The sequence below is a fragment of the Streptomyces malaysiensis subsp. samsunensis genome, from assembly GCF_024519315.1.
GTDB lineage: Bacteria > Actinomycetota > Actinomycetes > Streptomycetales > Streptomycetaceae > Streptomyces > Streptomyces malaysiensis.
Genome location: NZ_JANIIC010000039.1, coordinates 1 through 57671 on the forward strand (window position 1 = coordinate 1; position 57671 = coordinate 57671).

At 71.0% G+C, this 57671-nt stretch carries 46 protein-coding genes and 3 pseudogenes (1 of these 49 running past the window's edge); 14 read left to right on the top strand and 35 right to left on the bottom strand.

The window, feature by feature from the left end; translation table 11 throughout:
- Positions 1-116: 116 nt before the first annotated feature.
- The 6 genes from NQU54_RS29220 to NQU54_RS29245 form a co-directional block, all read right to left on the bottom strand.
- Positions 117-1838, bottom strand: a complete 1722-nt coding sequence (locus tag NQU54_RS29220) for a DoxX family protein (RefSeq protein WP_257633671.1) — start codon at positions 1836-1838, stop codon at positions 117-119.
- Positions 1839-2252: 414 nt separating this feature from the next.
- Entirely contained in the window at positions 2253-3203 is a 951-nt protein-coding gene (rlmB, locus tag NQU54_RS29225; RefSeq protein ID WP_257633672.1) for a 23S rRNA (guanosine(2251)-2'-O)-methyltransferase RlmB, read from the bottom strand.
- 160 nt (positions 3204-3363) lie between these two features.
- Complete coding sequence (gene cysS / locus NQU54_RS29230) at positions 3364-4764, bottom strand: cysteine--tRNA ligase (RefSeq protein ID WP_079258069.1); 1401 nt, start codon at positions 4762-4764, stop codon at positions 3364-3366.
- 210 nt (positions 4765-4974) lie between these two features.
- Entirely contained in the window at positions 4975-5466 is a 492-nt protein-coding gene (gene ispF, locus NQU54_RS29235; RefSeq protein ID WP_257633673.1) for a 2-C-methyl-D-erythritol 2,4-cyclodiphosphate synthase, read from the bottom strand.
- Entirely contained in the window at positions 5456-6250 is a 795-nt protein-coding gene (gene ispD / locus NQU54_RS29240) for a 2-C-methyl-D-erythritol 4-phosphate cytidylyltransferase (RefSeq protein ID WP_257633674.1), read from the bottom strand. The genes ispF and ispD overlap by 11 nt, the downstream gene beginning before the upstream one ends.
- A 309-nt stretch (positions 6251-6559) precedes the next feature.
- Entirely contained in the window at positions 6560-7042 is a 483-nt protein-coding gene (locus tag NQU54_RS29245; RefSeq protein WP_009716930.1) for a CarD family transcriptional regulator, read from the bottom strand.
- Positions 7043-7642: 600 nt separating this feature from the next.
- Between NQU54_RS29245 and NQU54_RS29250 the strand changes: the two genes are divergently transcribed.
- Positions 7643-8350 carry a DUF461 domain-containing protein gene (locus NQU54_RS29250; protein WP_069875129.1) on the top strand — a complete coding sequence of 236 codons (708 nt, stop codon included), beginning with the start codon at positions 7643-7645 and terminating at the stop codon, positions 8348-8350.
- Positions 8351-8580: 230 nt separating this feature from the next.
- Here NQU54_RS29250 and phoP read toward each other — a convergent pair whose 3' ends face one another.
- Complete coding sequence (phoP, locus tag NQU54_RS29255) at positions 8581-9261, bottom strand: two-component system response regulator PhoP (protein ID WP_037960596.1); 681 nt, start codon at positions 9259-9261, stop codon at positions 8581-8583.
- Positions 9258-10556 carry a two-component system sensor histidine kinase PhoR gene (gene phoR, locus NQU54_RS29260; protein ID WP_257633675.1) on the bottom strand — a complete coding sequence of 433 codons (1299 nt, stop codon included), beginning with the start codon at positions 10554-10556 and terminating at the stop codon, positions 9258-9260. The genes phoP and phoR overlap by 4 nt, the downstream gene beginning before the upstream one ends.
- 314 nt (positions 10557-10870) lie before the next feature.
- On the opposite strand from phoR, the gene phoU reads away from it, so the two are divergent.
- The 4 genes from phoU (at position 10871) to NQU54_RS29280 (ending at position 18096) form a co-directional block, all read left to right on the top strand.
- The gene (gene phoU, locus NQU54_RS29265; RefSeq protein ID WP_257633730.1) at positions 10871-11548 is read left to right on the top strand and encodes a phosphate signaling complex protein PhoU; all 678 of its coding nucleotides are present in this window, start codon (positions 10871-10873) and stop codon (positions 11546-11548) included.
- 442 nt (positions 11549-11990) lie between these two features.
- Entirely contained in the window at positions 11991-12221 is a 231-nt protein-coding gene (locus NQU54_RS29270) for a hypothetical protein (protein ID WP_069875133.1), read from the top strand.
- A gap of 461 nt (positions 12222-12682) precedes the next feature.
- On the top strand, positions 12683-16837 hold the full coding sequence (locus NQU54_RS29275; protein ID WP_257633676.1) for an nSTAND1 domain-containing NTPase: 4155 nt from the start codon (positions 12683-12685) through the stop codon (positions 16835-16837).
- A 335-nt stretch (positions 16838-17172) separates the two neighbouring features.
- A complete protein-coding gene (locus NQU54_RS29280; protein WP_257633677.1) occupies positions 17173-18096 on the top strand; it encodes an FkbM family methyltransferase in 924 nt (307 codons plus the stop codon).
- Between the two features lie 84 nt (positions 18097-18180).
- Here NQU54_RS29280 and NQU54_RS29285 read toward each other — a convergent pair whose 3' ends face one another.
- The 4 genes from NQU54_RS29285 to NQU54_RS29300 all read right to left on the bottom strand — a co-directional run bounded on the left by NQU54_RS29285 (position 18181) and on the right by NQU54_RS29300 (position 21459).
- Entirely contained in the window at positions 18181-18795 is a 615-nt protein-coding gene (locus NQU54_RS29285) for a dihydrofolate reductase family protein (protein WP_257633678.1), read from the bottom strand.
- A 91-nt stretch (positions 18796-18886) separates the two neighbouring features.
- Positions 18887-19645: a glycosyltransferase family 2 protein gene (locus NQU54_RS29290; protein ID WP_257633679.1), complete on the bottom strand. Its 759-nt coding sequence runs from the start codon at positions 19643-19645 to the stop codon at positions 18887-18889.
- Positions 19646-19647: 2 nt separating this feature from the next.
- Entirely contained in the window at positions 19648-20433 is a 786-nt protein-coding gene (locus NQU54_RS29295; RefSeq protein ID WP_257633680.1) for a GntR family transcriptional regulator, read from the bottom strand.
- A gap of 264 nt (positions 20434-20697) precedes the next feature.
- On the bottom strand, positions 20698-21459 hold the full coding sequence (locus tag NQU54_RS29300; RefSeq protein WP_069860843.1) for a phosphoglyceromutase: 762 nt from the start codon (positions 21457-21459) through the stop codon (positions 20698-20700).
- A 143-nt stretch (positions 21460-21602) separates the two neighbouring features.
- On the opposite strand from NQU54_RS29300, the gene NQU54_RS29305 reads away from it, so the two are divergent.
- A complete protein-coding gene (locus NQU54_RS29305; RefSeq protein WP_257633681.1) occupies positions 21603-23117 on the top strand; it encodes an MDR family MFS transporter in 1515 nt (504 codons plus the stop codon).
- A 102-nt stretch (positions 23118-23219) separates the two neighbouring features.
- Here the strand turns inward: NQU54_RS29305 and NQU54_RS49420 are convergent, their stop codons facing one another.
- The 6 genes and pseudogenes from NQU54_RS49420 to mshA all read right to left on the bottom strand — a co-directional run bounded on the left by NQU54_RS49420 (position 23220) and on the right by mshA (position 30398).
- Complete coding sequence (locus tag NQU54_RS49420; protein ID WP_306279176.1) at positions 23220-25280, bottom strand: M48 family metallopeptidase; 2061 nt, start codon at positions 25278-25280, stop codon at positions 23220-23222.
- A complete protein-coding gene (locus NQU54_RS29320) occupies positions 25277-26152 on the bottom strand; it encodes an RNA polymerase sigma factor (protein WP_257633682.1) in 876 nt (291 codons plus the stop codon). The genes NQU54_RS49420 and NQU54_RS29320 overlap by 4 nt, the downstream gene beginning before the upstream one ends.
- Positions 26149-26403: a hypothetical protein gene (locus NQU54_RS29325; RefSeq protein ID WP_257633683.1), complete on the bottom strand. Its 255-nt coding sequence runs from the start codon at positions 26401-26403 to the stop codon at positions 26149-26151. Before NQU54_RS29325 ends, NQU54_RS29320 begins: the two co-directional genes overlap by 4 nt.
- A gap of 220 nt (positions 26404-26623) precedes the next feature.
- Positions 26624-28365, bottom strand: a pseudogene (locus NQU54_RS29330) (glycoside hydrolase family 55 protein).
- 157 nt (positions 28366-28522) lie between these two features.
- Positions 28523-29044: a type III secretion system chaperone family protein gene (locus NQU54_RS29335; RefSeq protein WP_257633684.1), complete on the bottom strand. Its 522-nt coding sequence runs from the start codon at positions 29042-29044 to the stop codon at positions 28523-28525.
- Positions 29037-30398 (bottom strand): D-inositol-3-phosphate glycosyltransferase, encoded by a 1362-nt coding sequence (gene mshA, locus NQU54_RS29340; protein ID WP_257633685.1) that lies wholly within the window; start codon positions 30396-30398, stop codon positions 29037-29039. Before mshA ends, NQU54_RS29335 begins: the two co-directional genes overlap by 8 nt.
- A gap of 141 nt (positions 30399-30539) precedes the next feature.
- Between mshA and NQU54_RS29345 the strand changes: the two genes are divergently transcribed.
- Positions 30540-31352, top strand: a complete 813-nt coding sequence (locus NQU54_RS29345) for a class I SAM-dependent methyltransferase (protein WP_257633686.1) — start codon at positions 30540-30542, stop codon at positions 31350-31352.
- On the opposite strand, the gene NQU54_RS29350 is transcribed toward NQU54_RS29345, so the two are convergent.
- On the bottom strand, positions 31315-32736 hold the full coding sequence (locus NQU54_RS29350) for an APC family permease (protein ID WP_372506073.1): 1422 nt from the start codon (positions 32734-32736) through the stop codon (positions 31315-31317). The two genes, NQU54_RS29345 and NQU54_RS29350, sit on opposite strands and share 38 nt — an antisense overlap.
- Here NQU54_RS29350 and NQU54_RS29355 point away from each other — a divergent pair.
- Together NQU54_RS29355 and NQU54_RS29360 are read left to right on the top strand one after the other, a co-directional pair.
- Positions 32733-32909, top strand: a pseudogene (locus NQU54_RS29355) (ectoine/hydroxyectoine ABC transporter ATP-binding protein EhuA); the annotation flags it as partial. The gene NQU54_RS29350 and the pseudogene NQU54_RS29355 overlap by 4 nt on opposite strands.
- Positions 32910-33198: 289 nt before the next feature.
- Positions 33199-33882 (top strand): pentapeptide repeat-containing protein, encoded by a 684-nt coding sequence (locus NQU54_RS29360; protein ID WP_257633688.1) that lies wholly within the window; start codon positions 33199-33201, stop codon positions 33880-33882.
- A 495-nt stretch (positions 33883-34377) separates the two neighbouring features.
- Here the strand turns inward: NQU54_RS29360 and NQU54_RS29370 are convergent, their stop codons facing one another.
- The 6 genes and pseudogenes from NQU54_RS29370 to NQU54_RS29400 all read right to left on the bottom strand — a co-directional run bounded on the left by NQU54_RS29370 (position 34378) and on the right by NQU54_RS29400 (position 41571).
- Positions 34378-34809, bottom strand: coding sequence for an NUDIX hydrolase (locus tag NQU54_RS29370; RefSeq protein WP_257633689.1), 432 nt, complete (start codon positions 34807-34809; stop codon positions 34378-34380).
- Positions 34810-34873: 64 nt separating this feature from the next.
- Positions 34874-35026 (bottom strand): NUDIX hydrolase, encoded by a 153-nt coding sequence (locus NQU54_RS29375; RefSeq protein ID WP_372506074.1) that lies wholly within the window; start codon positions 35024-35026, stop codon positions 34874-34876.
- Between the two features lie 107 nt (positions 35027-35133).
- Positions 35134-36852 carry a CHAD domain-containing protein gene (locus NQU54_RS29380; RefSeq protein ID WP_257633690.1) on the bottom strand — a complete coding sequence of 573 codons (1719 nt, stop codon included), beginning with the start codon at positions 36850-36852 and terminating at the stop codon, positions 35134-35136.
- Positions 36818-39073 carry an RNA degradosome polyphosphate kinase gene (locus NQU54_RS29385; RefSeq protein ID WP_257633691.1) on the bottom strand — a complete coding sequence of 752 codons (2256 nt, stop codon included), beginning with the start codon at positions 39071-39073 and terminating at the stop codon, positions 36818-36820. The genes NQU54_RS29380 and NQU54_RS29385 overlap by 35 nt, the downstream gene beginning before the upstream one ends.
- Positions 39074-39461: 388 nt before the next feature.
- Complete coding sequence (gene mshD, locus NQU54_RS29390) at positions 39462-40394, bottom strand: mycothiol synthase (RefSeq protein WP_257633692.1); 933 nt, start codon at positions 40392-40394, stop codon at positions 39462-39464.
- Between the two features lie 62 nt (positions 40395-40456).
- Positions 40457-41571, bottom strand: a pseudogene (locus NQU54_RS29400) (PDDEXK nuclease domain-containing protein).
- A gap of 136 nt (positions 41572-41707) precedes the next feature.
- Between NQU54_RS29400 and NQU54_RS29405 the strand changes: the two are divergent.
- The gene (locus NQU54_RS29405) at positions 41708-43528 is read left to right on the top strand and encodes a bifunctional metallophosphatase/5'-nucleotidase (protein ID WP_257633695.1); all 1821 of its coding nucleotides are present in this window, start codon (positions 41708-41710) and stop codon (positions 43526-43528) included.
- Between the two features lie 55 nt (positions 43529-43583).
- Here the strand turns inward: NQU54_RS29405 and NQU54_RS29410 are convergent, their stop codons facing one another.
- The 3 genes from NQU54_RS29410 to NQU54_RS29420 form a co-directional block, all read right to left on the bottom strand.
- A complete protein-coding gene (locus NQU54_RS29410) occupies positions 43584-44759 on the bottom strand; it encodes a macrolide family glycosyltransferase (RefSeq protein ID WP_257633696.1) in 1176 nt (391 codons plus the stop codon).
- A 270-nt stretch (positions 44760-45029) separates the two neighbouring features.
- A complete protein-coding gene (locus NQU54_RS29415; protein ID WP_308408508.1) occupies positions 45030-45290 on the bottom strand; it encodes a DUF397 domain-containing protein in 261 nt (86 codons plus the stop codon).
- 11 nt (positions 45291-45301) lie between these two features.
- Entirely contained in the window at positions 45302-46027 is a 726-nt protein-coding gene (locus tag NQU54_RS29420) for a DUF5753 domain-containing protein (RefSeq protein ID WP_372506077.1), read from the bottom strand.
- Between the two features lie 445 nt (positions 46028-46472).
- Between NQU54_RS29420 and NQU54_RS29425 the strand changes: the two genes are divergently transcribed.
- The 3 genes from NQU54_RS29425 (at position 46473) to NQU54_RS29435 (ending at position 50401) form a co-directional block, all read left to right on the top strand.
- Positions 46473-47207, top strand: a complete 735-nt coding sequence (locus NQU54_RS29425; protein ID WP_308408509.1) for a hypothetical protein — start codon at positions 46473-46475, stop codon at positions 47205-47207.
- Positions 47208-47212: 5 nt separating this feature from the next.
- Positions 47213-47488: a hypothetical protein gene (locus tag NQU54_RS29430; protein ID WP_059142486.1), complete on the top strand. Its 276-nt coding sequence runs from the start codon at positions 47213-47215 to the stop codon at positions 47486-47488.
- 456 nt (positions 47489-47944) lie between these two features.
- Positions 47945-50401 (top strand): NACHT domain-containing protein, encoded by a 2457-nt coding sequence (locus tag NQU54_RS29435; RefSeq protein WP_257633697.1) that lies wholly within the window; start codon positions 47945-47947, stop codon positions 50399-50401.
- 396 nt (positions 50402-50797) lie between these two features.
- On the opposite strand, the gene NQU54_RS29440 is transcribed toward NQU54_RS29435, so the two are convergent.
- Positions 50798-53323 carry an ATP-dependent Clp protease ATP-binding subunit gene (locus NQU54_RS29440; protein WP_069860863.1) on the bottom strand — a complete coding sequence of 842 codons (2526 nt, stop codon included), beginning with the start codon at positions 53321-53323 and terminating at the stop codon, positions 50798-50800.
- 475 nt (positions 53324-53798) lie between these two features.
- Here NQU54_RS29440 and NQU54_RS29445 point away from each other — a divergent pair, with 475 nt between their 5' ends.
- A complete protein-coding gene (locus NQU54_RS29445) occupies positions 53799-54392 on the top strand; it encodes an SCO3374 family protein (protein ID WP_257633698.1) in 594 nt (197 codons plus the stop codon).
- 5 nt (positions 54393-54397) lie between these two features.
- Here the strand turns inward: NQU54_RS29445 and NQU54_RS29450 are convergent, their stop codons facing one another.
- From NQU54_RS29450 to NQU54_RS29475, 6 genes are all read right to left on the bottom strand, one after another.
- Positions 54398-54733 carry a histone-like nucleoid-structuring protein Lsr2 gene (locus NQU54_RS29450; RefSeq protein ID WP_069860865.1) on the bottom strand — a complete coding sequence of 112 codons (336 nt, stop codon included), beginning with the start codon at positions 54731-54733 and terminating at the stop codon, positions 54398-54400.
- Positions 54734-54953: 220 nt separating this feature from the next.
- Entirely contained in the window at positions 54954-55475 is a 522-nt protein-coding gene (locus tag NQU54_RS29455) for an amino-acid N-acetyltransferase (protein WP_069860866.1), read from the bottom strand.
- A 22-nt stretch (positions 55476-55497) separates the two neighbouring features.
- Positions 55498-55893 carry a BlaI/MecI/CopY family transcriptional regulator gene (locus NQU54_RS29460; RefSeq protein ID WP_079258096.1) on the bottom strand — a complete coding sequence of 132 codons (396 nt, stop codon included), beginning with the start codon at positions 55891-55893 and terminating at the stop codon, positions 55498-55500.
- Between the two features lie 184 nt (positions 55894-56077).
- Positions 56078-56260, bottom strand: coding sequence for a hypothetical protein (locus NQU54_RS29465; RefSeq protein ID WP_069860868.1), 183 nt, complete (start codon positions 56258-56260; stop codon positions 56078-56080).
- Between the two features lie 121 nt (positions 56261-56381).
- Positions 56382-57197, bottom strand: coding sequence for a hypothetical protein (locus tag NQU54_RS29470; RefSeq protein ID WP_257633699.1), 816 nt, complete (start codon positions 57195-57197; stop codon positions 56382-56384).
- A 368-nt stretch (positions 57198-57565) separates the two neighbouring features.
- On the bottom strand, positions 57566-57671 hold the final stretch of the coding sequence (locus NQU54_RS29475) for a type III pantothenate kinase (RefSeq protein WP_020870373.1). Its footprint extends 692 nt past the window's final position; only the last 106 of its 798 coding nucleotides appear in the window; its start codon lies beyond the right edge, outside the window; the stop codon is at positions 57566-57568.

Sequence of the window (57671 nt, forward strand, 5' to 3'; positions counted from 1 at the left end):
GGCCGCCCGCCGCCCACGGCCTCGCCGCCGGCCGCTCCGTACGGGCCAGACAGCCTTAGGCCCAGGCAGCGCCGTGCAGGTCGGACAAACGCCGTACGCGCCGTACGGACCCCGGTTCAGCCGAGGAGGCCGCCCAAGGCGGCCTCCTCGGCGGCCGGGTCGGTGTTGCTGTACGTGTTCTCCTCCGACGGGCCGCCCTCCGGGCCGCCCGCGGACAGCCCTCCCCCGGCGCCGCCCAGCGACGACGGGTCCGCCGTCGGGGCGAGGGGGTGGCGTGGGGTGCGAGGGGTGGTCCCCAGGCCCGGGCGCGGTCGCGATCCGCCGGTGGGGCGGCCGGAGATGCCGGACGCCGACTCCTCGGCGCTCGGCACCCCGGAGGAGGACGTCGACGCCGCGGTGTCCGAGGCGGACGGCTCCGGGTGGCGCGACAGCCGTTCACGCGGCGACGGGGCGTCGGCCGATCCGGTGCCCGTGCCCACCGGCCCGCGCTGCCCGCCGCGCGGGCTCTCCGCGGGCTTGCTGGGCAGCGGTGAGCCGGGCAGGTTGTTCGTCGGCAGATCGCTGGGCTCCGGGGCCTTCACGACCTCCGAGGACCGTACGGCGGCGCCCAGCATCGAACCGATCAGCAGCGTCAGCCCGGCGACCACCATCGCCATGACGCCGCCGCGGCGCAGCACCCGCCGCCGCAGCTCCCACAGCCCGGCCCGGGGACCGAGCCGCCGCCATGCCTCGCCGGTGAGCCGGGCGTCCACCGAGTAGACCGGCGCGCCCGCGATGATCAGCGGGCTCCAGGCGGCGAGGTAGATGATGTCGGGCGCGTCGTAGACCGGCACCGTACGCCAGCTCACGGTGACGATCAGCGCCGCGGACAGCAGCGCGCCGAACGCGGCGGCCAGCCGCTGCCACAGCCCGAGCACCGTGAGCACGCCGACCACGATCTGGAGGAACGCCACGGTCAGCCCGGCGCCCACCGGATGCTCCAGCGCCAGGTCGCGCAGCGGCTCCGCGATCGGCCAGGGGTGCAGCGTGCGCAGCCAGGTGACCATCGAGCCACGCTCGCCGCCGTCGAAGTAGACGGGGTCGGAGAGCTTGCCCATCCCGCCGTAGACGCAGATGAAGCCGAGGAAGATGCGCAGCGGGAGCAGGACGACGCCGAGGTTCATCCGGCGCCCGGGGTAGTAGGCGTGGCGTACGGACTCGGAGTGGCGGCGCGGGCGCGGCAGCGGGGCGCGCCCCGGCTCCTGCCCATCGCCGTCGGTGGCGCCCGGCCTCACGGAGGACGCGCCGCGCCGCTCCGCCCCGGCCGCCCTGGCCACCGCGCTCGCCCCGCCCGCCGCGGCCGGGCCGTCCGCGCCCGGGCGCCGCCGCCCGCCGGACGACCGGGGCACGCTGTCCGTATGGGGGCTGCGCGGGCCGATGACCGTGGGCGTGTCGTCGTCGAAGGCGATCCGCGGCAGCACCTGCGTGGCGCCCACCACGTCATCGGCGCCCTCGCCGGACCGGGAGCGGCCCAGAGGGTCGTTCAGGCCGTCGGACAGAGTGTCGGCCGGACCCTCGGCGGAGTACCGCACGGCCTGGAGCAGCCGGGTCGCCGCGGTGTCCCCGCCGGGGCGGGTGCGGCCGCTCCACACCACGGGCGGCCGGCGCCGGCCCGGGGCCGGGACGCGGGCGAGCCGGGTCGTGTCCGCCAGCGCGCTGCTGACGACCGGCGTGCTGAGCTGCACCCGGAAGCTCGGGGCGTTGACGGCGACCTGCGCCGGATCGCATGGCACCTTGGCCATGGTCAGCTGTGGCTCGTCGTCAAATCCCCGCGCGCGTCCCGCCAGGGGCGAAGGCATGCGGGCGTTTCTGGTCTCCACGCCCAACTAACCGAGTGACGGACGGGAAAGACACTGCCGGGGACGTCCCGATCTGTCCGAGGCCCGTCAAGATCATCGCCCGGAGGCCAGGTCCTTACGGAGGCGTCCACGCCCGGCCCACGGCCCCACCGGGCCCGTGCCGCGACCGCACCACGACTCCACCGAGCCCGTGCCGCGACCGCACCACGACTCCACCGAGCCCGCACCGAGCCCGCATCACGGCCGCACCACGTCGCCACGACGGCCGGACGGCGGCCGGACAACGACCGGACCACAGCCGGCCGCGCGGCCGCGCGACCACCGGTCGAGGCCGACGGCGCACACCCCTGCCGGGGCTCGCGCGGCGGCCCGTGCCAACCCCGTAACGCAGCCCGCAACAGACCCCCGCCCCGCCTAGGCCCGGCGGCGTGCCGCCTCGTAGAGGACGACGCCCGCCGCCACACCCGCGTTGAGCGACTCCGCGCCGCCCGGCATCGGGATCCGCACCCGCAGGTCGCAGGTCTCGCCCACCAGCCGGGAGAGCCCCTTCCCCTCGCTGCCGACGACGATCACGACCGGGCCGTCCAGCGCTTCGAGGTCCTGGAGCTCGACCTCGCCGTCCGCCGCCAGGCCGACCACCATCAGGCCCGCCTTCTGGTAAGCCTCCAGCGTCCGGGTGAGGTTGGTCGCGCGGGCGACCGGGGTGCGGGCGGCGGTGCCCGCGGAGGTCTTCCAGGCGCCCGCGGTCATCCCGGCCGCGCGCCGCTCCGGTACGACCACGCCGTGGCCGCCGAAGGCGGACACCGAGCGGACCACCGCGCCCAGGTTGCGCGGGTCGGTGACGCCGTCGAGGGCGACGATCAGCGGGTCCTCGTCCTCGTCGAAGGCGGCCGCGCTCAGGTCCTCGGGGTGGGCGTACTCGTACGGCGGGACCTGGAGCACCAGGCCCTGGTGGTTCAGTCCGTTCGTCAGCCGGTCGAGCTCGGCCTTGGGGGCCTCCATGAGGTGGATGCCGCCGCGGTCGGCGGCCAGCTTCAGCGCCTCGCGCACCCGGTCGTCGCTGTCGATGAACTGCTGCACATACAGGGTGTTCGCCGGAACGCCCTCGCGCAGCGCCTCGACGACCGGATTACGGCCCACCACCATCTCGTTCGACCCCTTGCCGCCGCGGCGCGGTACGGGCCGTTTGGCGGCCTGGCGGGCGCGGGCGTTGGCCACCCGCTGCTTGACGTGCCCCTTGCGCATCTCGGCGGGCGGGGTGGGCCCCTTGCCCTCGAGGCCCCGGCGCCGCTTACCGCCGCTGCCGACCGTCGCACCCTTCTTGTTGCTGGTACGGCGGTTCCTGCGCTGGCTGTTGCCGGCCATGAATGGTCACCTGTCTCTTCACTGCTCGGCGCTGCTCAGCAGGCGGCTCGAACGTCGAACGTCACACATCTGTGTGGTCGAAGGCGTCTGTGCGGTCATTTGTACGGTCACAAGTGTGCCGCCCGGGGCGCCGGGCGGCACAACACCGGAGGTCAGGGCCTCAGCGCTGACCCAGCTCCCAGCGCGGTCCGGACGGGGTGTCCTCGATCACCAGACCCGACTGCTGGAGCTGGTCGCGGATCGCGTCCGCCGTCGCGTAGTCCTTACGGGCCCGCGCGGCCTGCCGCTGCTCCAGGACCAGCCGGACGAGGGAGTCGACCACGCCGTGCAGATCCTCGCCGCGGTCCGAACCGCCCGCCCAGTGCTCATCGAGCGGATCGAGGCCCAGCACGCCCAGCATGGCCCGCACTTCGGCGAGCCGGGCGACCGCCGCCTCCTTGTCGTCGGCGGTCAGGGCGGAGTTGCCCTGGCGGACGGTGGTGTGGACGACCGCAAGCGCCTGCGGCACCCCGAGGTCGTCGTCCATCGCCTCCGCGAAGGCGGGCGGCACCTCGGCCGCCGCCGGGACGGCCTTCCCCGCCTTTTCGGTCACCCGCTGGACGAAGCCCTCGATCCGCGCGAACGCCGACTCCGCCTCGCGCAGGGCCTCCTCGCTGTACTCGATCATCGACCGGTAGTGCGGGGTGCCCAGGTAGTAGCGGAGCACGATCGGACGCCAGCGCTTGACCATCTCGGAGACCAGCACCGAGTTGCCGAGCGACTTGCTCATCTTCTCGCCGCTCATGGTCACCCAGGCGTTGTGCGCCCAGTAGGCGGCGAAGTCATCGCCGAACGCCTTGGCCTGCGCGATCTCGTTCTCATGATGCGGGAAGATCAGGTCCACGCCGCCGCCGTGGATGTCGAAGGCGCGCCCGAGGTACTTGTGCGCCATCGCCGAGCACTCCAGGTGCCAGCCGGGGCGGCCGCGCCCCCACGGGGTCTCCCAGCTGGGCTCCCCCGGCTTCGCCGCCTTCCACATGGCGAAATCGCGCGGGTCGCGCTTGCCGGTCTCGCCCTCGCCGGAGGGCTGGCGCAGCCCGTCCAGATCCTGGTTGGAGAGCCTCAGATACTCGGGGAACGAGCGCACATCGAAGTAGACATTGCCCTCGGCGGCATAGGCATGACCCCGGTCGATCAGCTCCCGCATCATCTCGATCATCTCGGGAACATGACCGGTGGCCCGCGGCTCATAGGTCACGGGCAGGCAGCCGAGGATGTCGTACGCCTGGTTGAAGGCGCGCTCGTTCTCGTAGCCGATCGCCCACCATGGGCGCTTCTGCTCCGCCGACTTCGCGATGATCTTGTCGTCGATGTCCGTGACATTGCGGATGAACGTCACGTCATAGCCGCGGTAGGCGAACCAGCGGCGCATGATGTCGAAGTTCAGCCCCGACCTGATGTGCCCGATGTGCGGGGCGGCCTGCACGGTGGCACCGCACAGGTAGATCGAGACACAGCCCGGCCTGAGCGGGACGAAGTCACGAATCTGCCGGGCGCTGGTGTCGTACAGGCGAATAGTCACGCATCAAGGGTAGTGGGAAGCGAACGGTGCCCCGTGCTCCTTCGACCACGGGGACACCGAAGCGTGACACTCCGGACGCGCGTGACACTCCGGACGCGCCCGCGCACCCCCGCCTCCCGTGCGCCGGCGCCACCGCCGGAAAGCGCCGGATCTACCGCCGGGATACGGGTGCACCACCGCAATACGGGCACTGCTGGCGCGATACAGGCGCTACCGCCGGAACACCAGCGCCGTCGCGATCGCCGCGAGGCCCTCGGCGCGGCCGGTCAGACCGAGACCGTCCGTGGTGGTACCGGACACCGAGACGGGGGCGCCCACCGCCGCCGTCAGCGCCTTGATCGCCTCCTCGCGCCGTTTGCCGATCTTGGGGCGTACGCCGATCACCTGGATCGCCACATTGCCGATCCCGAAGCCCGCGTCCCGGACGATCCGGGCCGCCTCGGCGAGCAGCGTGGTGCCCGCGGCGCCGGACCACTCGGGGCGGTCGGTGCCGAAGTGGGCGCCGAGATCGCCGAGCCCGGCGGCGGAGAACAGCGCGTCACAGGCGGCGTGCACGGCCACATCGCCGTCGGAGTGACCGGCCAGACCGTACGTCTCGCCCTCCCACAGCAGCCCCGCGCACCACAGCTCACGGCCCTTCTCGAAGGCGTGCACATCCGTGCCGATGCCCACCAGGGGGAGCACCACCGGGTCAGAAGCCATCGTTCGCCCTCCTGCGGGCCAGGACCGCCTCGGCCAGCACCAGGTCCAGCGGCCGGGTCACCTTGAACGCCTCCTCATGACCGGGGACGACCACGACCTCGACGCCGAGCCGCTCGACCATGCCCGCGTCGTCCGTCGCACCGTCGCCCTCCAGGGCGATCTTCTCGTGGGCGGCCACGAGCGTGGCGCGGTCGAAGCCCTGCGGGGTCTGGACGGCGCGCAGCAGGGCGCGGTCGGGGGTGCCGACGACCGGCTCGGGCTCACCGGTCCGCTCCCCGGTGCGCGGCTCGACCTCCTTCACGGTGTCGGCCAGCGGCAGCGCGGGCACGACGGCGGGCGCCCCGTCCCGTACGGCGGCGACGACCGCGTCCACCGTGTCCACCGGCACCAGCGGCCGCGCCGCGTCGTGCACCAGCACGGTGGTGACGGTCTCGGGGACGGCGGCCAGCCCCTTGCGCACCGACTCCTGGCGGGTCTCGCCGCCGGGCACGACCACCACCTCGGTGGTGTGGGTGAGGCTGCCGCTCAGCGGATACGCGTCCAGCAGCAGCCGCACCTCGTCGGCGCCGTCCGGCGGGGCGACCACGACGACGAGGGAGACGGAACGGGATCCGGCCATCGCCCGTACGGCGTGGACGAGCATGGGCGTGCCGCTCAGCGGGCGCAGCGCCTTGGGGGCGCCCGGACCCAGCCGCACTCCGCGGCCCGCGGCGGGGATCACGGCGGCGGTACGGGCGGTTCGACCGGACGCTCCGGAGCCGCCGTGATCCTGGGTTGCGGACATTGAGTTGGCGTTCAGGTTTGCTTCCTCAGCCGAAATGGGTATGGCCACAGCGTGCCGGGCGCGATGCCCCGACCGGCCCCTTCCGTGACGACTGGTCGAGCCAGCTGCCCGGGCCCGGCACACCTCTACACCGCTCTACACCGCGCACCGTGGCGCGGATGCACCCATCGGCACAGGGTGCGGTGACCGGGGGCTCAGGAGATCGCGTTCAAGGGATCACAGCGTCCGGCAGGTACGCATGCCGCAGCGCCCGGCGACAGACTTGGCGGGATCAGGTCTGAGTCACTCGGGCACCACGGCATTGATATGTCAGGACGCGAGAACCTCGTCGAGCAGGGCCTCGGCCTTGTCCTCATTGGTGCTCTCGGCGAGAGCGAGCTCGCTCACCAGAATCTGGCGGGCCTTGGCGAGCATGCGCTTCTCACCGGCGGAGAGTCCGCGCTCACGCTCTCGGCGCCACAGGTCACGCACGACCTCGGCGACCTTGATCACATCGCCGGAGGCGAGCTTCTCGAGATTTGCCTTGTAGCGACGGGACCAGTTCGTCGGCTCTTCCGCATACGGTGCGCGCAGCACCTCGAAGACCCGATCCAGCCCGTCCTGGCCGACCACATCACGCACACCGACGAACTCCGCATTGTCCGCCGGCACACGAACCGTCAGGTCACCCTGAGCGACCTTCAGCACCAAGTAGGTCTTGTCCACGCCTTTGATCTGGCGAGTTTCGATGGCCTCGATCAGCGCGGCCCCGTGATGGGGATAGACCACGGTGTCGCCAACCTTGAACGTCATGTGACAGGTACCCCTTCCGTGGCTATCCAGGGTAACACGGGAACGCCTTCTTCTGAATGGCGTTTTCGCAGGTCAGGGCATATCTCGGGGCTTGACAAGTGCGGCACGAACGTGCTGCACGGAGCCTGCGGAACCGGGTATTCGCAGGTGGGAGCGGCTGTCCAGGCACCGGGAAACCCGCCCGTTACGTACCGGAAGAGGCCCCGACGAGTGGTCGTACGTCCCGTTTTGCCGGAGTCCGGTCGATGGACTTCCGCTACTCCGTTCGGATCAGGAGCGGGGGATCCGGCACCGATTCGCGAATTGATCACGAACTTGATCACGCAGAGCGGATCAAGTCTGTGATCAATTCTCGGACATGCATGGATTCCTTACCGATAATCTCCAGCGCGACCCGTCGAGCCGATATTCGGGACGGTGTCACACCCGCCTTGTAAGGCACACCCGAACCTCGTAACCCACCCGGTAACCGGGATCGCACGAGTGCCCCACCCCGGGCCCGGTCGCCTTGAGGCGGGTCGGGTGCGGGCCGAAGAGGGCGGATCGGTAATCTAAGCGCGCTGATCCAACCTTTACCTCGTCCTAGGAGATGCCGCCGCCGTGAGCAGCAGCCTTCGACGCGGCGCCCTCGCCGCAGCCGCCATCGTGGTCTCGGTCGCCCCGCTCTCCGCCTGCGGAGCCGGGAAAGACGCGCAGACACTGGGGGTCAAGCCCGACAACGCCGCGACCGCTGTCGGCGATATCAAGATCCAGAACGCCACCGTGGTGACCCAGCCGGACCGCAAGGCCGTAGGCCCGGCCGTCGTCACCGGCAGGCTCTTCAACAACGGCAAGAAGGACCAGACCGTCAAGGCCGTCTCCCTCCCCGGCACCGACGCCCGGGTGAAGCTCTCCCCGGCCAAGGGCAAGGGCCCGGTCGTGGTCCCGGCCGGCGGCTCGGTGGCCTTCGGCGGCAAGGGCAACGCCTCCGCCGTCATCAGCGACGGGCGCGAGGCCGCCCAGGACGGCAACGCGCAGCGGATCGTCTTCGACCTCAGCTCGACCGGCAATGTCCCGATCACCGCGTTCGTGGTCCCGGCGAAGAGCTACTTCGAGGGCTGGGGCCCGTCCGAGCTGCCGACCGCCAAGCCGTCGGGCTCGGCGACCCCCGGCGGTACGCCCAGTGGCACGCCCAGCGGCACCCCGTCCGGCTCGGCGAGCAACAAGCCGGGCGGTACGGCGAGCGGCCAGCCGGGCACCGATGCGAGCAGCGGCGCCCCGAACGGCATCGCCTCCGGCGAGCCCAACCCGAACGGCACCGATCACTGACACGGGTCCCCTGGACCCGCGCGGGCATGCGCGAGGGCGGCCCTGGAGCTCTCCAGCCCTCCAGGGCCGCCCTCGCGCATGAGCCGGTTCTCCGCGGCTCATGCCCGGTGGTTCACGGCCCGAGCCCCCTTCCCCGTGCGCCCCTCGCACCGCTCGGCCCTGACGGGCCGCACGGGCTTCGGGACGCCGTGCCGGACTCCGTCCGGCGGTCCGGGGCCGGGGCCCGGTTCTTACGGCTCGAACTTGTAGCCCAGACCCCGCACCGTCACCAGGTAACGAGGCGCGCCCGGGTCGGGCTCGATCTTGGCCCGGAGCCGCTTGACATGGACGTCGAGCGTCTTGGTGTCGCCCACATAGTCCGCGCCCCAGACGCGGTCGATCAGCTGCATACGGGTCAGCACCCGGCCCGCGTTGCGCAGCAACATCTCCAGCAGGTCGAACTCCTTGAGCGGGAGGTCCACCTTGCCGCCGCCGACCGTGACCACATGGCGGTCCACGTCCATCCGGACCGGTCCGGCCTCCAGGGCCGCGGGGGTGACCTCCTCCGGCTCGCCGCGGCGGCGCAGCACGGCCCTGATCCGGGCGACCAGCTCGCGCGAGGAGAAGGGCTTGGTCACATAGTCGTCGGCGCCTATCTCCAGCCCGACCACCTTGTCGATCTCGCTGTCCTTGGCGGTCACCATGATCACCGGGACATTGGACCGGCCGCGCAGCTGGCGGCAGACCTCCGTACCGGGCAGGCCCGGCAGCATCAGGTCGAGCAGCACCAGGTCGGCGCCGTTCCGCTCGAACTCATCGAGGCCCTCGGGGCCCGTGGTCGCGATGGCGACCTCGAATCCCTCCTTGCGAAGCATGTACGACAGCGCGTCGCTGAACGATTCCTCGTCCTCGACGACCAGAACTCGGGTCACGGAAGGACCTCCGGGGCTGAGAGTGGTTCATTGGTGAAGGTCTCGTACGGCCGGCCGTGCTCCTCGCCATCGAGGTCCGCTCCGGTCTCGTACGACTCGCTCGACTCGCGCGTCTGGCTCCGCGAGCGGTCCCGGTCCCTCGCCGCACCGGCTTCCGGGAGTCTCAGGGTGAAGGTGGAGCCCTGTCCTTCGGCGCTCCACACGGTGACCTCTCCGCCGTGCGAGGCGGCCACATGCTTGACGATGGCGAGCCCGAGCCCGGTCCCGCCGGTCTGCCGCGAGCGGGCCGGGTCGACCCGGTAGAAGCGCTCGAAGACCCGCTCGCGGTCCTTCTCGGAGATGCCTATGCCCTGGTCGGTCACGGCGACCTCGATCAGATCCCCGCCGGCCGCGGGGATGCGGCGGGCGGCGATACCGACCCGGGTACGGGCCGGGCTGTAGTTGACCGCGTTCTCGACGAGGTTGCCGAGCGCGGCGGCCAGCTGGCCTCGGTTGCCCCATACGTGCAGGTCGGCGGTGCCGCCCGTGGCCATCGTGATCTGCTTGGTGCCCGCCTGGTGGCGGCACCGGTCGATGGCCTCGGCGACGAGCTCGTCCACCCGGACCGGTTCGGCGTCCTCCAGCGGGTCGTCGTTCTGCACCCGGGAGAGGTCGATCAGCTCCTGGACCAGGCTGGTCAGCCGGGTCGCCTCGACCTGCATCCGGCCGGCGAAGCGGGTGACCGCCTCCGGGTCGTCGGACGCGTCCATCACGGCCTCGGACAGCAGGGACAGCGCGCCGACCGGGGTCTTGAGCTCATGGCTGACGTTGGCGACGAAGTCGCGCCGTACGGCCTCGATCCGGCGGGCCTCGGTGAGGTCCTCCACGAGCAGCAGGACCAGCCGGGAGCCCAGCGGAGCCACTCTGGCCGAGACCGCGAGCGCGTCGCCGCCCCGGCCGGTGCCTCGGCGCGGCAGATCCAGCTCGATCTGCCGGATCTCACCGTCCCGCCGGGTGTCGCGGGCCATCGCCAGCATCGGCTCGACGGCCAGCTTGCCGCCGCGCACCAGGCCCAGTGCGTACGCGGCCGAGCTGGCCTTGACGACGGCGTCCGCCTCGTCGAGGACGACGGCGGAGGAACGCAGCACCGAAAGCACCGTGTCCACGCCGGGCGGCAGCACGGCGTCTGTATGCAGCGAGGAGCGCGTAGGCTTCGCCTGTTCGCGCTCACTCCAGCGGAACGCCAGCATGGCGATGACGCCGGTGCACAACCCGGCGAGCGCCGCCACTGCGGCGATCGCCGCGTTCACGTTCATGCGTCCAGGTTATGCGGGTGGTGAGACCGCTCCACAGCCTTGTGGCGATCCCCTCGGTCAGACGTTGCCGAGAGTTCACCGGGGCGTCGGTATCGGTTCACTCCGGACGTTTCGACAGGCCGGTGTCACACGGGTGAGCCGGGGGTGCGTTGCCGAGAGTTCACCCGGGAGTCAGGTGTGATTAACGCCCGATGCCGGAAGCGGACGCGTTTCGGCCGGAGCGTGGAAGTGTGGGGCCCCCGGGGGCATGAGCCACGGAGATCTGCCGGAAATCTGTCAGAGATCGTCACCGAGAGTCAGTGAAAGAGGTCATGATGCGGGACGCGTACCACGAGGAGCTTGATTCGATCGGGGACGGCCTGGTCGACATGGCCCGGCTCGTCGGTTCGGCCATCGGCCGTGCCACCACCGCCATTCTCGACGCGGACCTCAAGCTCGCCGAGAGCGTCATCGCCGCCGATGAGAAGGTCGATGATCTTCAGCGGGACCTGGAGGGACGGGCGATAGCCCTGCTCGCCCGGCAGCAGCCGGTCGCCACCGACCTGCGGATCGTGGTGACCAGCCTCCGGATGAGCGCCGACCTGGAGCGCTCCGGCGACCTCGCGCAGCATGTCGCCAAGCTGTCCCGGCTCCGCTTCCCGAACACGGCCGTACCGCACGATCTGCACGCCACGATCCTGGAGATGGGCCAGCTCGCCCAGCGGCTGATGGCGAAGGCCGCCGAGGTGATCATCACCAAGGACGTCGACCTCGCGCTCCAGCTGGAGCAGGACGACGACGCGATGGACCTGCTGCACCGCGCCCTCTTCCAGCACCTGATGGACGACCGCTGGAAGCACGGCATCGAGACGGCCGTGGACGTCACGCTGCTGGGCCGTTACTACGAGCGGTTCGCGGACCACGCGGTCTCGGTCGCCAAGCGCGTCGTCTACCTGGTCACCGGTGAGCACGCCGACGAGATCGCCCCGCAGGGAGACGTCGAAGGGGCGTGAGCCTCCGCGACGGCGTGCATCGAAGCGCCGTCGACGCGCCCCTGCGCGCGGCCGCCGGGTCGTCGGCACCATGGGCGGCAGGTGACATGACCCCTCCCGAGGAGGAGACGCATGGCGGACCTCTCCAAGCCCGAACCCGCTCCGACGCACCCCGTCGGCCACCCCGTCGGCGCCTGCGGCTGCGGCTCGAGCTGCGGCTGTGGCTGCCAGTCCGGCGGCCCGTGTCAGTGCGGCGGCAACTGCGGCTGACCTCGGCCCGGCCGAGACGACCGGCACGACCGACACAACCGACACGACAGAGGGCCTGGGACCGGTGACCGGTCCCAGGCCCTCTGTCGTGGCTCCCGGGCCCTGTCGTGTCGCCCGGACTCCTCTTGCGCGGGCCCCGGCGGCGCGTCCCGCCCGAGGTGCGGTCGGGGCCGGAAGCGGCGAGCCTGGACCTATGGAGGACAAGACCCCGTCCGCGCCTCGTGTGGTGGTGGACGAACCGCTGGACGGCCGCCGCCTTGTGCTGATCGACGGCCAGGACGCCGGGGTGGTGGTGAGCGCGGACGAGCTCCGGCGGCTCCTGCACCGTGCGGGTGTGATGGAAGAGGACGCACCCCTCGACAACCCCGAGCTGATCGAATGGAACGGCGGCGGCTCCGACGACTGGCCCGCCGCGCCCAGGTGACGCATCGGATGACGTATCGGATGACGCACCTGATGCCGCGCCAAATGGCATATCGGACGACATAACCGCCACAACGTCCGGCGCCGGTCCCTCCCCTCGTGGGGACCGGTGCCGAACGCTGGAGCGGTGTCGATCCGCGCCGTACCGGTGCGGATCAGGGGAAGGGCCAGACCCGTGGTGGATGCGACAGCCGCCCCGACGGGGCCGGCTCCACGGATCTCCCGAGCTCACACGACGAGCAAGATGCCACCGTCTCGTGATTCCGACAAAAGCTGACCGAGAACATGCGGTGCCATGGGTTGTCTCTCCGTGCGCTGAGCTGATGGCCTGGCTGGGCGGCTCGTGGTGGGTGCGCTACTGCGTCATGATCCTGCCAGTTGCGCCTGCCGCCGAGGAGGTTCCGGCGTTGTGCTACCGGTTTCACCGCTGGTCAGCCATATAAAGTGAGTTTTCCGGTCCGGATGACCAGTGCGGGGGAAGTAAGGAGTGGAACCTTGAGTTCCGACTCGGGGGCGCGCACAGCCTTCGCGGAACGCCTCGCGCTGCTGTACAAGGAGGCCGGTAACCCTCCCCTCAAGAGCGTGGCAGACGCGGTCGTCAGACTCCAGCGGACCGATGAGCGGGGGCGTCCCGTACGGGTCTCCGCCCAGCGGATCAGCGACTGGCGACGTGCCAAGAACGTACCCGCCCAGTTCGCCGCGCTCGCGGCCGTCCTGCACGTCCTGATACCCGACGCACGGCGCGCCCGCCCGGTGCCGGTGTCCAAGGGCCTGTACGACATGGCCCGCTGGCAGCGGCTGTGGGAGCGCGCCGTGGCCGACCCGGTCGGCGAGCGCCCCGCCCCGTCCGCGGAGGAGGAGGAAGGGTCCCCTGCCGAGGCGCCGGCCACCGTTCCCGGTGTCGTATGCCCGTACCGGGGGCTGGCCTCGTACCGCCAGCAGGACGCCCGGTGGTTCTTCGGCCGGGAGCGGAGCACGGACGCCCTCGTCGCTCAACTGCGCGCGGCGGAGGAGGCGGGGGGCCTGATCGTGCTCGTGGGCGCTTCAGGAGCGGGCAAGTCCTCGCTGCTGAACGCCGGTCTGGTGCCCGCGCTGCGGGCCGAGGCGCCGGAGGGCGCGGACGGCCGGACGAGGGGGGTGCTGCAACTCGTACCGGGCGCCGACCCGCTCACGGAGCTGGCCCGTCATATCCCCGAACTCGCGCAGGTGGTCGCCACCGAGGAGGAACCGGCGGCCGAGGACCGGGGCGCGGACGAAACGGGGACGGACGGACGAGCGGCCGATGAACCGGGGACTGACGTTCCGGAGGCTGACGGCCCGGCACCGGTCCATACGGCAGCAGACGTGCTGCCGGCCGAGCCCGGCACTCCACGGTTCGCGCACGCGGTGCGCGAGGCCGTCACCGCATGGGCGGAGCGCGAGACATCCCCCGCCGCCCGCCCGGTCGTGATCGTGGATCAGTTCGAGGAGGCGTTCACCCTCGGCTCCGACGAGGCGGACCGGCGTACGTTCATCCAGCTCCTGCACGCCGCGTGCACACCCACCGGCCCCGGCGGGCCGCCCCCCGTGCTCGTGGTCCTCGGCATACGCGCCGACTTCTACGAGCAGTGCCTGGGCTACCCCGAACTGGCCGACGCGCTCCAGCACCGGCACATGGTGCTCGGGCCGCTCACCACCGCGGAGCTGCGCGAGGCGGTCACCGGCCCGGCCAAGGCCGTGGGACTGGAGCTCGAACCGGGGCTGGCGGAGCTGATCGTCCGGGAGGTGAGCGCCGACGGCCCGCGCGGGACGCATGACGCGGGCGTACTGCCGCTCCTCTCCCACGCCCTGCTCGCCACCTGGCAGCGGCGGAAGGCCGGCCGGCTGACGCTGGCCGGGTACCGCGCGGCGGGCGGCATCCAGGGAGCGGTGGCGGCGACCGCCGAACGGGCCTGGTCCAGCCTCGACTCCGAGGCCCGCACGGCCGCGAGGCTGCTGCTCCTCCGGCTGGTCCGGCTGGGCGAGGACACCCAGGCCACCCGCAGGCGGGGGACGCGGCACCAGCTGGCGAAGGAGTCCACGGACCCGGGCAAGACGGAGGAATCCCTCGAAACGCTGGTGCGCGCCCGGTTGGTGACGCTCGACGCGGAGACCGTGGAGATCACCCATGAGGCGCTGCTCCACGCCTGGCCACGGCTGCGCGAGTGGATCGACGAGGACCGCAACGACCATCTGGTGCGGCAGCGGCTGGAGGAGGACGGCCGGGCCTGGGAGGGCTCGAACCGCGACTCGTCCCTGCTCTACCGGGGCTCCCGGCTGGAGCAGGCCCACACCTGGGCGAGGACCGCCGGTGGCACCTATCTGACCCGGAGCGCGGTGGAGTTCCTGGCCGCGTCGGTCGGGCTGCGCAGGCGCACGGTGTGGCTGCGCCGCGGCGCGGTGTCGGCTCTGGTCGCCCTGGCGGTGCTGGCCGCCGGTACGGCGGTGGTCGCGTGGCAGCAGCGGGACGACGCGGTGTTCGAGCAGGTGGTCACCGAGGCCGATCGCTTCCAGTACACCGATCCGTCGCTGTCCGCCCAACTCGCCCTGGTGGCCCACCGCTTGCGGCCGCACGACGAGGCCACCAGGAACCGGCTGCTCTCGGTGGTGAACGCGCCGCTGGCCACACCGCTCCATGGCCACACCGGCGCCGTCTACCTCACCTCGTTCAGCCCGAACGGGCGGCTGCTGGCCACCGCCAGCTACGACCGGACGGTCCGGCTGTGGGACGTGCGCGACCGGACGCGCCCCAAACCGCTGGGCAAGCCCCTCACCGGCCATAAGAGCTGGGTGAGCAGTGCGGTCTTCAGCCCGGACGGCCGCACCCTCGCCAGCGCCGGCGACGACGGCACCGTCCGCCTGTGGGACGTACGGGACCCCCGCCATCCGCGCCCGCTCGGCGCGCCCCTGTCCCGCGACGACGGCACGATCTATCTGCTCGCCTTCAGCCCGGACGGCCGCACGCTGGCCACCGCCACCGAAGATCGCGTCGTTCGGCTCTGGGACATGAGCCACCCGGACCGGCCGAAGGCGCTCGGCGCGCTGACCGGCCACACCGCCGCCGTGCGCTCCGTGGCGTTCAGCCCCGACGGCCGGACGCTGGCGGCCGGGGGCGACGACGCCACGGTCAGGCTGTGGAACATGGCCGATCCGCGCCATCCGAAGCCGATCGGCAGGGTACTGAAGGGGCACAAGGATCTGATCCACTCGGTCGCTTTCAGCCCCGACGGCCGGACGCTGGCCAGCGGCAGCGCGGACAACACCGTCCGGCTGTGGGACGTCGACGACCCACGGCGCGCGGAGCCGCTGGGCTCGCCGCTCACCGGCCACACCGGCCCCATATGGTCCGTGTCCTTCAGTCCGGACGGATCCATGCTCGCCGCCGCCAGCCAGGACAGCACGGCGAGCCTGTGGAACGTCAGCGATCCGGACTATCCGTCGCAGGTCGGCGAGCCGCTCGCGGGGAGCAGCGGCGAGATGTACGCCCTGGGCTTCAGCCCCGACGGCCGGACCCTCGCCACCGGGACCGGCGACAACACGGTCCGCTTGTGGTCGCTGCCCACGTCGGACATGGTCGGCCGGGTCGGGGCGTTCCGCCCGGACGGGCGGGTGCTCGCCACGGCCGCGCGCGACGAGCGGATCCGGCTGTGGAACGTGGTCCAGCCCGACCGGCCGGTTTCGCTGGGCGAACCGTTCAAGCCCGGGGAGGGCGCGGTGCGCGAACCGACGTTCTCCCCCGACGGCCGCACCTTCGCGGTGATGACCGGCAACCGCGCGCTACGGCTGTGGAACGTCAGCGACCCGGCCCGCCCCGTCGCCTACGGCCCGCCCATCCCCCTGCGGACCCGGTTCGCGGGCGCGGTGGCCTTCAGCCCGGACGGGCGCACGCTGGCGACCGCGTATGACGACCGCACCATCCAGCTGTACGACGTCGGCGACCCGTCCCACGTACGCCGGCTCGGTAGGCCGCTCACCGGCCACCGGGGCTATGTCAACACCCTCGTCTTCAGCCCGGACGGCCGGACGCTGGCCAGCGGCAGCGCGGACAACACCATCCGGCTGTGGAAGGTGACCGACCGGCGTCACGCCACCCCACGGGGCGGCGCGGTCACGGGCCACCTCGGGCCCATCAACGCGCTCGCCTACAGCCCGGACGGCCGCACGCTGGCCAGCGGCAGCGACGACAACACGGTCCGGCTCTGGGACGTCACCGATCCGCGCAGGACGACGCGGCTGCGCTCCCCGCTCACCGGCCACACCGACGCGATCGTGTCGCTGTCGTTCAGCCGGGACGGCAGCACCCTGGCGAGCGGCGGCAACGACAACACGGTCCGGCTCTGGGACGTCACCGTCCCGGCCAAGGCCGCCTCCATCGGCCAGTCGCTGAGCCCCAACGCCAAGACCGGCAATTTCCTGTCGTTCAGCCCGCACAGCCGGATGCTCGGGGTGTCCAGCGGCGCCGACACGGTCCGGCTGTGGAGCCTGGACGTGGACGAGGCGGTGCGGCGCATCTGCTCGATGAGCCGGGGTGTGCTGACACCGGAGAAATGGGACGAATACCTGCCCCGGCTCTCGTACTCGCCTCCCTGCGGTCGGTAACCACGTTGCACGAACGTTGCGTGATCGCGGTCACAACTCCTCGCCGCAAGCGAGGAGTCGGCCTCGCCACGCCGATGGCCGCGTTACTCTTAGGTACAGCCCGACCGCTGGTGCATCCCCCGTCGCCAGCGGTCGGGCCCTTCCATGTGGGGGACACTCGGTATGGGTGCCGCGGCGGCAGCGTACGAAGGCGCCGCGCCGGGCGAACACGCGACCACGACGGCCAAGGGGACGCGCGGCGAAAACGCGGGGCGGGAGCGCACCGCGAGGGCACACCGCCGGTACGCATCGCCAGAACGCACCACGAGAACACCCCTCCCCCACCTGGAGACCCCGTGATCCGCAGGCTCGACCAGGCCGCTCTGGACCTCGGCCGCGAATACGTCCGCCACGCGCCCTGGAGTGCCGGGAAGCGGGCCCTGGTCGAGAACCACCTCAACGCCGCCCTGCGGGACCGCCCCCTGCACCGCTTGGCCCGTACGCGCTTCGGCGCCACCTTCGCCGTCGACACACAGGACCTCATCCAGCGCTACCTCTACCTCTTCGGCGTCTGGGAGCCGCATATGACCCGGTGGCTTCAGCGCCGGCTGAAGCCGGGGGACGTATTCGTGGACGTCGGGGCCAACATCGGCTACTACAGCGTCCTGGCCTCGCGCCTCGTCGGGGGAAGCGGGAAGGTGGTGGCGGTCGAAGCCTCGCCGACGTTCCTCCGGCTCCTCCAGAGGCACGCACGGCGAAACGGCTGTGCCAACATCCGTACGGTCAACGCGGCCGTCTCCGACCGCGAGAAGCTGCTGACCTTCATCCTCGCCAGCTCGCGCAACATGGGCGCGAACAGCGTCGTCCCCTACGACGGCCCGGCCGAGTCCACCTTCGAGATCGCGGCCCGGCCACTGCCCGACCTCCTCGCCGAGGACGAGATCACCCGGGCCAGGGTGATCAAGGTCGATGTGGAGGGGGCGGAAGGCGGCGTGGTCCGCGGACTCGTCCCCCTGCTGGACAGGCTGCGCCCCGACGCGGAACTGACCGTCGAGGTCACCCCGCAGCGGATGGCCGAGCTGGGCGACTCCGTGGAAGAGCTGCTGGCGGCCCTGACGGGGCACGGCTTCCACGTCTACCGCCTCACCAACGACTACGCGGCGGGCAGCTACCCGGACGCGCTCCGGCGCGCACCGGAGGTGCCGGTGCGCTGGCGCGGGCCGGTCGCCGAGGAGAGCGACCTGGTCTTTTCACGGGTCGACGCGGAGACCCTGCCCTGATCTGTCCTGACCTGTCCTGACCTGATCTGTCCTGACCTGTCCTGTCCTGAGGGGCGGGGGACTACCGGTGGCTGGCGCGGGTCCCTACTGGTCGCTCTGGGGCAGGTGCGCCTTGGCCTCGTCGTAGCCGGCGTCGCCGGGGCGCTCGGCCGGGGCGTAGACCAGGTACAGCACACCGGTGCTGAACGTCGCGGAGGAGATCAGCCGCAGCGGGATCGGGGTCTCGCCCTCGTCGAACAGCCGCATGCCCTTGCGGACGGCGATCGGGTGGACCAGCAGATGCAGCTCGTCCAGCAGGCCGTGCGCCATGAGCTGCCGGACGACCGAGACCGAGCCGCTCAGCGCGATGTCCCCGCCCGGCTCATTCTTCAGCGCGGTGACGGCGTCCGCGAACTCGCCCTTGAGCAGCTCGGAGTTCCGCCAGGTGAAGGTGAGGTCCTGGCGCGACAGGACGATCTTGCGGGCGTCGCCCAGCTTCTTGGCGAAGTGGGCGTCCTCGCCGCCCGCCGCCTCCCGGTCCGGCCACGCTCCGGCGAAGCTGTCGTAGGTCTTGCGGCCGATGAGGAGGGTGTCGGAGGTGCCGAGAGCCGCGTCGACGGCGGCGCCCATCTCGTCGTTGAAGTAGGGGAAGTGCCACTGGTCGGGCGCCTCCACGACGCCGTCGAGCGAGATGAACAGGCTGGCGCTGATCTTCCTCATGGTGCACTCCTTGAGAAGCGGTCGGTGAGCTCTTCCTCCTGTCAGACCGGGGAAGCCGCACAAACTCATCGGTGCCGACCCGAGCGGGCTTTCAGGGTGCCTCGTACCGCCAGCCGTCCATGGCGGCCAGGACGCGCGCCCGCGCCTCGACGACCGCGAACCGGGCGGCGCGCTCGGCCTCGTCCGTGTGGGCGGACTGGCTGGTGACCTGGCCGGGCCACTTGCGGTAGAGCAGACCGGTCTCGGCGGTGAACCAGCCGCGGCTGACCGCGTTGAGTGCCATGAGCAGGCCGGTGTCCTCGGACGCGGGGAGGGCCATCCAGCCGCCGAGGGCGAGCAGGAGGTCGCGGCGTACGAAGAGGGTGGCGGGGTGGACCTGGGCGCGGTGGTCGTTCGCCCGCCAGAACTCGAGGACGGCGCCACGCGCGATGGGCCCCTGCGGCGGATCGCCCTCGAAGCCGACGGTGGAGCCGTCGGGCAGCAGGTCCAGGGCGCGGGAGGTGGCCCAGCCGAGATCGGGGTGGTCCGCGAGCGCGCGGAGGTCGCGGGCGAGGGCGCCGGGGGTGAGCATGTCATCGGCGTCCAGCACCTTGATGTACGCGCCCTCGGCGCGGGAGAGCCCCATCGTCCGGGCCATCGCGGCGCGCCCGGCCCGGCCCTGCCCGAAGCTGACCCGGACGTCGTCGGGCACGTAGGGCCGTACGGCGTCCGACGCGCCGTCTTCCTGGATCACCCACTGCCAGTCCCAGCCGTCCGGCAGCTCCTGCTCGCGCAACGACTTGTAGGCGTCCGGCAGATGCACGGCGCCCGGGGCGTGGACGGCGGTGATGACGGTGATGGTGTTCGGCATGGTCACCACCTCTTCAGGGGCGTGGTGAAGACGAGCTCCGTACGGTCGCCGCACAAGGTCACATCGGAGACTTCGACCACCCGACCGCCGATATCCGTGCCGATCTTCCTGAGAATGATCACCGAAACCCCCTTCTTGAGCCCGAGCCCTTCGGCCTCCTCCACGGTCGGCGGCCGGGCCGTGATCCGTTCCTCTATGCGGTCGAGCTCGATGCCGATCGTGTAGAGCTGATTCTGGGTGCCACCGGGCCAGGGCTCATTGGCGGCGTCGAGCAACTCCGGATTGACGACGACGACGTCATGCACCAGATACGAGTGCACCAGGGCGAACGGCGCATCCTCCTCGAGGCAGTTGGTGCGGTAGATCCGCTCCAGCAGCCGGGTGCCCACGGGGATGCGGAAGACGGACGCCAGATCCTCATCGGCCTTCGCATCGCGGTACTCGGCGTGAAAGGCGAGGTCGGTCACCTCAAGACCGGTGTCATGCTCGGTGGACCCGGTCCTCAGCCGCTCCGCCCTGGACCGGCGTGCCCGGTCCTTCTCCCACTGATGCCGATCATTGCTCCGCTCGACCCGCCGACGCGGGGTCCGTACGAAGGTCCCCACCCCGTGCCGCCTGTCGATCAGCCCCTCGGCCACCAGCTCCGACAACGCCCGCTGAAGCGTCGGCACACTCGTCCGATACCGCGCCGCCAGCTTGTCCTCCGCCGGCAACCGCTCCCCGGGCCCCAGCTGCCCCGCGCGAATGCCCTGCCGCAGCGCATCCGCGATCTGCTCGTACTTGGCCATGCGTGCTCACCGCCCGGGTTTGCGCGACCGCTGCGGACGGTTTCAGCGTAAGTCCTTAAGAGGTCTTGAGCCCCCTGGCCCTGCGGCCCGTGCTTCCATGCCGGGGTCTGCGCCGCCCACCACGACGACATCGGCTCCCACGTCGGCCTCGCCGACCGCCTGACGCCCCAATATCCCGGGCGCTGAGGGCCCGCACTGGGCCCAGGCCGCGAAAACGCCCCCGATCCGCGCCATAAGCGCAGGTCGGGGGCGCGATTGCAGAGACTACTTCTTCTTGCCCTGGTTTTTGACTGCCTCGATGGCGGCCTTCGCGGCGTCCGGGTCGAGGTAGGTGCCGCCCGGGGTGACGGGGCGGAAGTCGGTGTCGAGGTCGTAGGAGAGGGGGATGCCGGTGGGGATGTTGAGGCCGGCGATGTCGGCGTCGGAGATGCCGTCGAGGTGCTTGACCAGGGCGCGGAGGGAGTTGCCGTGGGCGGCGACCAGGACGGTGTGGCCCGCCAGGAGGTCCGGGACGATGCCGTCGTACCAGTACGGCAGCATGCGCTCGACGACGTCCTTGAGGCACTCGGTGCGCGGGCGCAGCTCCGGGGGGATGGTGGCGTAGCGCGGGTCGTCGCTCTGGGACCACTCGGCGCCGTCCTCGAGCGGGGGCGGGGGGGTGTCGTACGAGCGGCGCCACAGCATGAACTGCTCCTCGCCGAACTCGGCGAGGGTCTGGGCCTTGTCCTTGCCCTGGAGGGCGCCGTAGTGGCGCTCGTTGAGGCGCCAGGAGCGGCGGACCGGGATCCAGAGGCGGTCGGCGGCGTCCAGGGCGAGCTGCGAGGTGCGGATGGCGCGCTTCAGGAGGGACGTGTGGAGCACGTCGGGGAGCAGGCCGGCGTCCTTCAGCAGCTCACCGCCGCGGACGGCCTCCTTCTCGCCCTTCTCGTTCAAGTTGACGTCCACCCAGCCGGTGAACAGGTTCTTCGCGTTCCACTCGCTCTCGCCGTGGCGGAGGAGGATCAGCTTGTACGGTGCGTCGGCCATGCCGCCGAGCCTACTGGACCCGCCTGCGGGGGTCGGTTGACGGACCCCGTCAATCGGCTGGCGGCGCGGGGTCCATATCGGTAAGTTGCGGGTGCTGGTTGCGCCACTTACAGGTGTGTTGCTCACGGGGGGGGAGTCGTCCGGTGTCCGTCGCTCGGCTGAGGCAGGCCACGAAGGAGAGCGTCTCGGGGTTGCCCCGGGAGTTCTGGTGGCTGTGGACCTCCACGCTGGTCAACCGGCTGGGCGGGTTCGTGGCCACCTTCCTCGCCATGTACCTGACCGCGGATCGAGGCTATTCGGCGATGTTCGCCGGGCTGGTGGGCGCGCTGTACGGGCTGGGCGGGGCGGTGTCGGCGGTGGTCGCCGGGGTGCTGACCGACCGGCTGGGGCGGCGGCCCACGCTGCTGGTCTCGCAGCTGTCCACGGCCGCCACGGTCGCCGCGCTGGGCTTCGTCCAGGACCCCGTCGCCATCGCCGTTGTGGCCTGTCTCGTGGGTATGACCAGCAACGCTTCACGGCCCGCCGTGCAGGCGATGATCGCCGACATCGTGGCCCCCAAGGACCGGGTGCGGGCCTTCTCGCTCAACTACTGGGCCATCAACCTCGGCTTCGCCGTCTCCGCGGCGGCGGCCGGGCTGATCGCGCGCCACGGCTATCTCACGCTCTTCCTGGCCGACGCCGGGATGACGCTGGCGTGCGCGCTCATCGTCTTCGGGAAGCTCCCGGAGTCCCGGCCCGCCCGGCCGGAGCCGGCTGGCGCCGCCCTGGGAGTGGATGCGCCGGAGCCGGCGGTCGGGCTGGGCACGGTGCTGCGGGACCGGCGGTTCATGGCCGTGGTCGGACTGTCGTTTCTGATCGCGACCCTCATCCAGCAGGCGTTCGTGGCGCTGCCGGTGGCGATGGGGGCGGACGGGCTGTCCAGCACGGACTTCGGGCTCGCGATCGCGACGAACGGCGCGCTGATCGTGGCCGTGCAGATCCCGGTGACGCGGTTCCTCGAACGTCGCGAACCGGCGCCGCTGCTGATCGTCTCCGCGCTGCTGACCGGAGCGGGCTTCGGGCTGACCGCCTTCGCCGGGTCGGTCGGGATGTACGCGGTGGCCGTGACCGTCTGGACGCTCGGCGAGATCATCAACTCCCCCACGCAGATGGGGCTGGTGGCCCGGCTCTCCCCGACCCATGGACGCGGCCGCTACCAGGGGATGTACACCCTGTCGTGGTCCCTCGCCTCGCTCATCGCACCGCTCGCGGGCGGCGCCGTCATGGACCGCTTCGGCGCGGATGCCCTCTGGGCGAGCAGTGCTGTCGTGGGGCTCGTCGCGGCCGGGGGGTATGCCGCTCTGGGCCGCGCGATGCGGTCCCGGCCTGCGGCCGGGGGGTCTGGAGGGTCTGGGGGTTCCGGGGCTTCGGGGGCTTCGGGGGCTTCCGGTGCTTCGGGTGGTTCGGGTGCTTCCGGGGGTGGGGTGGGTGGCGCCGCTGGTGGCAGTGCGCCTGTGGTCGGAGCGGGGGTCGGTGACGAGGCCGGTGACGCCTCCGGTGGCGCGGCGCATGCGGGAGGTGTGGGGGCCGGTGGCGAGGTGCACAGCGGCTCGGGTGGCAGTGCGCCTGCGGTCGGGGCGGGCCCCGGCCGTGCGGTCGGTGACGCCTCCGATGGCTAGGTGGACAGCGGCTCGGGTGGCGGCGCGCCCGCGGTCGGGGCGGGGGCCGGTGACGCCGCCCGGCGTGGGGACCTGGGCGGGGTTCGGGCTCGGGCGGCGCTCTTACGGTGCGGGTCTGGGGATTACGGGCTCGATCCTGATGGTCGGCACCGAGCGTGGTGGCAGCTGAAAGGTCGGGATCGTCGGCCGCGCCGGGAACGTGGGCTGCTGGTAGGTCGGGAACGGAGCGGGTTCCGTGCCGGTGCCGCCGCCCGGCTGGTAGCGGTCGGTCCAGCGGGTCACCGGCACCCTCGGGTAGCTCGGATCGTCGCTGTTCGCCCACAGTGCGAGCGACAGCCCCGTCATCAGCAGCAGCACGGTGAGCGCCAGCCCGCCCACGGCCTTGATGCGTCGGCGCGCGGGGCCGGTGATCCCGGGCGTGATGCTGATCTGTCGCGCCTTCCCCGCCGGCGCCGGGCCGTCGGCCGTACCCCCTGCCGGGTCCGTGGAGGGCAGCGGTGCGCGTTCGTCCACGCCCAGGGCGGCCAGGTGCAGCCCGAGCTGCCGGGTCTGACCGGGCAGCCGTACGGCGGTGTCGGCCCAGGTGCGGATGGTCTCGGGAGCGATGCCGTCGGGCGGTACGAGGATGCTGGGGCCGGTCCAGTTCATGGCCCAGTACGCCGTCCCCTTCGCCACCAGCTGCGCCCCGATCAGCACGGCCAGGGCCTCGGCCAGGGGGCCGAGCGGGTCGTGTTCGGTCCGCTCGCCGTGGAACATCCGCTCGCCGTGCGGCAGACGGGAGTTGAGGGCGCGGGCGAGCGGCATACGGCGGCCGCTGTCCAGCAGCCGCAGCACCCGTTGGACCGTCAGCGCGTCCGGTTCCGTCGCCGGTGCCGTGACCGACCCCGGTACCGGCTCCTTTCCCGGCTCCGGTTCCGGTTCCGGATTTACTTTCTTTCGCCCCATCCCCTCCGTCTCCTCGACCTCGCGTACCGCCTCGGCCAGCGGGGGCAGGATCCGGGTCGCGCGGTGCTCGGCCAGTTCGGTGAGCCAGTCCCGCCAGGGCACCCTCGTGCCCGCGTCCGGGCCGGGCAGCATGACGCGGCCCAGCGCGACCGCGTACCGCGGCCGCAAGGCGAGGGGGTCCAGGGAGAAGGGGTCCAAGGAGAGGGGAGCCGTGCCGGGCTCCGGGGCGGGCAGGCGCGCCAGCCGTTCCAGCCGGGTGGCCAGGGCCGGATGCGCGTCGTCGGGGTCGGCGGGCCGCTCGACGGCGCGGGCGCGCAACGCGGCCAGCGGCTCCCGCAGTTCGGGGGCCTCGACCATATGGGCGAACGCGCGGAACGGATCGTCGGGGATCCGGCCCGTCGCCCGGCGCATCGGGGCCAGGAATTCCGCGAGGAACTCCTGCCACGCCGCGTCCAGCGCCGTCGTGGAGCGCAGCGCGTCCGCGACGGCGCCCGGACCGGCCACCCGGGCGGCCTCACGGTCGGCCTCCAGCTCCTGGCGCCGCCGGACCGGGCGGGTGAGCCAGCGGAAGACGTAGGTGTAGAGGTTGAGCAGCAGCAGCGGCCCGCCCGCGTACAGCCGTACCAGGTCATTGGCGGCCGCCGCGTCCTGGATCGCCTGCCGGGCGGCGACCAGCCCCGCCGCGCCCCGGTGGGCGACCACGCCGAAGCGGCTGTGGCGACGGGAGAAGTGGCCGAGCTCATGCGCGAGGACGGCGCGCAGTTCGGCGCGCGACAGACCGGCCAGCAGGGGCAGTCCGAGGTAGAGGACGCGTCGGCCGGGGGCGAGCCCGAGGAGCGGTGCGTCCTCGGTGACGGAGGCGTTGGCCTCGGCGGTCAGCCGGATATGGCCGGGCGGCCGGGTGCCGATGTCGAGGGCCAGCTCCTCGACCGTGTCCCATAACTCCGGCGCCCCGCGCCGGGTCACCGTCACCGCGTCCTCACGCGCGGCGGCGGGGCGGGCGGTGCGGATCACCGCCCACACCATGCCGAAGACGATCGGGGCGAACGCCGCGCAAGCGGTGATGACGCTCATGGGCGGCGTCTGGACGCCCGGCGCTCCCGCGGTCCATAAGGCCGCCGCGAGGAAGGCCGCCCAGAGCAGCACCATGGCCGCGACCAGCGCGTAGAAGACGGCGAGCAGGGCGAGGGCGAGGAGGGCGCGGGCGGCGGCGATCATCGCCGCCCCCGGAAGCCGTCGCGGGCCCGGTCCCGCCCGCTGCCGTCGCGGGCACCGTCCGGGGCGCCACCGCGGACCCGGCCCCCATCGCCGTCACGACCACCGTCCGCGACGCCACCGCGGACCCGGCCCCCATCGCCGTCACGACCACCATCCGCGACGCCACCGCGGACCCGGCCCCCATCGCCGTCACGACCACCGTCCGCGACGCCATCCCGCGTCCGTTCGCCCCGGAAGCCGTACGACAGCCACCGCGCGGCGCCGTGCAGCGCAAGCGTCAGCGGGTCCTCCGGTGCGCGGGTGAGCAGGCGGTCGGTGGAGCGGCCCAGGTCCGGGGAGACGTCGAGCAGCAGGCTGAGCCGGGCGCGTGCCTTGTGGAGGTTGCTGCCGACGCTGCCGACCGAGATCCCCAGCTCGGTGGAGATCGCCTGATAACTCATGCCCTCGAGCGAATGCATGACGACCACCTGGCGCTGGCGCGGCGGCAGCGTGCCGAGGGCACGCAGTGCGGCCAGCGCCTCGGCGGTCTCCTCCACCGAGGCGGTCGCGGCGGCCGGGACGGTCATCTCGACCGGCTTCCAGCGGAACCACCAGCGCCGCCCGTCCCGCGAGAGCTTGCGCCGCATGGTGGTGGTCACCCATGCCTCGGGCGAGGCGTACGTCCTGACCTCCGGCCAGCGGCGCATCGCCTCGATGTACGCCTCCTGGACGGCGTCCTCGGCGTTCTGCCGGTTGCCGCTGAGCATCACCGCACGGGCGGCCAGCCAGGGATAGGTACGGGCGTAGAAGGCGTCGAAGTCCTCGTCCGCTCTCCCCTCGAACTCCCCCTCGGACGACCCGTCGCCCTCGAACTCCTCGACCGTGTCGCTCACGCCGATCGCCCCCGTCCCGCGCCTCCGGACGCCACCGTACGGTCGGTGTCGCGCCGTATGGTCAGCGCCGCGCCGTCGGGGCGGCGGTCGGTGAGCACCGTGCCGGGCTCCGTTCTGCTCACCAACTCGGCCAGCGTGCGCGCCCGGAGCCGTTCGCCCGAGCGCGCCGCAAGCCAGCGGACGACATCCCCCATCAGCCGTAGCACCCCCACCGTCACGACCGTTCCCACCGTGAGCCACGGATTGTCCATGAGCACCGTTGTGTCTCCTCTTCATGGTTCCCGGCCGGAGCCGGTTCACCATGAAGAGCCGTCATGGACCGTATTTCTTCACCGCGTTTCTCACCGTGTTTTCCGGGAGATGTCAGCCGGAGGTGTCAGCCGTGCGTACCGGCCGGGGATAGCCGTGCGTACCGGCCGGGGATAGCCATGAGTACCGGCCGGGGACAGCCGTGCGTACCGGCCGGAGATATCAGCGCAGGGCGCGCTGCGCCTGGTACAGGTTGCGGGGCTGGACCGCCTCCGGATGGCCGTAGGACTCGATACGGGAGTGGAGCGGACCGGTGAAGTCCGGGACGTCGATCTGGCCGAACTGCCGGACCTCGCTGATCCCGACCGTCGCGCTGTACGGCGCGATGTCGTCGATCCGCACGCAGCCGGCCCGCTGGTTGGTGACCGTGACGTTCCAGTGGGCGAACCGCGCCCCGTAGAGCGGACCGGCGCTCGCGTCGCCCCCGTGCGACCCCGTGTTGTCCACGGTGATCTCCGTACGGACGTTGGCGAAGGGCATCCCGCGGTGGGTGTCGAAGGTGCCCATCTCCATCCGGCCGCGCGACCAGACGTTGTAGCTGGACAGCCCCTCCACGTTGATCCCGTGCAGCTGTGTCCCGGCCGGGGCCGGGACGGTGCGCCGCGCCAGCACGAAGTCCTAGCGCGAGGTTGTCGTGCGAGCCCTCGCGGCAGCAGTAGGGATGGTGGCTGCCGCGCCCCGTCACCCGGGTGCGGCGCAGCGTGCACGCCTTGGCGGCGACGAGCAGGAAGCCGTTGTCGACGTTGTTGACGGTCACGTCGTCCACCCAGCAGTCCCACGCGCACTGCAACGCGACGCCGTTGTACCCCTTGTCCAGCAGATGCTGCGCCTGCGGGGTCTCGACGACGTCGAGGGTGATGCCCTCCACCCCGGAGCCGGTGACCGGGGGCACCAGCGTGGTGAACCGGGGCTGCCAGGCGGGCCGGGCGTCGAGCGGCAGCGGACGGTCGAGGGTCACCCGGCCGCGCCCGCGGTCGACGGCGGCGACGCGGCACGGCCATTCGTAGGGGACGTACGAGGTGAGCTTGGTCTTGTCGGTCCAGAGGTAGTCGGCGCGCGCCCTCGACATCGCCCGCCATATGGCTCAGGAGCGAATGCGTGTCGTCATCGGCGAGTTGGAGCAGCGCGCGGTCGCCGGGGCGCAGGGCCGACGGGTCATCGACGGTCACCGTCCAGTCGCCCCGGCGGGCGGGGGCGACGAGGCCGGTGAGGGTCCGCCACTCGTCGCGCCGGTTGCCGGTCCAGCCCTCGAACGGCCACGCGCGGGCCCGGATCGCGTCGGTGAGGGAGCGCAGGCGGGCGTCCGGGCAGATCCAGATGAGCCCGCCGGCCCAGGACCAGGACGACTTGTCCCCGCCGTAGCGGCTGCCGTACGGGCCGATCAGCTCGGTGAGGTTACGGGTCGCGTGGAGGGTGGTGCGGCCGCTGCCCGCGCCGCGCAGTACGACGTTGTCGTAGCCGAGGCGGATGACGTCGTCCACGCGGTAGGTGCCCGGGGGCACCAGGACCGTGCCGCCACCGCTGCGCCCGGCCGCCTCGATGGCGCGGTTGATCGCGGGGGCGGCGTCGGCGGAGCCGTCGGGCCGGGCGCCGTAGTCGCGGACGTCGGCGACCACGGGCGGCCGGGGGAAGGACGTACGGCCGCCGAGGTATCCGGCGCGGCCGACGTAGGGGATCTGCGGATGGGTGTACGGCCGGTCGAGGAACTCCTGCCAGAGGGGGGACGTACGGGCCCCGACCGGATCACCTGTCCCGCCCGCACCACCCGTCCCGCCGGTGGTACGTGGTGCGGCCGCCGCGTCCGTGGCGGTCAGGAGCGGGGCGCCCGCCCCCAGGGCCGTGGCACCCGCCGCCAGGCCCATCGCACCGCCGAGCAGCCGCCTTCTGCCGATCTCCATGCCCATGAGCCAGTCCCGCCTTCCACGAATGTGAACGCAGTTCAGGTGAGAGACGGCGTGAGAATGCCATGGGGCAGGGGTGCGCGGAAGGGGTCGCGTCAGGACGGACGCATGTCAGGCAGCGGGGACGATCGTCAGGCGGAGACCGGGCCCGGACCGTCGTTCACTTCGCCGCATCGCGGGTCAGATTGCTGAACGCCTCAAGGTTGCGCGTCGATTCGCCGCGCGAGGTGCGCCATGCGTACTCCTTGCGGATGGCGGTGGCGAACCCCATCTCCAGCAGGGTGTTGAAGCTGCCGTCCGCGTTCTCCAGCACCGTGCCGAGCAGCCGGTCCAGCTCCTCCGGGGTGACCGCCGCGAGCGGCAGCTTGCCCACCAGATAGATGTCGCCGAGCTGGTCGATCGCGTAACTCACCCCGTAGAGCCGGGTGTTGCGCTCCAGCAGCCAGCGGTGGACGGCCGCGTGGTTCTCGTCGGGATGGCGGACGACGAAGGCGTTGACCGAGAGGGAGTGCCGGCCGACCCGCAGCGAGCAGGTGGTCGACAGCTTGCGGGTGCCCGGGAGCGTGACCACGTAGGTGCCGTCCTCCGGGCTCTCCCACTCCAGCTCGGCGTCGTTCAGCGTCCGCTCGAGGACGGCCCGGGGGTCGGCCTCGGGGGCGGTGTCAGCCATGGGGTCAGCCATGGCCCGATCGTAGGCGACGCCGCTCGCGCATGGCCTCCGTGTACACCTCCGCCGTCGCCGCGGCGGCCGTATCCCACCCGAAGGACTCGGCGTGCCGGGCGGCCGCCGCGCCCATCCGGTCCGCCCGCTCGGGTTCCGCCGCGAAGGGACGCAGCGCGCGGGCGTAGTCGGCGGGGTCATGGCCGTGGATCAGCGTGCCGCTGACCCCGCCCCGTACGGCCACCGGCAGACCGCCCACCGAGGCCGCCACGACCGGGGTGCCGCATGCCTGCGCCTCGATGGCCACCAGCCCGAACGACTCGCTGTACGAGGGCATGACCAGCACGGACGCCGCCCGGTACCAGTCGGCGAGCTCATCTTGCGCACAGGGCGGCCGGAAGCGCACCACATCGCAGATCCCGAGCCGCGCCGCCAGCTTGTGCAGCCCCTCGGGCTTGGCCAGACCGCTGCCGCTGGGGCCGCCCACCACGGGCACGACGATGCGCTCGCGCAGCGAGGGGTCCTCCTCCAGAAGGTGGGCGACCGCGTGCAGCAGGATGTCGGGGGCCTTGAGCGGCTGTATGCGCCCGGCGAAGAGGGGTATGAGCGCGTCGGCCGGGAGGCCCAGCCGGGCGCGGGCGGCGGCCCGGCCGTCGGCGGGGCGGAAGCGGTCGAGGTTCACCCCGGGGTGGACGACCGCGACCAGCTCGCGCGCCGCCTCGTAGTGGCGCGCCAGCTCCTCGGCCTCCTCGTCGGTGTTGGCGATCAGCCGGTCGGCGGCGCGGACGATCTGCTGCTCCCCGATGACGCGGGCGGTCGGCTCGGGGGTGTCGCCCTCCGCCAGCGCGGCGTTCTTGACCTTGGCCATGGTGTGCATGGCGTGCACCAGCGGCACTCCCCAGCGCTCGGCGGCCAGCCAGCCGACGTGGCCGGAGAGCCAGTAGTGGGAGTGGACCAGGTCGTAGTGGCCCGGCCGGTGCCCGGCCCACGCCTGCATGACCCCGTGGGTGAACGCGCACAGCTGCGCCGGCAGGTCCTCCTTGGCCAGCCCCTCGTAGGGCCCCGCGTCCACATGCCGGACGAGCACGCCGGGGGCGAGCTCGACGGCCGGGGGGAGCGCGGCGGTGGTGGCCCGGGTGAAGATCTCCACCTCGATGTCGATGGCGGCCAGGCGCCTGGCCAGCTCCACGATGTAGACGTTCATCCCCCCGGCGTCGCCGGTGCCGGGCTGATGCAGCGGCGAGGTGTGGACGCTGAGCATGGCGATGCGCCGCGGCCGCCGTGGCATACGGCGAAGTCGCTGGTGGGACGGGGTGCCGAACGGTACATGAGACCGGCCTCGCAGGCCGCCGAGCCGGGACGCGTGCTGGCTCACCGCGCGTTACCTCCTTGACAGGGGGGCTCCCTCCTCGGTCATCAACACCGGAACTGGTGGTTCCCATTTCCGCTTTGCCAAAGCGTGACGTTCCGATACCCGTCGGCCACGCCGCGTCCGCCCCCGCATAGGCTCTGCGCCATGCCCGCCCGCGTTCCCCCGCCGTCCCGTCCGATCGGTTCGGCGACCCGCGGCACGACCAATCCCAACCGGCTGCGCCGGATGGACCGGTGGATCGCGACGGCCCACGGGGCCGCGCTGCGCCGGGCCGGGGAGCCGCCGGTGGCGGTCGATCTGGGGTACGGGGCGGCCCCGTGGACCGCCGTCGAGCTGCTGGACCGGCTGCGGACCGTACGGGGCGGGACCCGCGTCGTGGGCGTCGAGATCGACCCCGGACGCGTGGCCGCCGCGCGGCCGTACGAGCGCGAGGGGCTCACCTTCGCACACGGCGGCTTCGAGGTACCGCTGCCCGGCGAGGCGCGCCCGGCGCTCATCCGGGCGGCCAATGTGCTGCGGCAGTACGAGGAGTGCGAGGTCGCCGCCGTGTGGCGGCGGCTGTGCGCACGGCTGGCCCCCGGCGGGCTGCTGGTGGAGGGCACCTGCGATGAGATCGGGCGGCGGCACGTCTGGGTGGCGCTCGGCCCGGCGGGCCCGCGCACCGTGACCTTCGCGGCCCGCCTCGGCTCCCTGGAACGCCCCTCCGACCTGGCCGAACGGCTTCCCAAGGCGCTGATCCACCGCAATGTTCCGGGCGAACCGGTGCACACCTTCCTGCGCGACTTCGACCGCGCCTGGGCGGCCGCCGCCCCGTACGCGCCGCTCAGCGCGCGTCAGCGCTGGATACGCAGCGCCCAGACGCTGCGCGCGGCGGGCTGGCCGCTCGCGGACGGCCCGCGGCGCTGGCGCCAGGGCGAGGTCACGGTGCGCTGGGAGGCGCTGGCGCCCCGGGGCTGACGCCTCCTTCCGGGCCGTCGCCTCCGCCCGGGCCGTCGCCCGTGGTGCCCGCGGCGTTCGCCGCGCCACCGGTGGCGGCTGCCGTGTCGGGGTCGGCGCCCGCCGCGTACTCCTCGCTGATCTCCTTCGGCCCGAACGGCCACACCTTCTCCACCCGCGCCCACAGCACGAACGCCACACACCCCGCCGCGACCCAGGCGAGCGACCATTCGATGGGGTGCCGGCCGGGGGAGTTCTTGTCCGCGTAGCCGTAGATCACCAGCCAGCCCACCAGCGCCACCACGCTCGGCAGCGGATAGAGCCACATCCGGTACGGCCGCCGCAGCCCCGGCTGGCGGCGGCGCAGTACCGTGAGGGCGACGATCTGCGCCAGGGCCTGCACGATCACCATGACCGTGGTCAGCAGCTGGATGAGCGTGGCCAGATCGGTGTGGCGGCCGATCAGGAAGCCGATCGCGGTGACCACGCCCATCGTGGCGAGGCCCAGCGCGGGGAAGCGATGGCGCGGGTGGAGCCTGCCGTACGGACGGAAGAAGACCCGCTCGCGGGCGGCGTCGTACGGCACCCGGGAGCCGCCCAGCAGCCCGGCGAAGACGGACGCGAAGGCCGTGATGAGGATGAGCACGGTGACGACGTCGGCCGCGCCCTTGCCCCACGTCTCCTCCAGCACCGCCGAGGCCACGGACTGGGAGGCCACCGAGCCGGGGTCGGTCATCTCATGCCAGTCGACGACGCCGAGGGTGCCGATCTGGAGCAGCAGATAGATCCCCATGATCCCGGCGATCGAGGTGACGATCGCCCGCGGCAGGGTGCGGCCGGGGTCCTTGATCTCGGCGCCCATGTACGCGGCGGTGTTGTAGCCGAGGTAGTCGTAGATCCCGATGGTCAGGCCCGCGGCGAACCCGGTCCAGAACTGACCGCTGCCCAGGTCGAAGGCGTGGTCCGGATAGGTGAACGCCTGCCCGGCGTCGAAGTGGCTGAAGGCCGCGACGATGACCAGGAGCACGGAGGCGATCATCACGCACCACATGACGGCCGTGATCCGGGCGATGTGCTCGGCCCCCCGCCACAGCAACCCGATGACCAGGACGATGACCCCGAGCCCGACCAGATCCCCCTGAGTCCGCGTCATATCCGGCCACAGATAGCCCAGATACTGCACCAGACCGACCACACCCGTGGACATGATCAGTGGAATGAACAGCATCGCCGTCCAGACGAACAGAAACGGCATCAGTTTGCCGCTGCGGTACTGGAACGCCTGGCGCAGATAGACATAGCTGCCACCGGCGCCCGGCAGCGAGGCGCCCAACTCGGCCCAGATCAGGACCGAATCGGCACGGCTGTTCGGCGACGACTGGATGCCGTACGGGACGAAGAGCAACGCGGAGGCTCACCATGCTCGTGGTGACCCATGAGATCGGGTTCGCGAAGGAGGTGGCGGACCGGGTCGTGTTCATGGACGACGGCCAGGTGCTGGAGAGCGGCACCCCACGGGAGGTGCTGGACAGTCCGGCCAACCCCCGCACCCGGGCGTTCCTCTCCCGCTTCCTCTAGCGGAGCCGGGTCCTGCGGTCCTGCGGTCCTGCGGCGGAGCCGGGCCCCGCGGCGGAGCCGGGCCCCGCGGCGGAGCCGGGCGCTGACGGGGAGCCGCCCCCGTCAGCGCACCGGGCCCCGGCAGCGCCCCGGGTCAGCGCCCCGGGCCCGGTTCAGGACGGCCGCAGGGCGTGCAGCAGGGCGTCGATGTCGATGAGGTTGCGGTCGTGGTCGTGCCCTTCGCGGAGGGGATTTCCTCCTAGGCTTGAACCTCCCGTTACACGTAGCCCGGCGAATGGATCGAATACACATGGCCCAGGCGATTCGGCGAGGCGGCAGCACCTCCCGTGTCAGGAACCCCGCCGCCCCGAAGGCTTTACCTGCTCTGAGGCCGGCCGACATGGCAAGAGACGGCCTGGAAGACGACGCGATGATCCGCGGGGTGCAATATGAGGGAACGCCCTTCGTAGCTCTCACGGCTGAGGCCGTCGAAGTGGAGGGCTGCACATTCGACAGCTCTCGCTTCAATGGAACACACCTGGTCCGCAGCCAGTTCAGCGACTGCCGGTTCAACACCTGCGACTTCGCGGAAGTGGGTGCCCAAGATGTGTCCCTGATCCGGTGCACCGTTGATGGGAGCCGACTCACGGGCTCGTCGTGGAAGTCTGGGACGTTCCGGGACGTACGCATGGAGAGCTGCGTCATCGCGCCCGGTCTGTTTCGCCACATGAAGCTGTATGCCGTTGCGTTCATCGACTGCAAGATGGTGGGTGCGGACTTCCAGAGTGCCGAGATGCACAACGTGAGATTTGAAAGCTGCGACCTGACCGGAGCGCAGTGGTCCAACTGTCAGGTTGACGCCGTACGGTTCGAGCGCTGCACGCTCGTTGACGTGGGCGGCGGCGCGAGCCTCAAGGGCGCCACAGTGCAAGGCCCAGGACAGATGGAGTTGGCCCTGAGCCTTGCACGAGAGGCGGGAATCCGCTTCGAGTAGCCCGGGTCAGTCGGTGGCCGCCGGAGCGTAGCCAGCGTAGTCCGGGCTGGAGATGCACCGTGCAACGTGCTGGAAGTCCAACCGGTTCGCCTTCAGCCCACTCGGACATCTCATCGAGCAGCAGTTGGCCGTACGGGGTGAAGACGTCGCGGTGTGTCCGCATGTCCCGGCATGCAGCACGAAGCGAGGTCGCGTACTTGGCGACGAGGGTGTCCACGCCACGGCGGGCAGCTCGAAGTGGGCCATCTGGAAGCTGCCTGCGCTACGTGGCATCTCTCCCTGGATGATTTTCCGTTGGTTCAGTCAGGGCGAGCCGACCAAAAGATGAAGAGCATGTACGAGCGAATCCGGCCGCATCTCAACAATCACAAAGCACGAGAATTGCACGAACGTGCCCGAATGATCATTCCTGCCTCACTGCTGACCCGCCCCTAGGCCGAGGGGCGCTGATCGTTGCTCGCCCTTCCCACCCGGGCCCTTGCCTCTGCTCAGACATCACTCATCCTCCTCGGGGATGTCGAGGGCGGAGAGAAGGGCAGGGATCAGGCGCCGGTCTCTGTCATACGTGAGTCGATTGTCGGCTGCCTCCGGCGTCAGCCAAGCCAGGGCGGTGACCTCGTCATTGGGCTCGAACGCACCGCCTGTGGCCTCGGCCGCCCAGTACCGAACGAGCTTGGGTCGGCCCTGGGCATCGGTGTAGTGGGACGAGAGGAGTTCTACTCCCAGACGGCACGTCATGCCGGTCTCTTCCCGGACCTCACGGACTGCGGCCTCCTGGAAGGTCTCCCCGAGCTTGAGCTTGCCTTTGGGCCAAGACCAATCTGACCACTTGGGCCGGAAGACCAAGGCCAGTTCGATGCCAGCAGTGGAGCGAGCGTGCCGCCACAGTGCGCAGCCCGCCGCACGGACCTCAGACCCACCGCTCATGGTGGCCAGGCCCTCCCTTCGACCTCGCCTACCCCCTGACCAGGGGTTTTCTTCTTCACCGTAGTTAACGATCCCACGGATCGTCGTAGCGGGGGCGGTGGACGAGGGCGATCTCCAGGCGGCCGCCGTGGGGGGACCGTCGCCACAGCACACAGCCCGCGGCCAGCACCGTCCCGGTGTCCGCTCCCCCGTCACCATGGGAATTCCGCCGGTTCATCCGCCGTCTCTCCGTTCCGGGTCTTTCGCTGTCCTCCGCGTGCGTCGTGCGTTCGTGCGTCGTCCGTTGTGTGGCGTGCGTTGTGTGGCGTGGGCCGCCGTCCGTCGTCAGGAGGCTCTGGCGGCCACGCGCCGCCAGATCCGGCCGAACGCGAAGCGGGCCGCCTCGACCTCATGCCGCTGATCGGCGTGGAGCACCCCCAGCGCGTACGCCGTCGCCGGGGCGATCCGGGGCGTACGGGCCGCCGCGGCCGCGGCGGCGGCCGCCTCGGCCGCGTCGCGGTGGCGCTCCAGCGCCTGCCCGGCGGCCAGCAGCCGTACGGACAGCGGCGGCTCGGCGTCCGCTGCGCCGGGGCCGGTCGGCCCGGAGCCGGTCGGCCCGGTCCCGTTGACCCCGCTCGGCCCGTCCTGCTGCCTCGCCGCCCGGTCCAGCACCTCCAGGGCGTACCGCCGCAGCCGCAGCAGATGGCGCACCTGGTGCCAGGGGGCGTCCTGGCGCTCGCTGGCGGGCGGGGCGTCCGCGGCCGAGGTCGCCGCCAGGCCGTGGACCAGCGCCTCCGCGTTGTACGGATGTCCGGCGCGGATCAGCGGCAGCGCCTCCACCGCCTCGGTCAGCCGTCGGTTCGCCAGGTCGGCGAGCGGCGGCAGCACCTGCCCGGCGGGGCGGGCGGCGCCGGCGTCGTCGAGCGGGGCCTCGGAGGCGAGCAGGGCGACGGTGTCGGCGACCGCGTGGAAGCGTGAGGAGCCCAGCGCCTCCAGGGCGGCGGTGTGGGCCCGGGTCCTGGCCAGGGTGAGCTGGCGCTCCAGCAGCGCTCCGGCGCGGGCCGCGCCCACGGTCAGCGCGCCGCCGCGGGCCTCCTCCTCGGCACCTGCCCGCTGGTGGGCCGCGCCCGGCTGGCCGGTCCGCTCGCCCTTCTCGCCCTTGGTGCCCCGGCCGCCCTTGTCGCCGCGCTCGCCACGGCGGCGTCCGGCCGTCCGGCCCTCGTCCCGGTCCCTGGACGTCCCGGCCGCGCCCTCGGCGCCGCCCCCCGTATCGGCGGGACCGGGCCGCGCACCCTGCCCCCCGACAGGGTCCGCGGCCCCGCCTCCCGGCGCACCGGCGGCCAGGGAGACGCTGCGGCGGGCGGCACGGGGGGAGCGGGGCACGGAGCCGGGGGCGCCGGAGGGGCCGCCCGCGCCGTCGACCGCGACCGTGACCCCGCCGCGCGCCGGGCGCGCCGCGCTCGTGGCGGTGGCATGCGCGGCGTTCGCGGCGTTCACGGCGTTCGCGCCCGCGGTGTGTGCGGCGCCCACGGCGCCATCGGGGAGTCGCTCACCGGGGGTCGTGACCTCGGCCTCGCCCTGCGGCGACCGGTCCGAGGGGCCGCCCGCGCCCGAGAGCCGGTGCAGGGCGCCGCGCAGCCGCTCCAGCCGCTCCGCGTAGGCGTGCTCGCGCGCCAGCGTGCCGGACAGCCAGGCCAGCTCGGTCCGCAGCTCATCGGACCAGGCCGTGTCGGTGAGCGGGCGGTAGACGTAGAGTGCGCCGCTGATCCGCCGCGCGGCGCGGCGCAGCAGCCGGGCGGCCTCGGCCGCCTCCTGGACGTCGGAGCCGCTTTCGCGGTGCAGCCGCAGGCTGCGGAGGAAGTCCCCGGCCTGCGCGTGCAGATACGCCGAGAGCACCTCTCCGGCCGTCACCGACTCCCACGAAGGTGCCGCCACGGCCTCCGCCGCCCGGTCCGTCACACCGTCGTGCCCGGGGCGGGACGGGTCGGCGGCCGGATCGGCGGCGCCCGTCATCCCGGCCGGTGGCAGGTCATGTCGTCGAACCACGCCGTCGCCTCCGGGCATCGATGAGCATCTCCTGAACGTTCCGCAGCGGCTGGCCGTCCGCGTCCGTGGCATGCCGGGTCCACTCGCCGTCCGGGCCGAGGTGCCAGGAGGAGGTGGAGTCGGACATTCCGGTATCCAGCAGGCGGTTGAGGGCGGCGCGGTGGCCGGGGTCGGTGACCCGCACCAGCGCCTCGATCCGGCGGTCGAGATTGCGGTGCATCATGTCGGCGCTGCCGATCCACACCTCCGGCTCGCCGCCGTTCCCGAACGCGAATACGCGCGAATGCTCCAGGAACCGTCCGAGAACCGAGCGGACCCGTATGTTCTCCGAGAGCCCCGGGACGCCCGGCCGCAGCGCGCAGATGCCGCGCACCCACACATCGACCGGCACCCCGGCCTGCGAGGCCCGGTAGAGGGCGTCCACGACGGCCTCGTCCACCATCGAGTTGACCTTGATCTTGACGTAGGCCGGGCGCCCGGACCGATGGTGGGTGATCTCCTTGTTGATCCGGGTGATCAGCCCGCCGCGCAGCGACTTCGGCGCGACCAGCAGCCGCCGGTAGTTCTCCCGCCGGGAGTAGCCGCTCAGCCGGTTGAAGAGGTCGGAGAGATCCGCGCCGACCTGCGAGTTCGCCGTCAGCAGCCCCAGGTCCTCATACAGCCGGGCGGTCTTGGGGTGGTAGTTGCCGGTGCCCACATGCGAGTAGCGGGTCAGGGTGTCGCCCTCCTGGCGGACCACCAGCGACAGCTTGCAGTGGGTCTTCAGCCCGAGCAGACCGTAGACGACATGGCAGCCCGCCTCCTCCAGCTTGCGCGCCCACTTGATGTTGGCGTGTTCGTCGAAGCGGGCCTTGATCTCCACGAGGACCAGCACCTGCTTGCCGGACTCGGCGGCGTCTATGAGCGCGTCCACGATCGGCGACTTGCCGGAGGTGCGGTAGAGCGTCTGCTTGATCGCCAGCACATCCGGGTCGGCGGCCGCCTGCTCCAGGAACGCCTGCACGGAGGTGGAGAAGGAGTCGTACGGGTGGTGGAGCAGGACGTCCCGCTCGCGCAGCGCCGCGAAGATGTCGGGCGGCGAGGCGGACTCCACCTCGGCGAGATCCCGGTGGGTGCCCGCCACGAACTTGGGGTACTTCAGCTCCGGCCGGTCCAGCGCGGCTATGCCGAAGAGACCGGTGAGGTCGAGCGGCCCCGGCAGCGGATAGACCTCCGCGTCCGAGATCTTCAGCTCGCGCACCAGCAGGTCCAGCACATACGGGTCGATGGACTCCTCGACCTCCAGCCGCACCGGGGGCCCGAAGCGGCGGCGCAGCAGCTCCTTCTCCAGGGCCTGGAGGAGGTTCTCCGCGTCATCCTCCTCGACCTCGAGGTCCTCGTTGCGGGTCACCCGGAACATGTGGTGCGCGAGCACCTCCATACCGGGGAAGAGCGCCTCCAGATGCGCCGCGATCACGTCCTCCAGCGGCACATACCGCTGCGGCGACGCCTCCAGGAACCGGGAGAGCGACGGCGGAACCTTCACACGTGCGAAGTGATCATGCCCACTCACGGGGTTGCGCACCACGACCGCGAGATTCAGCGAAAGCCCCGAGATGTACGGGAAGGGGTGCGCCGGGTCCACGGCGAGCGGGGTCAGCACGGGGAAGATCTGCTGCCGGAAGAGGGTGAAGAGGCGGGACTGCTCCTTCTCGGTGAGATCCGGCCAGCGGACCAGATGGATGCCCTCCTCCGCGAGCGCCGGGGCGACGTCCTGCTGGTAGCAGGCGGCGTGCCGGGCCATGAGCTCACGGGACCGGTTCCAGATCAGCTCCAGCACCTCGCGCGGCTGGAGCCCGGAGGCCGAGCGGGTGGCGACCCCGGTCGCGATGCGCCGCTTGAGCCCGGCGACCCGCACCATGAAGAACTCGTCCAGATTGCTGGCGAAGATCGCCAGGAAGTTGGCCCGCTCCAGCAGCGGGGTGGCCGGATCCTCGGCCAGCTCCAGCACCCGCTCGTTGAACGCCAGCCAGCTGCGCTCCCGGTCCAGGAACCGCCCCTGCGGCAGCTCCCCGCCGTCCGCGTCCGGCCCCGCGCCCTCCTCGTAGGAGTCCAGGTCGGCGTCGAGGTCGGGGTCGAGCGAGCGCACCGGTCGCATGGCGACAGCATGCGGCCGGTGGGCCGCGATGGACCCGACCGAGGGCTGGTGCTGAGGCTGGGGCTGCGGGGAAACCGATGCCGGACCGCTGGTGTGGCTCATGAACTCATTGTTCCGCGCCGGAGGTGAATACGGCGTGGCGGAAGCGGGTGCGGAAACGGCACGAAGCCTCCGGTTCGACGAATTCGGCACAGCGGGCTGCATTCAGTGATGCTCGCAACCGAGGTTGAATCGCCGGTAACGGACACATGGCGCGTAGGAAATCGGGACCCATCCCCCAGGGGTCCCGCCCTCTTCACGCCCCCGGGCGCCCGCCCCGCCCCCGCGGGCTCAGGCCCGGTCCCCGCGGGCCCGGATCTCCGCCCCCGCGGGCTCAGGTCCCGCCCCCGCGGGCTCGGTCCCGCCCCCGCGCGGGCTCGGATCCCGCCCCCGCGAGCCCGGATCCCGCCCCCGCGAGCCCGGATCTCGCCCCTGCGGGCCCGGATCCCGCTCAGGTTTCGGTCCGGTACATCAGATCCGTCTCATGGGTGACGAAGCCGAGCCGTTCGTACACCGCCACCGCGGCGAAGTTGTCGGCGTCCACATAGAGCATCGCGGTCGGCAGCCCCCGAGCCGCCAGATGCCGGAGCCCGACCGAGGTCAGCGCCTTGCCGAGGCCACCGCCCTGGGCATCCGGGCGCACCCCCACCACGTACACCTCCCCGAGCCGCTCCTCGGCATGCACCTTCGTCCAGTGGAATCCGACGATCTCCCCGCCGCGCTCGGCCAGGAAGAACCCCTCCGGATCGAACCAGGGCTCACCCTTACGGTCGTCAAGGTCGCGCTGGGTGAGCGAACCCTGTTCGGGGTGGTGGGCGAAGGCCGCCGCGTTCGCCGCCAGCCAGGCGGCGTCGTCCTCGCCCGGCCGGAAGGTCCTCACGGTCACGCCCTCCGGCAGCGCCGGCTCCGGAAGCCCCAGCTCCGCGAGCGACCCCAGGGGCCGCCGCATCTGGCGCAGCTCCCGGAACAGCGTCAGCCCCAGCACCTGCGCGAGATGCCGCGCCGAGGCATGCCCCCCGTGCGCCCACACCCGCAGCCGCTTCCCCGACTCCTTCAGCAGGGTCACCCCCAGCGCCCGGCCGTGCCCCTGCCCGCGCCGCGCCGGATGCACGACCAGCTCGGCGGCCGGGGCCTCCACCGGGTCGGTGTCCTCCAGCTGCGCATACCCCGCCAGCTCCCCGCTCGGCTCGCGCAGCACCAGATGCCGCACCCCCTCCCGCCGCCCCCGCAGCTGCAACCGCCCCTGCTCGGACACGGCCTGCTGCCCGTCGATGCGCGCGGCCTCCGCGATCAGCCGCAGCACATCCCGCGCCTCGGCGGACGACAGCTCCTCCAGCACATCGAGCCGCCGGGCACCGGATGTCTCGTTCACCACGTCATTCATGGGGCCGAGCCTACGGCGGCCCAATTGTGCGGCAAGCTGCCGGCCAATTTGTTACCAGCGGGTCACCCGGCTGCCCCGTCCCCGTCGAGGATGTCGTCGGCGATACGGGAGAGGTCCTCGGCACTGGGCATCAGCTCCCGCACATGGGGCGGAAGGGCGGCGTATGTGCTCACGGCGAGCGGTGCGTTGTTGCTCCGCAGGGCGTACTCGATCGTCCCCTTGTCGCGGCTCTTGGCGATGAGTATCCCGAGCGTCGGGTCATCGCGCTCCTTGTCCCGCACCAGGTCGTCGACGACGGTGACATAGAAGCCCAGCTGGCCTAGGTGCGCGGGGCGGGCCTTGTCGGTCTTCAACTCGATGACGACGTAGCGGTGCAACTTGCAGTGGTAGAAGAGCAGGTCGATCCGGAACTCCTCGTCCCCGACATGGGGTACTGCCGTCCGACGAAGGCGAAGCCGACCCCCAGTCCGGTCAGGAACCGGACGAGTTGTTGCACCAGCGCGTCCTCGAGGTCGCGCTCTGCCACCTTGCCCGACAGCCGGGTGAAGTCGACTCGGTACGGGCCCCTGACGACCTCGTTGACTGCGTCGGAGTCCTCCGGGACCGTGGCGTCGAAGTTGTTGAGCGCGGCGCCCTGGGTGAGGTGCAGCTGGGCGTCGATCCAGTGGTCGAGCATGACGCGGGACCACCCCTGCTGCACGGCCCGCTGAGCATAGAAGTCCAGCTCAGGGCGAGTCTTGCAGCGGCCCATCAGCAGGGTGATGTGGCCCCAAGGCAATTGGGCAACAGCTTGTTGCCCAATTTGTTCGGGCCATGTTCGAGCCATCTGCTGCATGTACTTGAGATTCCGCGCGCCGAAGCCTCGCTGGTTCGGAAAGGCCGTACGCAATTCGGTCGAGACCCGGTCGATGACCTTGGAGCCCCACCGCTCCCTCTCAGCCCGCTCAAGGATCGTCCGGCCGACTTCCCAGTACATCTTGATCATCTCGGTGTTGACCTTGAGCTGAGCGCGCACGCTCGCCTTCGTGACAATCGTCTTGAGGTCATCGACCAGTTCGAAGAAACCCGCCGGGAGCTCGGACCCCTGTGCGGGGATGGGCGTCCGCTTCGTGAGTTCGTTCTGCATGATCCGCACGCTCACATAACGAACCGGCACCCAAACCGCCCATCGGGACATTTCCTCCGAACGGGCGAAGTCGCCCCACACCGTTGACCATCGGCCACCAGCTCTTAACCTCCCGCCCCTGCCCCGCTACGCGCGTTGACCGTAAGCTGCGCTCCACCATCCATCACGGGTCATACAAGGGGACGACATGCCAGCGAGACCTCAACGGCGCGGGGCGGGACGCCGGTTGGCCACGGGATTCGCGGTGCTGGCCGCCGCGGCCGGGGTGCTGACCGCCGTGAGCCCGGCGGGCGCGGACAGTGCCGCCGCCTCGGACAAGCACCGGCCCGGGAGCACCGTCGACGTACAGCTGCTGTCCTTCAACGATCTGCACGGAAACCTGGAGCCCCCGCAGGGCTCCTCGGGCACCGTCGCCGAGACCCAGCCGGACGGCACCACCAAGACGATCCCGGCGGGTGGCGCCGAATACCTCGCCACCTCCCTCCGTAACGCCCGTAAGGGCCACGACTACTCGATCACCGCCGCCGGCGGCGACATGATCGGCGCCAGCCCGCTGTTGTCCGGGCTCTTCCACGACGAGCCGACCATCGAGGCGCTCAACAAGATGGACCTCGACGTCACGGCGGTCGGCAACCACGAATTCGACGAGGGCCGCACCGAGCTGAACCGGATTCAGAACGGCGGCTGCCACCCCGAGGAAGGCTGCTACGAGAAGGGCAAGACCTTCGAGGGCGCCGACTTCCCCTACCTCGCCGCGAACGTCACCGACGAGAAGACCGGCAAGCCCATCCTCAAGCCGTACACCGTGTGGCAGCACAAGGGCGTGAAGATCGGCTTCATCGGGGTCACCCTCGAGGGCACCCCGGACATCGTCACCGCCGAGGGCGTCAAGGGCCTGAAGTTCCACGACGAGGTCGAGACGATCAACAAGTACGCCAAGGAGCTCCAGCGCAAGGGCGTGAAGTCGATCGTCGCGCTGATCCACGAGGGCGGGCTGCCCGCCTCCTCCTCGTACAACTACGACTGTGACAACGGCGGCGCGGGCAAGGGCATCTCCGGCCCCATCGTCGACATCGCCAAGAACATCACGCCCAAGGTCGACGCCCTGGTCACCGGCCACACCCACCAGGCGTACACCTGCACCATCCCGGACCCGTCCGGCACCCCGCGCACGGTGACCTCCGCGGCCTCCTTCGGCCGCCTCTACACCGACACCACGCTCACCTACGACCGCCGCACCGGCGACATCGTGCGGACGAGCGTCAAGGGCGCCAACGCGGCGAACCACGTCGTCGACCGCGACCAGCCCAAGGCCCCCGACATGACCTCGCTCATCGGGCGCTGGAACAAGCTGGCCGCCCCGGTCGCCGGCAAGCCCGTCGGTTATATCTCCGCCGACGTCAACGGCCGCGGCTCCAGCGCGTACGAGACGCCCCTGGGCGACGTCATCGCCGACGGCCAGCTCGAAGCGCTCGCCCCGGCCGACAAGGGCGGCGCCCAGCTCGCCTTCATGAACCCCGGCGGTATCCGCTCCGACCTCGCCTACGCGGCGTCGGGCAGTGAGGGCGACGGGGTGGTGACCTACGGCGAGGCGTTCACAGTCCAGCCGTTCACCAACATGATGAACGTGATCGACCTGACCGGCTCCCAGCTGATCACCGCGCTCCAACAGCAGGTCAGCGGCTCCAACGAGGCGTCCCCCAGGATCCTCCAGGTCTCCAGGAGCCTCACCTACACCCTGGATCTGACCAAGTCCGGCAAGGACCGGATCGTCACGGACTCGGTGAAGCTGAACGGCGAGCCGATCGACCCCGCCAAGACCTACCGCGTCGCGCTGAACGAGTTCATCGCGGGCGGCGGCGACGGCTTCCCCGTCTTCAAGGAGGGCAAGAACAAGCTCGTCGGCGCCTCCGACCTGGACACGTTCACGGCCTACCTGGGCGCGCACTCCTCGCAGTCCGCGCCCCTGGACCCGCCGAAGGCGGACCGCATCACGATCGTGAAGTAGCCGCCCGACGCCCAACGATGGCCCGGCCGCTTGTGGCGGCCGGGCCATCGTCGTGTCACCGCAGCGCGTCCTCGATCAGATCAGCGGCCCGCCCGGTGCCGCCCTCGGCCCGCACCTCGGCCCGCAGCCGCGCCGAAGTGCGCGCGACCTCCGGATCCGAGGTGAGGTCGAGCAGCGCGGCGCGCAGGGCCCCGGCGGTGGCCTCCGCCGTGTCGAGGCGCTGGGCCACGCCCAGTTCGACGAGCCGGTCGGCGTTCATGGCCTGTTCGGCGCCCTGCGGGACGGCGATCATCGGACAGCCGGTGTAGAGCCCCTCGTTGCTGCCGCCCATCCCCGCATGGGTGATGAACGCGTCGGCCCGCTCCAGGATCGCCAGTTGCGGCACCCACCGGTGGACCTCGACATTGGCCGGGATCTCCCCCAGCTCGCCGGGGTCGACGTACTTGCCGATCTGGAGCACCACATGCCACCCGGGCAGTTCGCCGAAGGCCGCGACGCACTCTCGGTAGAAGCCGGCCTGCCGGGTGTACGCCGAGCCCAGCGAGACCAGCAGCACGTTCTCCGCGCCTGCGGGACGCTCCCAGCCGCCCTGGTCGGCACGGTCGCCGAGGCACGGTCCCACGAACGTCACCACCTCGGTGTTCACCCGGTCGGCGTTCGGCTGCATCGCGCGGGGAATGAGCGCGACACAGCGCGGCGGCAGGCCGGAGAAGGCGTTCGGATCCGTGGTGGCGGCACCGGACTCCGCGAGCCACGTCGCGAACTTCTCCTGATACGCCTCCGCGCCGGGAAGGCTCATGATCTGCGCCCCGATCTCGTCGTGGTACCCCTCCCAGCCCACGATCGTCGGCGACAGCTGCACCACCGGACGCCCCTGCGCCTCGGCGAGCGCACGGGCCTGGTACGCGCCGATGTCGTACAGATACAGATCGGCCGGATCGCGGTCGTACACGGCGCGCAGCTGGGGCAGGGCCTGCATGGCGTCGTCCAGGAACAGGGTCATCGCGGCGATCGGGTCCGCCGGCCAGTCGTTGTCGGCCACCGGCAGGGTGGAGTCGAACGGCACGAACTCGGCACCGGTCGGCTTGATGACGTCCGCCATGGAGGCACCGTTGGCGTACGTCACCCGGTGCCCGCGCGCCACGAGCTCACGGATGATCTCGAGGCTGGGGAGGGTGTGGCTGATGGCGGGGATGCCGACCATGGCGATATGCGCACGGCGACGGGACATGAGACATCACTCGTTTCAGATCTACGGCGAGATGGACACGACGGCCCGGCGCAGCGGCGATGTCGCCGGTGCGCGGGGCCGAAACGGCGTGTCAGCCGTAGATCTGACGGAACGAGTCCATGCGGGAACGGTACCCGGACCGACACCCGGACCGCCTCCCTATTTCCCGGCCTCAGCAAGCGGTAAGTACCCGCTCAGCGCCGGGCCCTAGGGTCACGAACGCGACGGGCCGTCTGTTTCTCCCTCCCTCTCCCGACGGACCGTCGCGCCTTATGCTCCGCCTCCCCGGACGCGATCGAAGGCACCGGCCTTGGCGCCACGTATGAAGGCACGCAGGACGGTGGGTGTGGTGGTCAGGACGACGTGGGGGTCGTCGCTCTCCCTGAGCAGGATGGCGCGGTCGCTCGCGGCGACGTTCACGCAGTTGCCCGCGTCCCCGCTGTGGGTGGACTTCCGCCACTCAGTGGCAACGTTGATGCAGTTCGACGAGTCCCCGCTGTAGGAGGACTTCCGCCAGTCAGATATGGGCACTTCGAAACTCTTCAGATACTCCGCGCGATGCGATGGATGAAGTCTCTTGACTCGGCCGAAGTGAGGGCGGCGCCCTCCATACGTTCGAGCACGGTCCGATACTTGACCAGCTGCGCCTCCGAGTCGAGGAACTCACAGCCGTGATGGACGTCGAGCTGCACAGTGTCCAGTTGCGGAACAGGACCGTGGACGTAGTCGATCGGTTGACCGTTACCAGGGAACGTGCCCTGCCCGAAGGGGACTACCAGAACCGTGATGTTGGCTTCCTCGCTCATCTCGCCGAGGTGGGTCAACTGAGCGCGAGCCGTATCCGCTCCGCCGAACTGCATACGCAGCGCCGCCTCATGGATGATCGCCGTATAGCGCACGGGTTCGTCGCGGTGCAGGATCTCCTGCCGCCTGATGCGGAGGGACAACCGGTGCTCTACTTCGTATTGCCGTAGCGGCGGCACAACCTCCTGGAACAACGCGCGAGCATGGTCCGTCGTCTGCAACAGGGCCGGAATGTGGATCGCCAGGGCCACCCGCAGCTCGGCGGCATGATGCTCAAGCTCCGCCACGTCGATGAGCGCGGCGGGCAGATGCTCTCGATACTCGTCCCACCATCCTCGCGTGCGTCCACCTGTCATGTCGGCCAAGGCGTCGACGAGGGCGTCATCAGGGCAGGTGTAGTTACGGGCGAACGCGCGGACCCGGGGACACCGACCCCACCATCCCCGCACCCTTCGACGCCCCACCCAGCCGCCTCGACCGCTTCACCGCCCTCACCGAGGCCGCCGCCAACCTGGACGCGACCTCGGGGCGCGGCCTGCTCATCGTCCGACTCTGCGCCGACAACTGGGGCGGCTACCCCCTCGCCGACGACCTCTTCGGCATCAGCGGCAAGCTCCTCTGGTTCGAGCTCACCCCCCCACCAGCACGCCTACGAGATCGCCGCCTGACCCCACACGGACCTTTCCCCCAATCGGGTGGTCACCGGTCATTTGCCCCGTGCACATGCTCCGATGACCCTACGTTCACACACATGGTCAGTTCGCGGCACGAGGCCGCACATCGCATCTTTCAAGAACGCCCGGAGTTACTCGCCCCGGTATTCCGCATATTGGACGTCCCGCTGCCAAAGGAGCAGCCGCCGAGGTGCTCACCCCTGATGCCACGGAGGATCCGTCCGTTGGAACGGACGTGGACAGCGTGTTGCGCGTGGTTCCGCCTGACGGCGGCGGCTTCCTCCTGGCCATCGAGGCACAGGGGCGCCGCGATCCGGACAAGGCGGTCAGCTGGGCGTACTACCTCTCGTACATGGCAGCGAAGCACGAGCTTCCGGCGCTGCTACTCGTAGTCTGCCAGGACAAGAAAACCGCCGACTGGGCGGCGGGGCCCTTTCGCATCGGCGTGGAGGGGTGGACAGCACTGTCCGTACACCCGCTGGTACTGGGCCCCGGAAACGTCCCGGTGATCCTCGACCCCGAGGAGGCGTCCCAGGATCTGACCCTGGCTGCCTTCTCGGCCTTGACACATGGGCGCGACCCAAACGCTCCGGCCATACTGAAAACACTGGCTCAGGCCCTCGCCAAGGCCGACCCGGAGTCCCGCCCGTACTACTCGGAGCTACTGGAGATCGGCCTGGGGAATACCCCAGCACGAGACGCCTGGAGGAAACTGATGAGCGTGGTAGGCAGCTACTTCCCTGGTCGCGGCACCCTTGTCGAAGAGACCTTCCTCAAGGGCAAGGCCGTGGGTGAAGCTGTGGGGGGTGCGCGCGCCGTGCTGCGCACCCTGGAAAACAGGGGGATCCGCACCTCGGCGGAGATCCGCGAGCGCATCACCAACTGCACCGACATCAAGACACTGGACCACTGGCTCGACCGTGCCATGACCGTCTCCGCCGCCAACGAGCTCTTCACCGAGGACGACTGACGACCATGGCCGTAGTAGGTAGCTATTTCCCCGGCCGGGGAACCCTCATCGAGCAGACCTTCCTCAAGGGCCAGGCCCACGGGGAGGCAGCAGGGCTCGCCGAGGGGGTCCTGCGCATCCTCGAACACCGGGGGATCACCGTCCGGTCCGAGACACGCCGCCGCATCAGCGAATGCACATACCGCGACACCCTGCGGCACTGGCTCGACCGCGCCTTCACCGTCTCCCAGGCAGACGAGCTGTTGGACGAGCTCTTCGCAGTGGAGGAGTCGGACCGGTAGTCACCGGGCGGGCCCGGGGCCACCCCGGGAGCCGTGCCACCGGCGTGCGGTCGCCGACGCGGCGGGAGGGGGCGGGGTCGGAGGGGTGGTGTCCTGGACGCTTACGTGTATTTGTGGCGCCAATCTCCGGCCCACGCAAGTCCCCGGTTAATGGCGCCGTAAATATACGGTCCAGGGCGCCGCCCCGGAGGCCCCGCCCCCGGCACCCACCACCCACCGCGGGCGCACCACAGCAACCACCCACGCACCCGCACCGCGCACCCACCACCCACCGCACCGCGCACCCAACAGCACCCCCGCGCCCGGCATCGCACCGCACCCACCGCCCGGCGCCCCCGCTCCGTGCCACCGGCCGCCCCCGGAACTCACGCCGAACCCCCACCCATCCGGCACCGACCGTGCCTACCCTGGTGGCTTCTGAACGGCGAACAACAGTCACCGGGGGGACGGGGCCTCATGGATCCCGCAGCCATAGCCACACTGGTCCAGGAACTCTTCGTCGCCGACGGGCCGGTGGACCGGCCCGTCCGCATCGCCTCCCTCGTCGCCTTCCAGGGCGACCACCGCACGCTCACGGAACGGGACCTGCCCCGGATCGCCTCCGCGCTCGTCGAAGACGTAGCGAAAGAATTCGACGAAGAGATCGCCGATCAGCCCCGGCCCGAGTTGACCGACGCCCTCGCTCGCACCCTCCACGCCCTCGGCACCGTCGACCTGGACGACCTGCGGGCCGTCCGCCTCGGCCCCGAAGCGTTCGCCCGGCATCTGGCCGTCGGCGCGCCCGACGCCGACGAGGGGCTGGGCGCGGAGGACGCCCGGACGCACGCCTCGCTGCGGGAGGCCGTCTGCGCGCACATCCTGCGCTTCCTCATCCGCCGCTCCCCCTTCGTCGCGGCCGCCGAGGACGCCGCGTTCGAGGACCAGTACGCCCAGGACATCGTGGCCGCCCACGACCATCTGACGATCTACGGCATCGATCTGACCCACTCCCCCGACAGCTGGCCGCTGGACGCCGCCTACCTCAGCCTGGAGACCGAGACCGACGCGGGAGGCCCCAGCGCCCCCGCGGAACAGGCCCTCGCCGGACGCGACAGAGTGCTGCTGTGGGGCGTGGCGGGGTCGGGCAAGACCACGCTGGTGCAGCGGCTCGCGGTGTCCGTGGCCCGCGGCGACCTCCCGGCCCCGCTGGAGGGGCTGCGCGGTCGGGTGCCGTTCGTGCTCCCCGTACGCCGGTTCCGCCGCGACGGCTTCCCGGAACCGGACGCCTTCCTGTCCGCCATCCGCTATCCGCACAGCGACGCCCAGCCGCCGGGATGGGCCGAACGGGTGCTGTCCCACGGGCGCGGGCTGCTGCTCGTGGACGGCGTGGACGAGGCCCCGGAGGAGGAGCGGGAGCGGCTCCGCGAAGCGCTGCGCGAGCTTCCGGCGCGCTATCCGGGAAATGTCTGGCTGGTCACCTCGCGCCCTTCCGCCGTACGGGAGAACTGGCTGGCCTCCGAGCGCTTCACCGAGCTGAAACTCTCCCCGCTCAGCCGAGAGGGCGTCACCGCGTTCATCCGGCGCTGGCATGCGGCGGCCCGCCAGGACATCTCCGACCCGGCCGATCTGGACCGGCTGAGCGGTTACGAGGAAACGCTGCTGGACGCCGTAAGGATTACCCGGGACCTCGGCCGGCTGGCCACCAATCCGCTGATGTGCGGTCTGCTGTGCGCACTGCACCGGGACCGCCGCGGCTATCTGCCACGGGGCCGGAAAGCCCTCTATGACGCGGCCCTTTCCATGCTCCTGGAACGGCGGGACCGCGAGCGCGCCATGCTGCCGCCCGATGGAATCGACCTCCCCCAGGAACCGAAGATCCAGCTGCTCCAGAAGCTGGCGCACTGGATGCTCGTCAACGGCCGGTCCGAAATGGACCGGGCCGCCGCCATCGAGACACTCGCCCGGTACATCCCGGCCATTCCGCACGCGGAGCGGCAGGGCGCGCCGGAGGAGATCTACCGCCATCTGCTCAACCGGACCGGACTATTGCGCGAGCCCACACCCGGTTCGGTCGATTTCGTGCACCGAACGTTCCAGGACTATCTCAGCGCGAGAGCGGTCGTCGAACGGCACGATTTCGACTTCCTGATCGACCACGCACATCTGGACGACTGGGAAGAAGTGATCAGAATGTCCGTGGCCCTCGCCCGTCCCGATGAATGCGCCTACCTCCTGGAGGGGCTGCTGGCGGCCCGTAAAGACGCCAGGCCGGTCCATGCCCGCCATCGCAAACTCCTGGCGGCCGCATGTCTGGAACACGCGACGGAGCTGGACCCCGAGGTGCGTTCCCGGGTGCATCGCTATACCCGCGATCTGGTACGTCCGACCTCGTTGGAAGGGGCCCGGGCGCTGGGCTGGATCGGGCCTATCGTGCTGGAAATGCTGCCCGATCCCAGCGGGGTATCCGATGAGGAAGCCCACCGGCTGGCCGTCACCGCCACCTCGATAGCCGACGACCGCGCCATCGACTATCTGGTCCGGCTGCGGGACCGCGCCTCCTGGGCGGTACGGGCGCGGCTCGCGGCCGCCTGGCGGCGATATGACACCGACCGTTACGCCGAGGAAATCATCGCCCATCTCGATGAGCGGGAACTCGACTTTCCGGTGTCGGACCTGGAAGAGCTACGGGCGCTCCGCAGGCTGGGCGGCCGCCCCTGCGTCCAGATAGCCGGTGCGCTCACCCCGGAGCAGCTGATCGAGGGCCTGGTGGCCGAGCGGCTGACCGAGCTGTGGCTCGCCTACGACCTGGGCGCGGACCTGGATCTGAGCTGGCTGACCGCCTTCCCCCGGCTGAGCATCCTGCGGCTGAGCCAGCGCAACACGGAGGTGACCGGGGTTCCGGAGGGCGTCCAGGTCATCGTGGCGGGCGCGTAAGCGCAGACCCCGCAGACCCCGAAACCCCGGAGGCCCTGAGACCCCGCAGACCCGGCAAACCCCGTAGACCCCGAAACCCCCGGAGCCCCTGAGAGATCCCGAAACCCCGGAGACCCCCCTGAAAGACCCCGAAATCCCGGAGGTCCCCTGGAAGGGCTCCCGAAAGGACCCTGGTACGCCCGAAGGGACCCCGAAAGGGCCCTGGTGCACCCTCAGAGCCCCTGGAACCCGGGGGCGGGGCCAACAAGCCCGGCTCTCCGGCCAGCCGCGCTCAGGGCGCACCAGGGCCCGTCAGGGAGGCGTCCGCACAAAAGGGGGCGTCCGCACAAAAGGGGGCCGCCCCGGACCGGATGGTCCGGGGCGGCCCCTGGCATGGCGGCGGTTGACTACACCGCGTCACGCCTCCTTGCTCAGGTTCGGGCCCGCGCCACCGGCGGCGGACTCGATCGGCGGGGTGTCCGGCAGCGCCGACTTCTCCTCGCCGCGGAAGGTGAACTTCTTCTCCTCACCCTCACCCTCGGTGTCCACGACCACGATGTGGCCCGGACGCAGCTCGCCGAAGAGGATCTTCTCCGAGAGCACGTCCTCGACCTCGCGCTGGATCGTCCGGCGCAGCGGCCGGGCGCCCAGGACCGGGTCGTAGCCCCGCTTGGCCAGCAGCTTCTTGGCCTCGCCACTGAGCTCGATGCCCATGTCGCGGTCCTTCAGCCGCTCGTCCACCTTGTCGATCATGAGGTCGACGATCTGGATGATGTCGGTCTCGGTGAGCTGGTGGAAGACGACGGTGTCATCGACACGGTTCAGGAACTCGGGGCGGAAGTGCTGCTTCAGCTCCTCGTTGACCTTGGCCTTCATCCGCTCGTAGCCGGTCTTCACATCGCCCTGGGCGGCGAAGCCCAGGTTGAAGCCCTTGGAGATGTCCCGGGTGCCGAGGTTGGTGGTCATGATGATCACCGTGTTCTTGAAGTCCACGACCCGGCCCTGGGAGTCGGTCAGCCGACCGTCCTCCAGGATCTGGAGCAGCGAGTTGAAGATGTCCGGGTGGGCCTTCTCGACCTCGTCGAAGAGGACCACGGAGAACGGCTTGCGGCGCACCTTCTCGGTGAGCTGGCCGCCCTCCTCGTAGCCCACGTATCCGGGCGGGGAGCCGAAGAGCCGCGAGACGGTGTGCTTCTCGCTGAACTCCGACATGTCGAGCGAGATCATCGCGTCCTCGTCGCCGAAGAGGAACTCGGCGAGGGTCTTGCTGAGCTCGGTCTTACCGACACCGGACGGGCCCGCGAAGATGAACGAGCCGCCGGGGCGCTTGGGGTCCTTCAGGCCCGCACGCGTACGCCGGATGGCCTGGGAGAGCGCCTTGATGGCGTCCTTCTGGCCGATGACGCGCTTGTGCAGCTCGTCCTCCATGCGCAGCAGCCGGGAGGACTCCTCCTCGGTCAGCTTGAAGACCGGGATACCGGTGGCCGTGGCCAGGACCTCGGCGATCAGCTCCTCGTCGACCTCGGCGACGACGTCCATGTCGCCGGCCTTCCACTCCTTCTCCCGCTTCGCCTTGGCGGCCAGGAGCTGCTTCTCCTTGTCCCGCAGACCCGCGGCCATCTCGAAGTCCTGCGAGTCGATCGCGGACTCCTTCTCCCGGCGCACATCGGCGATCTTCTCGTCGAATTCACGCAGGTCCGGCGGTGCGGTCATACGGCGGATCCGCATCCGGGAACCGGCCTCGTCGATCAGGTCGATCGCCTTGTCCGGCAGGAAGCGATCCGAGATATAGCGGTCGGCCAGGGTGGCGGCCGCGACCAGGGCCGAGTCCGTGATCGAGACGCGGTGGTGCGCCTCGTAGCGGTCCCGCAGGCCCTTGAGGATCTCGATGGTGTGGGGCAGCGACGGCTCGGCGACCTGGATGGGCTGGAAGCGGCGCTCGAGGGCCGCGTCCTTCTCCAGGTACTTGCGGTACTCGTCGAGCGTCGTGGCGCCGATGGTCTGGAGCTCGCCCCGCGCCAGCATCGGCTTGAGGATGCTCGCGGCGTCGATCGCGCCCTCGGCGGCACCCGCACCCACCAGGGTGTGGAGCTCGTCGATGAACAGGATGATGTCGCCGCGGGTGCGAATCTCCTTGAGCACCTTCTTCAGGCGCTCCTCGAAGTCACCGCGGTAGCGGGAACCGGCGACCAGGGCGCCCAGGTCCAGGGTGTAGAGGTGCTTGTCCTTGAGGGTCTCGGGCACCTCGCCCTTGACGATGGCCTGGGCCAGTCCCTCGACGACCGCCGTCTTGCCGACGCCGGGCTCGCCGATGAGGACCGGGTTGTTCTTGGTGCGGCGCGAGAGCACCTGCATGACCCGCTCGATCTCCTTCTCGCGCCCGATGACCGGGTCGAGCTTGGATTCGCGGGCGGCCTGGGTGAGATTGCGGCCGAACTGGTCCAGGACGAGCGAGGTGGAGGGAGTGCCCTCCGCCGGGCCGCCGGCGGTGGCGGCCTCCTTGCCCTGGTAGCCGGAGAGCAGCTGGATGACCTGCTGCCGCACCCGGTTCAGATCGGCGCCCAGCTTCACGAGGACCTGGGCGGCGACGCCCTCGCCCTCGCGGATCAGGCCGAGCAGGATGTGCTCCGTACCGATGTAGTTGTGGCCGAGCTGAAGGGCCTCGCGGAGCGACAGCTCCAGGACCTTCTTGGCACGGGGGGTGAAGGGGATGTGCCCGGACGGGGCCTGCTGGCCCTGCCCGATGATCTCCTCCACCTGCTGGCGGACCGCCTCGAGCGAAATCCCGAGGCTCTCCAGGGCCTTAGCGGCGACACCCTCACCCTCGTGGATCAGGCCCAGGAGGATGTGTTCGGTGCCGATGTAGTTGTGGTTGAGCATCCGGGCTTCTTCCTGAGCCAGGACGACAACCCGCCGCGCGCGGTCGGTGAACCTCTCGAACATCGTTAATCGCTCCTCAGAGCGGTCAGAAAGATCGGGGACGATCCCCTCCCTGTCCTTCCGCATGCTAGTCCCGCAACCCGGGACAGCTCATTCCAACTGCCGACAACCGTCCGGATCACCCCCGCTCGCACGGGGCAAACAGCACTGGCCTCCTGCCCGAACAGCCGACAACTGCTTCAACCCGATGGTGCGAGACGATGTTCCCGCAGGCCAGGCATCTACGCCCACCGCCAGTACGCCGATGGCGAACGCCGCTTCCTCCCGACACGCGGACCGCCCCTCCCCACTAGGGATGTCTTACCCGCAAGCACGGATACTCCATGCCGTACGGGCCGGTTCCATCCGCTACGGGCGAACAACCTTGCGCCCGTTCACCGGCCCTGTAGGCCCCCTGGTGGGCACGGTGCGCACACGGACGCGTGCGGCGCGTCATCGCCCGCGTAACCAAGCGGGAGGGCGGGGAGTTCTGCTGGACATGATCCTCAGGGCCCACGGCGCGAGGCCGTCCGCACCGGCCGCCCGGTCACTCTGGTACGAGCGGGAGCTGGGCTGGCCGACGGCCGGCAGCGATCCCGTCGAACTGCTCACGGGGGTGGCCTTCGACGTGATCGAACTACCGGCCGTGGCCGGTTTCGCGATGCTGCGGCGCGTGCCGCGGACCGGTCCGGTCGCGGTGGAGGGCGCCTGGATGCGGTTCCTGGTGGCCCCGGGCAGCTCCGACGAGCTTCCGGGGCTGCTCGACTGGCTGGAGTGGGGCGGTGTGGCCCTGGACCTGGGCGCGATCGGCGCCGGAGGCCGGATCACCGCGCCGTGCCCCGCCCGCTCCTGGCCACCGCCCCTGGCCGCCGGGGCGCCCGGAGAGCGGTGCCCGCAGGAGGCCGCCGTATGGCTGCGACCTCCCGACCCGAAGGGCGAGGTGGAGCCGACGCTGCCGAGGGCAGGCTTCGGGGGCGATGGGGGCGCCCCCGATCTCGTACGGCTCGTGGGCGCGGCGGCTACGGAGTGCCACCGAGCCCGATTGTCGCGCGCCCGGCCGCTGCCCAGGCAGCGGCGAGCCGGGGGTAGCTGACGCGCTCAGCCGTTGGCCTTCTCGTACGCCTCACGCACGGTCGCGGGAACACGGCCGCGGTCGTTGACCTCGTAGCCGTTCTCCTTGGCCCAGGCGCGGATCTTCGCGGTGTCCTGGCTGCCGCCCGACGCCGCGCGGGTCTTGCCCCGGCCACCGGCAGCCCGGCCACCGGTGCGCCGACCGCCCTTGGTGAAGGGCTCCAGGGCGTCACGGAGCTTGTCCGCGTTGTTGGTGGTGAGGTCGATCTCGTAGCTCTTGCCGTCCAGAGCGAACGTCACGGTCTCGTCCGCCTCGCCGCCGTCGAGGTCGTCGACAAGAAGGACCTGAACCTTCTGTGCCATGGGGTTCCTTTCAGGGAAACGGGGGGCTCGGGGGCACAGCGTTACCCGCTGATGTCTCACCCCCCAGGTAATTACACTACGAGAGAATAGGAAACCGCTTTTCCCGGAAAAACACAAACCCCCCTCGAAGGTTCGACCGATCCACCAAGCGGGAAGGCTCATGGAAGGTCATGTTCCGGAGCTATGTGATAGGGGAGCGATTCGGACATAGGGCCCGCGATCACAGTTGCAGAAGCATCCGGCTGTTGCCAAGGGTGTTCGGCTTCACCCGTTCGAGACCAAGGAACTCGGCGACGCCCTCGTCATAGGAACGCAGGAGCTCGCTGTAGACATCGCCGTCCACCGGCGTCTCGCCGATCTCCACGAAGCCGTGCTTGGTGAAGAAGTCGACTTCGAAGGTGAGGCAGAAAATGCGCCGCACACCGAGCCAGCGCGCGGTCTGGAGCAGCTTGTCAAGCACCAGATGCCCAACACCGGTCCCCTTGAGAGTCCGATCGACGGCGAGAGTGCGGACCTCCGCGAGGTCTTCCCACATGACGTGCAGCGCTCCGCAGCCAATGACCTCAGCGTCCTCGTCGCGCTCGGCGACCCAGAACTCCTGGATGTCCTCGTAAAGCGTCACGGTGGCTTTGTCGAGCAGGATGCGATCGTCCACGTAGGAGTCGATGAGACGGCGCACGGCCCGTACATCGCCGGTCCGGGCACGGCGGACGGTGACTACTTTTGATAGTGGGGAGGACATGCCCGGACGCTATCGCCCCGGGTCATCGCCCCGACTCACCGGGGCTCTCCCCCGACTCCCCCAGTTGTGCGACACGCATGGCATCCCGTAGTGCGTCGCGCTGCTCTTCGGACATCATCCCGAAGAACGCGACGAGAGCGGCCGCGGGGTTGTCACTGGTCGACCACGCTTCGTTCATCAGTGCGGCCGAGTAGGCGGCGCGCGTGGAGACCGCGGCATATCGATAGGCGCGGCCTTCCACCTCCCTGCGCAACCACCCCTTGTGATGGAGGTTGTCCATTACGGTCATGACCGTCGTGTAGGCGATCGAGCGTTCCCGCTGAAGGTCTTCCAGGACTTCCCGGACCGTGACCGGGCGGTTCCACTTCCACACCCGCGTCATGACCGCGTCTTCGAGATCTCCCAATGGCCGAGGCACACCGAGAATAATAGTGGGAGATGTCCTGAATGTCCGGAGGTCCGCGGGGTTTGCTCGGGAAAAGCCGCACGCCCCGGGACGCGATGCGTCCCGGGGCGTGGTGCGACCGTGGTGTGGCGGGAGGGCGGCGGCGCCCATATGGGTCCGATGAACCCGATCGATCCGAGTGGCCCGATCAGGCCGATCAGGACGGCTCGCGCTCCGGGGCCGGGCGCTCCGCCTCGGCGTGGGCCGCCAGCGCCGCGTCCACCGCGGCGTCCTCCTTGGCCTTGTTGGCGCCGCCCTGGCTCTTCACCATCGTCACGATGAGCGCGGTGAAGGCCACGGCCATCACAATGGGCGGGACCAGCGCGGAGACGTAATCCATGGCTCTCGGCCTCCTTTTGCTCGAGACCACCAGATTACGCGGCGCGCCGCGGCCTCCCGGAGCCGGGCACCGCTCCCGGGCGGGGCGGCCCCGGGCCAGGGCGGGGGCGCCGGCCCGCGGGTCAGGCGGAGCGGGCCCCGGTGCCGCGGTCGAGCCTCGAATCGCGCTCCGGGGGCGGCGTGGGGCGGCGGCGCTTGGGCGGGAAGACCTCCGCCGGCGTGGGCACCGGACGCCCCGGGCGTGGCGCCCGGCGGCCCGGCTCCCGGCGCTTGGGCTCCTCGCGGTCGCCGTGCTCGGGCGCCGGGGGCTTCTTGCGCGGCTCCCGCTTCGGCTCGTCGGCCTTCTGCACGGCCTCCCGCGCGACCTCCTCCCCCTTCCGGACCGCCCCCCGCACGGCCGTCCGGGGGACCGCCGAGACCCCGCCGGGCAGGGCGCGCAGCCGGGGCGCCACCGGGCGCGTACGCGGCTCCACGACGGCGCCGGAGCGCTCCGCCAGCCGGGCGCGCACGCCCCGCTCGGCAAGGCGCTCGCAGTGGTTCAGCAGCGCGCGCCGGCGCGTCGTCTCACCGCCGGCCGCGGCCGACCCGCACAGCGTGCGGAGCGCGGCCAGATCCTCGGCCAGCGGCTCGTAACCGGCCGCGAGGGCGCCCTGGAGCTGCTCGAGATAGCCGACGGCGGCACCGGGCAGAGCGGCGCGGTAGCGGGCGAGCTCGTCGAGCAGGAACGCTCGCAGCCGCCCGCCCTCGCGGACCGCTTCGTCCACCGCCTCGGCGAGCCGGAGACAGTCCTGGACCTCCTCCGCCCGGTCCGGGCCGAGGGGGCCGGCAGAGGGAGTGACGGGGTCGGGTTGGAGGGCGATGGCGAGGGCGCGTCGGAGCACACGCAGCTCATCCGCACTGAACGCCATTCCGCCGCGGGATCCATATGGCGTGGGCATGGGGCGACTTTAAGTGCTAAGCGGACAAATTTCGCTGAGCGCCGGACGGTGCGGCGCGTTGCGGACACCAAGCCGCCATACGGACGCAAAGCCGCCATACGGGGGAAGTGCCGGACGGGACCGCGCCGAGGCGGTCCCGTCCGGACCCGGCACCCGGGGGCGGACCGTCGCATCCGGGTGCCGGTGTACATGGTCGACGGCCCTTCCGCTCGTCAATACGGAATTCGAAGTGCCGTCATTCCCTTGACCGCCCCTCGCCCCAATGGCGAAGAGCGATCAGCGCCCCCGACGAATCCAGAGCGCGGGAATTCGTTTCGGAATGCCGTCAATGCGGTCGAGCATGCAGGTGAAGAGGTGATCGCCGGTGCTCAGCCGCGCGAGACGTTCCGCTCGTAGACCAGTCTGAGGCCGATCAGGGTCAGCCAGGGCTCATGCTCATCGATCACTGAGGATTCTCCTAGCACCATGGGCGCC

Coding starts and splice junctions, on each gene's coding strand:
- NQU54_RS29220 (WP_257633671.1), bottom strand. CDS start 1,838: ATGCCTTCGCCCCTGGCGGGACGCGCGCGGGGATTTGACGACGAGCCA.
- rlmB (WP_257633672.1), bottom strand. CDS start 3,203: ATGGCCGGCAACAGCCAGCGCAGGAACCGCCGTACCAGCAACAAGAAG.
- ispF (WP_257633673.1), bottom strand. CDS start 5,466: ATGGCTTCTGACCCGGTGGTGCTCCCCCTGGTGGGCATCGGCACGGAT.
- ispD (WP_257633674.1), bottom strand. CDS start 6,250: ATGTCCGCAACCCAGGATCACGGCGGCTCCGGAGCGTCCGGTCGAACC.
- NQU54_RS29245 (WP_009716930.1), bottom strand. CDS start 7,042: ATGACGTTCAAGGTTGGCGACACCGTGGTCTATCCCCATCACGGGGCC.
- phoR (WP_257633675.1), bottom strand. CDS start 10,556: ATGAACGTGAACGCGGCGATCGCCGCAGTGGCGGCGCTCGCCGGGTTG.
- phoU (WP_257633730.1), top strand. CDS start 10,871: ATGCGGGACGCGTACCACGAGGAGCTTGATTCGATCGGGGACGGCCTG.
- NQU54_RS29270 (WP_069875133.1), top strand. CDS start 11,991: ATGGAGGACAAGACCCCGTCCGCGCCTCGTGTGGTGGTGGACGAACCG.
- NQU54_RS29275 (WP_257633676.1), top strand. CDS start 12,683: ATGACCAGTGCGGGGGAAGTAAGGAGTGGAACCTTGAGTTCCGACTCG.
- NQU54_RS29285 (WP_257633678.1), bottom strand. CDS start 18,795: ATGAGGAAGATCAGCGCCAGCCTGTTCATCTCGCTCGACGGCGTCGTG.
- NQU54_RS29290 (WP_257633679.1), bottom strand. CDS start 19,645: ATGCCGAACACCATCACCGTCATCACCGCCGTCCACGCCCCGGGCGCC.
- NQU54_RS29295 (WP_257633680.1), bottom strand. CDS start 20,433: ATGGCCAAGTACGAGCAGATCGCGGATGCGCTGCGGCAGGGCATTCGC.
- NQU54_RS29300 (WP_069860843.1), bottom strand. CDS start 21,459: ATGGCCGACGCACCGTACAAGCTGATCCTCCTCCGCCACGGCGAGAGC.
- NQU54_RS49420 (WP_306279176.1), bottom strand. CDS start 25,280: ATGATCGCCGCCGCCCGCGCCCTCCTCGCCCTCGCCCTGCTCGCCGTC.
- NQU54_RS29325 (WP_257633683.1), bottom strand. CDS start 26,403: ATGGACAATCCGTGGCTCACGGTGGGAACGGTCGTGACGGTGGGGGTG.
- NQU54_RS29335 (WP_257633684.1), bottom strand. CDS start 29,044: ATGGCTGACCCCATGGCTGACACCGCCCCCGAGGCCGACCCCCGGGCC.
- NQU54_RS29345 (WP_257633686.1), top strand. CDS start 30,540: ATGCCCGCCCGCGTTCCCCCGCCGTCCCGTCCGATCGGTTCGGCGACC.
- NQU54_RS29360 (WP_257633688.1), top strand. CDS start 33,199: ATGGCCCAGGCGATTCGGCGAGGCGGCAGCACCTCCCGTGTCAGGAAC.
- NQU54_RS29370 (WP_257633689.1), bottom strand. CDS start 34,809: ATGAGCGGTGGGTCTGAGGTCCGTGCGGCGGGCTGCGCACTGTGGCGG.
- NQU54_RS29375 (WP_372506074.1), bottom strand. CDS start 35,026: ATGAACCGGCGGAATTCCCATGGTGACGGGGGAGCGGACACCGGGACG.
- NQU54_RS29380 (WP_257633690.1), bottom strand. CDS start 36,852: ATGCCCGGAGGCGACGGCGTGGTTCGACGACATGACCTGCCACCGGCC.
- NQU54_RS29385 (WP_257633691.1), bottom strand. CDS start 39,073: ATGAGCCACACCAGCGGTCCGGCATCGGTTTCCCCGCAGCCCCAGCCT.
- mshD (WP_257633692.1), bottom strand. CDS start 40,394: ATGAATGACGTGGTGAACGAGACATCCGGTGCCCGGCGGCTCGATGTG.
- NQU54_RS29405 (WP_257633695.1), top strand. CDS start 41,708: ATGCCAGCGAGACCTCAACGGCGCGGGGCGGGACGCCGGTTGGCCACG.
- NQU54_RS29410 (WP_257633696.1), bottom strand. CDS start 44,759: ATGTCCCGTCGCCGTGCGCATATCGCCATGGTCGGCATCCCCGCCATC.
- NQU54_RS29430 (WP_059142486.1), top strand. CDS start 47,213: ATGGCCGTAGTAGGTAGCTATTTCCCCGGCCGGGGAACCCTCATCGAG.
- NQU54_RS29435 (WP_257633697.1), top strand. CDS start 47,945: ATGGATCCCGCAGCCATAGCCACACTGGTCCAGGAACTCTTCGTCGCC.
- NQU54_RS29440 (WP_069860863.1), bottom strand. CDS start 53,323: ATGTTCGAGAGGTTCACCGACCGCGCGCGGCGGGTTGTCGTCCTGGCT.
- NQU54_RS29445 (WP_257633698.1), top strand. CDS start 53,799: ATGATCCTCAGGGCCCACGGCGCGAGGCCGTCCGCACCGGCCGCCCGG.
- NQU54_RS29450 (WP_069860865.1), bottom strand. CDS start 54,733: ATGGCACAGAAGGTTCAGGTCCTTCTTGTCGACGACCTCGACGGCGGC.
- NQU54_RS29455 (WP_069860866.1), bottom strand. CDS start 55,475: ATGTCCTCCCCACTATCAAAAGTAGTCACCGTCCGCCGTGCCCGGACC.
- NQU54_RS29465 (WP_069860868.1), bottom strand. CDS start 56,260: ATGGATTACGTCTCCGCGCTGGTCCCGCCCATTGTGATGGCCGTGGCC.
- NQU54_RS29470 (WP_257633699.1), bottom strand. CDS start 57,197: ATGCCCACGCCATATGGATCCCGCGGCGGAATGGCGTTCAGTGCGGAT.